This is a genomic window from Pseudomonas sp. ZL2, from assembly GCF_054788455.1.
In genome coordinates this window covers 1-46,816 of record NZ_JBGOGX010000006.1, presented here as the reverse complement: position 1 = coordinate 46,816, position 46,816 = coordinate 1, and the positions used below count along the sequence as shown (strand labels likewise).

49 protein-coding genes and 5 tRNA genes are annotated in these 46,816 nt (G+C 60.3%); 17 read left to right on the top strand and 37 right to left on the bottom strand.

Translation table 11 applies throughout. From position 1 onward, the window contains the following. Positions 1 to 237 precede the first annotated feature (237 nt). Together cra and ABM562_RS08960 are read left to right on the top strand one after the other, a co-directional pair. On the top strand, positions 238 to 1,233 hold the full coding sequence (gene cra / locus ABM562_RS08965; RefSeq protein WP_010220638.1) for a catabolite repressor/activator: 996 nt from the start codon (positions 238 to 240) through the stop codon (positions 1,231 to 1,233). Between the two features lie 2 nt (positions 1,234 to 1,235). Then, positions 1,236 to 2,015 (top strand): TatD family hydrolase, encoded by a 780-nt coding sequence (locus ABM562_RS08960; RefSeq protein ID WP_460421494.1) that lies wholly within the window; start codon positions 1,236 to 1,238, stop codon positions 2,013 to 2,015. Between the two features lie 14 nt (positions 2,016 to 2,029). Here the strand turns inward: ABM562_RS08960 and ABM562_RS08955 are convergent, their stop codons facing one another. After that, a complete protein-coding gene (locus tag ABM562_RS08955) occupies positions 2,030 to 2,803 on the bottom strand; it encodes an AraC family ligand binding domain-containing protein (protein ID WP_460421492.1) in 774 nt (257 codons plus the stop codon). 95 nt (positions 2,804 to 2,898) lie between these two features. Between ABM562_RS08955 and ABM562_RS08950 the strand changes: the two genes are divergently transcribed. After that, a complete protein-coding gene (locus ABM562_RS08950; protein ID WP_460421490.1) occupies positions 2,899 to 3,774 on the top strand; it encodes an EamA family transporter in 876 nt (291 codons plus the stop codon). Here the strand turns inward: ABM562_RS08950 and ABM562_RS08945 are convergent. Beyond that, positions 3,771 to 4,373, bottom strand: coding sequence for a transglycosylase SLT domain-containing protein (locus ABM562_RS08945; RefSeq protein ID WP_460421488.1), 603 nt, complete (start codon positions 4,371 to 4,373; stop codon positions 3,771 to 3,773). The two genes, ABM562_RS08950 and ABM562_RS08945, sit on opposite strands and share 4 nt — an antisense overlap. A gap of 474 nt (positions 4,374 to 4,847) precedes the next feature. Between ABM562_RS08945 and ABM562_RS08940 the strand changes: the two genes are divergently transcribed. The 3 genes from ABM562_RS08940 to ABM562_RS08930 all read left to right on the top strand — a co-directional run bounded on the left by ABM562_RS08940 (position 4,848) and on the right by ABM562_RS08930 (position 5,872). Beyond that, positions 4,848 to 5,075 (top strand): hypothetical protein, encoded by a 228-nt coding sequence (locus ABM562_RS08940; protein ID WP_115085329.1) that lies wholly within the window; start codon positions 4,848 to 4,850, stop codon positions 5,073 to 5,075. Positions 5,076 to 5,137: 62 nt separating this feature from the next. After that, positions 5,138 to 5,440 carry a DUF3077 domain-containing protein gene (locus ABM562_RS08935; RefSeq protein WP_460421486.1) on the top strand — a complete coding sequence of 101 codons (303 nt, stop codon included), beginning with the start codon at positions 5,138 to 5,140 and terminating at the stop codon, positions 5,438 to 5,440. Between the two features lie 63 nt (positions 5,441 to 5,503). Further along, positions 5,504 to 5,872 carry a YcgJ family protein gene (locus ABM562_RS08930; protein ID WP_460421484.1) on the top strand — a complete coding sequence of 123 codons (369 nt, stop codon included), beginning with the start codon at positions 5,504 to 5,506 and terminating at the stop codon, positions 5,870 to 5,872. 79 nt (positions 5,873 to 5,951) lie between these two features. On the opposite strand, the gene ABM562_RS08925 is transcribed toward ABM562_RS08930, so the two are convergent. The 10 genes from ABM562_RS08925 to ABM562_RS08880 all read right to left on the bottom strand — a co-directional run bounded on the left by ABM562_RS08925 (position 5,952) and on the right by ABM562_RS08880 (position 15,908). Continuing rightward, positions 5,952 to 6,482 carry a hypothetical protein gene (locus ABM562_RS08925; protein WP_460421482.1) on the bottom strand — a complete coding sequence of 177 codons (531 nt, stop codon included), beginning with the start codon at positions 6,480 to 6,482 and terminating at the stop codon, positions 5,952 to 5,954. Between the two features lie 308 nt (positions 6,483 to 6,790). Continuing rightward, positions 6,791 to 6,985 carry a KTSC domain-containing protein gene (locus ABM562_RS08920; RefSeq protein ID WP_460421497.1) on the bottom strand — a complete coding sequence of 65 codons (195 nt, stop codon included), beginning with the start codon at positions 6,983 to 6,985 and terminating at the stop codon, positions 6,791 to 6,793. Between the two features lie 325 nt (positions 6,986 to 7,310). Next, entirely contained in the window at positions 7,311 to 7,475 is a 165-nt protein-coding gene (locus tag ABM562_RS08915) for a hypothetical protein (protein WP_178082781.1), read from the bottom strand. Between the two features lie 9 nt (positions 7,476 to 7,484). Continuing rightward, entirely contained in the window at positions 7,485 to 8,207 is a 723-nt protein-coding gene (locus ABM562_RS08910; protein ID WP_460421479.1) for a zeta toxin family protein, read from the bottom strand. Positions 8,208 to 8,958: 751 nt separating this feature from the next. Next, entirely contained in the window at positions 8,959 to 11,334 is a 2,376-nt protein-coding gene (locus ABM562_RS08905) for a hypothetical protein (RefSeq protein ID WP_460421477.1), read from the bottom strand. A 381-nt stretch (positions 11,335 to 11,715) separates the two neighbouring features. Beyond that, a complete protein-coding gene (locus ABM562_RS08900; RefSeq protein ID WP_460421475.1) occupies positions 11,716 to 11,985 on the bottom strand; it encodes a hypothetical protein in 270 nt (89 codons plus the stop codon). Then, positions 11,982 to 12,962: an integrase domain-containing protein gene (locus tag ABM562_RS08895; RefSeq protein ID WP_460421473.1), complete on the bottom strand. Its 981-nt coding sequence runs from the start codon at positions 12,960 to 12,962 to the stop codon at positions 11,982 to 11,984. Before ABM562_RS08895 ends, ABM562_RS08900 begins: the two co-directional genes overlap by 4 nt. A gap of 905 nt (positions 12,963 to 13,867) precedes the next feature. After that, positions 13,868 to 15,190 (bottom strand): tyrosine-type recombinase/integrase, encoded by a 1,323-nt coding sequence (locus ABM562_RS08890; RefSeq protein WP_460421471.1) that lies wholly within the window; start codon positions 15,188 to 15,190, stop codon positions 13,868 to 13,870. 161 nt (positions 15,191 to 15,351) lie between these two features. Next, positions 15,352 to 15,427 (bottom strand) — tRNA-Thr (locus tag ABM562_RS08885). A 70-nt stretch (positions 15,428 to 15,497) separates the two neighbouring features. Then, entirely contained in the window at positions 15,498 to 15,908 is a 411-nt protein-coding gene (locus tag ABM562_RS08880) for a pilin (protein WP_134061371.1), read from the bottom strand. A 217-nt stretch (positions 15,909 to 16,125) separates the two neighbouring features. On the opposite strand from ABM562_RS08880, the gene ABM562_RS08875 reads away from it, so the two are divergent. The 4 genes from ABM562_RS08875 to yacG are packed head-to-tail and all read left to right on the top strand — an operon-like array spanning position 16,126 to position 19,026. After that, the gene (locus tag ABM562_RS08875) at positions 16,126 to 17,334 is read left to right on the top strand and encodes a type II secretion system F family protein (RefSeq protein WP_460421469.1); all 1,209 of its coding nucleotides are present in this window, start codon (positions 16,126 to 16,128) and stop codon (positions 17,332 to 17,334) included. A 2-nt stretch (positions 17,335 to 17,336) separates the two neighbouring features. Next, complete coding sequence (locus tag ABM562_RS08870; protein ID WP_460421467.1) at positions 17,337 to 18,206, top strand: prepilin peptidase; 870 nt, start codon at positions 17,337 to 17,339, stop codon at positions 18,204 to 18,206. After that, positions 18,206 to 18,829, top strand: coding sequence for a dephospho-CoA kinase (gene coaE, locus ABM562_RS08865; RefSeq protein WP_460421465.1), 624 nt, complete (start codon positions 18,206 to 18,208; stop codon positions 18,827 to 18,829). The genes ABM562_RS08870 and coaE overlap by 1 nt, the downstream gene beginning before the upstream one ends. Then, positions 18,826 to 19,026, top strand: a complete 201-nt coding sequence (gene yacG, locus ABM562_RS08860; protein WP_258578397.1) for a DNA gyrase inhibitor YacG — start codon at positions 18,826 to 18,828, stop codon at positions 19,024 to 19,026. The genes coaE and yacG overlap by 4 nt, the downstream gene beginning before the upstream one ends. Before the next feature lie 4 nt (positions 19,027 to 19,030). Here yacG and ABM562_RS08855 read toward each other — a convergent pair whose 3' ends face one another. Genes ABM562_RS08855 through ABM562_RS08845 form a run of 3 tightly spaced genes read right to left on the bottom strand, consistent with a single transcriptional unit; the run spans position 19,031 to position 21,474 of the window. Further along, complete coding sequence (locus ABM562_RS08855; protein WP_045200823.1) at positions 19,031 to 19,720, bottom strand: energy-coupling factor ABC transporter permease; 690 nt, start codon at positions 19,718 to 19,720, stop codon at positions 19,031 to 19,033. 45 nt (positions 19,721 to 19,765) lie between these two features. Next, positions 19,766 to 20,983 carry an MFS transporter gene (locus ABM562_RS08850; protein WP_460421463.1) on the bottom strand — a complete coding sequence of 406 codons (1,218 nt, stop codon included), beginning with the start codon at positions 20,981 to 20,983 and terminating at the stop codon, positions 19,766 to 19,768. Between the two features lie 29 nt (positions 20,984 to 21,012). Beyond that, positions 21,013 to 21,474 carry a hypothetical protein gene (locus ABM562_RS08845; RefSeq protein WP_346617012.1) on the bottom strand — a complete coding sequence of 154 codons (462 nt, stop codon included), beginning with the start codon at positions 21,472 to 21,474 and terminating at the stop codon, positions 21,013 to 21,015. Positions 21,475 to 21,592: 118 nt separating this feature from the next. Between ABM562_RS08845 and ABM562_RS08840 the strand changes: the two genes are divergently transcribed. The 3 genes from ABM562_RS08840 (at position 21,593) to ABM562_RS08830 (ending at position 23,944) form a co-directional block, all read left to right on the top strand. After that, entirely contained in the window at positions 21,593 to 22,222 is a 630-nt protein-coding gene (locus ABM562_RS08840; protein WP_010220617.1) for a DUF1780 domain-containing protein, read from the top strand. 168 nt (positions 22,223 to 22,390) lie between these two features. Next, positions 22,391 to 22,564: a DUF3094 family protein gene (locus ABM562_RS08835; RefSeq protein ID WP_081492759.1), complete on the top strand. Its 174-nt coding sequence runs from the start codon at positions 22,391 to 22,393 to the stop codon at positions 22,562 to 22,564. Positions 22,565 to 22,648: 84 nt separating this feature from the next. Further along, positions 22,649 to 23,944, top strand: a complete 1,296-nt coding sequence (locus tag ABM562_RS08830) for an NAD(P)/FAD-dependent oxidoreductase (protein WP_460421460.1) — start codon at positions 22,649 to 22,651, stop codon at positions 23,942 to 23,944. Positions 23,945 to 24,101: 157 nt separating this feature from the next. Here ABM562_RS08830 and ABM562_RS08825 read toward each other — a convergent pair whose 3' ends face one another. The 8 genes from ABM562_RS08825 to rluD form a co-directional block, all read right to left on the bottom strand. Further along, complete coding sequence (locus tag ABM562_RS08825) at positions 24,102 to 24,632, bottom strand: dihydrofolate reductase family protein (RefSeq protein ID WP_093379425.1); 531 nt, start codon at positions 24,630 to 24,632, stop codon at positions 24,102 to 24,104. Between the two features lie 96 nt (positions 24,633 to 24,728). Continuing rightward, a tRNA-Pro gene (locus tag ABM562_RS08820) sits at positions 24,729 to 24,805 on the bottom strand. Between the two features lie 98 nt (positions 24,806 to 24,903). Next, positions 24,904 to 24,979, bottom strand: a tRNA-Lys gene (locus ABM562_RS08815). A 5-nt stretch (positions 24,980 to 24,984) separates the two neighbouring features. Then, positions 24,985 to 25,061: transfer RNA gene (locus ABM562_RS08810), tRNA-Pro, on the bottom strand. Between the two features lie 10 nt (positions 25,062 to 25,071). Beyond that, a tRNA-Asn gene (locus ABM562_RS08805) sits at positions 25,072 to 25,147 on the bottom strand. A 303-nt stretch (positions 25,148 to 25,450) separates the two neighbouring features. Then, positions 25,451 to 28,015 carry an ATP-dependent chaperone ClpB gene (gene clpB / locus ABM562_RS08800; RefSeq protein ID WP_115085291.1) on the bottom strand — a complete coding sequence of 855 codons (2,565 nt, stop codon included), beginning with the start codon at positions 28,013 to 28,015 and terminating at the stop codon, positions 25,451 to 25,453. Positions 28,016 to 28,139: 124 nt separating this feature from the next. After that, positions 28,140 to 28,880, bottom strand: coding sequence for a peptidoglycan editing factor PgeF (pgeF, locus tag ABM562_RS08795; protein WP_115085290.1), 741 nt, complete (start codon positions 28,878 to 28,880; stop codon positions 28,140 to 28,142). Then, positions 28,877 to 29,839, bottom strand: a complete 963-nt coding sequence (gene rluD / locus ABM562_RS08790) for a 23S rRNA pseudouridine(1911/1915/1917) synthase RluD (protein WP_038998723.1) — start codon at positions 29,837 to 29,839, stop codon at positions 28,877 to 28,879. Before rluD ends, pgeF begins: the two co-directional genes overlap by 4 nt. Before the next feature lie 150 nt (positions 29,840 to 29,989). Between rluD and ABM562_RS08785 the strand changes: the two genes are divergently transcribed. Further along, positions 29,990 to 31,012 carry an outer membrane protein assembly factor BamD gene (locus ABM562_RS08785; protein ID WP_115085289.1) on the top strand — a complete coding sequence of 341 codons (1,023 nt, stop codon included), beginning with the start codon at positions 29,990 to 29,992 and terminating at the stop codon, positions 31,010 to 31,012. Positions 31,013 to 31,105: 93 nt separating this feature from the next. After that, on the top strand, positions 31,106 to 31,336 hold the full coding sequence (locus tag ABM562_RS08780; protein WP_038998721.1) for a PP0621 family protein: 231 nt from the start codon (positions 31,106 to 31,108) through the stop codon (positions 31,334 to 31,336). Positions 31,337 to 31,439: 103 nt separating this feature from the next. Here the strand turns inward: ABM562_RS08780 and thiO are convergent, their stop codons facing one another. From thiO to pilV, 5 genes are all read right to left on the bottom strand, one after another. Further along, positions 31,440 to 32,543, bottom strand: a complete 1,104-nt coding sequence (gene thiO / locus ABM562_RS08775; RefSeq protein ID WP_346617009.1) for a glycine oxidase ThiO — start codon at positions 32,541 to 32,543, stop codon at positions 31,440 to 31,442. A gap of 27 nt (positions 32,544 to 32,570) precedes the next feature. Next, complete coding sequence (locus ABM562_RS08770; RefSeq protein WP_115085689.1) at positions 32,571 to 32,969, bottom strand: type IV pilin protein; 399 nt, start codon at positions 32,967 to 32,969, stop codon at positions 32,571 to 32,573. A 20-nt stretch (positions 32,970 to 32,989) separates the two neighbouring features. Then, entirely contained in the window at positions 32,990 to 33,412 is a 423-nt protein-coding gene (locus ABM562_RS08765; protein WP_460421456.1) for a pilus assembly PilX family protein, read from the bottom strand. Positions 33,413 to 33,492: 80 nt separating this feature from the next. Continuing rightward, positions 33,493 to 34,152, bottom strand: a complete 660-nt coding sequence (locus tag ABM562_RS08760) for a PilW family protein (protein ID WP_233674833.1) — start codon at positions 34,150 to 34,152, stop codon at positions 33,493 to 33,495. Further along, positions 34,149 to 34,361, bottom strand: a complete 213-nt coding sequence (pilV, locus tag ABM562_RS08755; RefSeq protein ID WP_460421454.1) for a type IV pilus modification protein PilV — start codon at positions 34,359 to 34,361, stop codon at positions 34,149 to 34,151. The genes ABM562_RS08760 and pilV overlap by 4 nt, the downstream gene beginning before the upstream one ends. A 142-nt stretch (positions 34,362 to 34,503) precedes the next feature. Here pilV and ABM562_RS08750 point away from each other — a divergent pair, with 142 nt between their 5' ends. Then, positions 34,504 to 34,980, top strand: a complete 477-nt coding sequence (locus tag ABM562_RS08750) for a GspH/FimT family pseudopilin (RefSeq protein WP_244211876.1) — start codon at positions 34,504 to 34,506, stop codon at positions 34,978 to 34,980. On the opposite strand, the gene ispH is transcribed toward ABM562_RS08750, so the two are convergent. The 6 genes from ispH to murJ form a co-directional block, all read right to left on the bottom strand. Continuing rightward, positions 34,969 to 35,916, bottom strand: a complete 948-nt coding sequence (gene ispH, locus ABM562_RS08745; protein WP_115085282.1) for a 4-hydroxy-3-methylbut-2-enyl diphosphate reductase — start codon at positions 35,914 to 35,916, stop codon at positions 34,969 to 34,971. The genes ABM562_RS08750 and ispH overlap by 12 nt on opposite strands. 14 nt (positions 35,917 to 35,930) lie before the next feature. After that, positions 35,931 to 36,368: an FKBP-type peptidyl-prolyl cis-trans isomerase gene (fkpB, locus tag ABM562_RS08740; protein WP_115085281.1), complete on the bottom strand. Its 438-nt coding sequence runs from the start codon at positions 36,366 to 36,368 to the stop codon at positions 35,931 to 35,933. Further along, a complete protein-coding gene (gene lspA / locus ABM562_RS08735; RefSeq protein ID WP_115085280.1) occupies positions 36,361 to 36,876 on the bottom strand; it encodes a signal peptidase II in 516 nt (171 codons plus the stop codon). The genes fkpB and lspA overlap by 8 nt, the downstream gene beginning before the upstream one ends. Then, positions 36,869 to 39,700: an isoleucine--tRNA ligase gene (ileS, locus tag ABM562_RS08730; protein ID WP_460421450.1), complete on the bottom strand. Its 2,832-nt coding sequence runs from the start codon at positions 39,698 to 39,700 to the stop codon at positions 36,869 to 36,871. The genes lspA and ileS overlap by 8 nt, the downstream gene beginning before the upstream one ends. Further along, the gene (gene ribF, locus ABM562_RS08725) at positions 39,697 to 40,647 is read right to left on the bottom strand and encodes a bifunctional riboflavin kinase/FAD synthetase (protein WP_115085278.1); all 951 of its coding nucleotides are present in this window, start codon (positions 40,645 to 40,647) and stop codon (positions 39,697 to 39,699) included. The genes ileS and ribF overlap by 4 nt, the downstream gene beginning before the upstream one ends. 118 nt (positions 40,648 to 40,765) lie before the next feature. Continuing rightward, complete coding sequence (gene murJ, locus ABM562_RS08720; protein WP_115085277.1) at positions 40,766 to 42,304, bottom strand: murein biosynthesis integral membrane protein MurJ; 1,539 nt, start codon at positions 42,302 to 42,304, stop codon at positions 40,766 to 40,768. A gap of 251 nt (positions 42,305 to 42,555) precedes the next feature. On the opposite strand from murJ, the gene rpsT reads away from it, so the two are divergent. After that, positions 42,556 to 42,834, top strand: a complete 279-nt coding sequence (gene rpsT, locus ABM562_RS08715) for a 30S ribosomal protein S20 (RefSeq protein WP_010220592.1) — start codon at positions 42,556 to 42,558, stop codon at positions 42,832 to 42,834. A gap of 210 nt (positions 42,835 to 43,044) precedes the next feature. On the opposite strand, the gene ABM562_RS08710 is transcribed toward rpsT, so the two are convergent. The 3 genes from ABM562_RS08710 to ABM562_RS08700 are packed head-to-tail and all read right to left on the bottom strand — an operon-like array spanning position 43,045 to position 46,607. Beyond that, positions 43,045 to 45,345, bottom strand: coding sequence for a PqiB family protein (locus ABM562_RS08710; protein ID WP_115085276.1), 2,301 nt, complete (start codon positions 45,343 to 45,345; stop codon positions 43,045 to 43,047). After that, on the bottom strand, positions 45,338 to 45,961 hold the full coding sequence (locus ABM562_RS08705) for a paraquat-inducible protein A (protein WP_115085275.1): 624 nt from the start codon (positions 45,959 to 45,961) through the stop codon (positions 45,338 to 45,340). Before ABM562_RS08705 ends, ABM562_RS08710 begins: the two co-directional genes overlap by 8 nt. Next, entirely contained in the window at positions 45,948 to 46,607 is a 660-nt protein-coding gene (locus ABM562_RS08700; RefSeq protein ID WP_115085274.1) for a paraquat-inducible protein A, read from the bottom strand. Before ABM562_RS08700 ends, ABM562_RS08705 begins: the two co-directional genes overlap by 14 nt. Positions 46,608 to 46,816 lie beyond the last annotated feature (209 nt).

Genomic DNA, 46,816 nt, shown 5'->3' with positions numbered 1-46,816 from the left:
ACTGCGCCAACTCTGTGGGAGCTGGACTTGCCAGCGATCGAGCGCGAAGCGGTCGTAACCCAGGCACCGCCTGATATGCTGGCTACCTGCCAATGACAGTTGCTCACACCGATGTGAACAACATTGCCCATATTGTCGGACAATTGCGACAATGGTCGTCTGCGCCGCCCTCGCAGGATCGGCGACAATACCCGGTCAGGCTCTGCAGCCAGTCTCGGTAATAACAAGGAAAATGCGGTGAAACTCAGCGATATCGCGCGTCTGGCCGGTGTGTCCGTCACCACCGCCAGCTACGTCATCAATGGCAAGGCCGAACAGCAACGCATCAGCAACAGCACTGTCGAGCGGGTGCGGGCGGTGGTCGAAGCCCATGGCTTCACCCCCAACCCCCAGGCCGCAGGTTTGCGCAGCCGGCACACGCGTACCCTGGGGTTCATCCTCCCCGACCTGGAAAACCCCAGCTACGCGCGCATCGCCAAGCAACTGGAACAACGCGCCCGGGCCCAGGGCTACCAACTGCTGATCGCCAGCAGCGACGACCAGCCCGAGAGCGAGCGCCAGCTCCAGCAACTGTTCCGCGCCCGCCGTTGCGACGCGCTGTTCGTCGCCAGCTGCCTGCCGCCGGAAGACGACAGCTACCGCGAACTGCAAGCCAAGGGCCTGCCGATCATCGCCATCGACCGCAGCCTCGACCCGGCACACTTCTGCTCGATCGTCAGCGACGACCGCAACGCCAGCCAGCAACTGACCCGCAGCCTGCTGGCCACCAAACCCGCGCACATCGCCCTGATCGGCGCCCGCCCGGAGCTCAGCGTCAGCCAGGCCCGCGCCGGCGGTTTCGACCAGGCCCTGGAAGGCTTCAACGGCAAGATCAGCCGTCTGCAAGGCGAAGCCTTTAGCCGCGAGTGCGGCCAGCGCCTGATGAACCAACTGATCGAAGAACTCGGCCGCCTGCCCGACGCCCTGGTGACCACCTCCTACGTGCTGCTGCAAGGCGTGTTCGACGTGCTGCAAGCACGCCCGGCCGACTCGCGCAGCCTGCAGTTGGGCACCTTCGGCGACAACCAGTTGCTCGACTTCTTGCCGCTGCCGGTCAACGCCATGGCCCAGCAACACGGCCTGATCGCCGAAACCGCGCTCAAGCTGGCCCTCGCCGCTGTTGAACAAAAACAGTACGAACCCGGCGTGCACGCCATCGGTCGAACCTTCAAACAGCGAATCTTCACGGCCTAACCATGCGCCTGATCGACACCCACACCCATCTGGATTTTCCAGACTTCGACCCCGACCGCCCGGCCCTGCTGGCCAATGCCCGGGCCGGCGGGGTCGAGCGCATGGTGGTGCTGGGGGTGTATCAAAGCAACTGGCAGCGAGTCTGGGACCTGGTGCGCAGCGACCCGCAGCTGTACGCGGCGTTCGGCCTGCACCCGGTCTACCTCGACCAGCACCGCCCCGAACACCTGACCGAACTGGGCGACTGGCTGACCCGCCTGCAGGGTGAGCGCCAGCTGTGCGCCGTCGGCGAGTTCGGCCTGGATTACTACCTGCCCGAACTCGACCGCGAGCGCCAGCAGGCGCTGTTCGAAGCCCAGCTGCAACTGGCCGTCGACTGCAACCTGCCCGCCCTGCTCCACGTACGCCGCAGCCACGCCGTGGTAATCGCCACGCTCAAGCGCTACAAGCTCAAGCGTGGCGGCATCATCCATGCCTTTGCCGGCAGCGTTGAAGAGGCGCGCGAGTATCACAAGCTGGGCTTCAAACTCGGCCTTGGCGGCGCCGCGACCTGGCCGCAGGCGCTGCGCTTGCACAAGGTGCTGCCGCAGTTGCCGCTGGACAGCGTGGTGCTGGAAACCGACGCGCCGGACATGGCGCCGGTGATGTTCCCGGGCGTGCGCAACAGCCCGGAGCATCTGCCGCAGATTGCCCAGGCGCTGGCTGGGATCATGGGGATTGAGGTTGAGCGGTTGGCTGAGGTGAGTACGGGCAATGCCTGTGAGTTGTTTGGCTGGGCATAACCCTGCCGCACGCCTCACCCTTCCTTGCTGAAATACCGACTCGGCGCCGCCCCCAAGGCTTTACGAAAAACACTGGTGAAGGCACTGGGGCTACTGTAGCCCAGGTCCATCGCCACCCGGGTAACCGACTCGCCATTGCCCAGGCGTACCACCGCCGCCAACAGGCACGCCTGCTGGCGCCATTCGACAAAGCTGATACCGGTTTGCTGACGAAACAGCCGGGTGAAGGTGCGCCGGCTCCTGCCCACCTGCCGGGCCATGTCATCGATGCTCACTTCAAGCGACGGTTGCTGCAGCAGCCGCTGGCAAGCCTGGGCCAAGCGCGGATCATCCGGCAGCGGCGCATTCAGCGACAGCGGCGCCATGCTGGCGATTTCATGCAGCAGCAACGCCATCAAATGACCGTCGCGCTCTTCTTGCGCATACAGCGCCGGCACCTGCGCCGCCTGGATCATCAACTGACGCAAAAATGCCGAAACATCGAACACCTGACACAACTCCGGCAGCCCCAAGCGTGCCGCCGCCGCGTTGCTGATGTAGGTGTTGAGCATGGTCACCGGCCCGCTCATGACCATCTCATGGGGCACCTGCGCCGGCACCCAGATGGCCCGTTGCGGCGGCACCACCCAGTTGCCCTGGCGGGTGAACACGGTGATCACCCCACAGGCCGCATAGGCGAACTGCCCGCGCTGATGGGTGTGCAGGGCGAAGTGATGGCCATCGGCATAGTCAACGGCGGTTACCACCGCGTCGCGGGGAATGTGTTCATACGGGTCGATAGCAATCATGGCCCGAATCTAACGACCTACGACCCGATAGCGCAAGCGGGCCAGCAGCCGCATTGCGCATAGTTACGCCCTGCCCGCCTGTGGATAACAACACCATGCAACGAAAACACCTGCTGCTCGCCGTGTTGGTGACAGCCATCTGGGGCCTGAACTTCCCCATCAGCAAACTGGCCCTGACCGAGATCGACCCGCTGTTGCTCACCGCCCTGCGCTTTAGCCTCGCCGCCCTGCCCTGGGTGTTCTTGATCAAACGCCCGCCCGTGGCCCTGGGTTGGCTGGCCGCCTACGGCTTGATCTTCGGCGTGGCGATGTGGGCACTGATCAACCTGGGGATCAGCCTGGGCGTGCCACCCGGCACCGCTGCCCTGCTGATCCAGTTCAGTGCCTTCTTCACCTTGGGGTGGGGCGTGCTGCTGTTTCGCGAAGGCATGAGCCTTGGCCAGTGCGTTGGCGTGGTACTCGCCGCCCTGGGCTTGATCTGCATTATCGCCAACAGCCCCGGCCAGGCGACGACCGCGGGCTACAGCGTATTGCTGGTCAGCGCCTTCAGTTGGAGCCTGGGCAACGTCATCATCAAACGCTCGAAAGTGCGTGAGATGTTTGCCTTTGTGGTGTGGGCCAGCCTGTTCCCGCCGATCCCCTTGCTGCTGCTCACCTGGCTCAGCCAGGGCAGCGCGCCGTTCACCGCCCTGGCCAGCCATGTTGAGGGGGTCGCGCTGTTATCGCTGTTGTTCCAGGTCTACGCGGCGACGCACTTCTGTTACTGGGGCTGGAACCTGTTGCTGCGCGAGTACCCGGTTTCAACCGTTGCGCCACTGTCGTTGCTGATCCCGATATTCGGCATCACCGGCTCCATCGTCATGCTCGGCCACCACATCGACCGCAACGAAGGCATCGCCATTGCACTCATTCTGGCGGCCCTTGCAGCGGGGCTGATCAAGACTCGCCCGCTGTTGCGCCGAACGGTCTAGAACCAACCGCGATCATCTTCCAACTCCTGGCGACAGGCCTTGAGCTGGGCACCGTAGAGCCGCGACTGCGCCTCTACCTTGCGCGCCACCTGCATCAGCCACGGCTTGCTGCGATAGGTCCCACGACTAAAACCGCCGCGCCCTTCGTGATAGGCCAGGTACTGGTTGTAGGTATCCCACTTGGAAATCCCCAACTGGCGCTGGGTGCCGGCGGTGTACCAGCCAATGAACATGACCGCGTCATCGAAGTTATCGCGCGAGCCGCCATTGCCGGTACCGGATTTGTACTCGCCCCAGACCGGGTCCTGGGCCTGTGCATAACCATAGGCCGAACTCACCCGCCCCCACGGGATTACCCACAGCAAGTAATCGCGGGGCGGCAGCGCATCGGAGACGAAACTGCTTTCCTGCTTCATGATCGCCATCGCCACATGTTGTGGCGTGCCGAACTGCTGCTGCATCTTCAGCGAATCTTCGTACCAGTCCGGGTACTGGCGGTAGATATTGCACAGATTGTTCTGATCCCTCGGCGGCGCCGTGGCGCAGCCCGACAAGACCGCAACCATCAACATCAGCGCCCACACTCGCCCTTGTTTCATCCATCGCCCCAGCAGAAAAAAGAGGGCGTTAGTTGCCCTTCGTATATAACGCAGCGCCTGGACGGGCCAGGTTGCGGTGACCTCCTATGATGGCGTGGGTGATGGCAGGGTCACCAGAGAGGTGTTGTGGATTTGTAACGAATAGTCGCGAGAACGGTACTTTAGCGGCGGAAATCTTCAGAATTTCCTGATTCCATGTAGTCCATTTCCCAATCATACTTTTGCCGCTTTCAAAGCATTGCAGTGGTCCCGGTAGGACTCTAGTCTCGGCCGGTCGTTGGCAATTCCAGCGACCGGTTTTGACAGGCCGATTTCTGAGTTCGGACCACATGTACGTCGCTTTATGGCGGCTGTACGTGGGGCACACTTGTGTGCGCCGAGTTCCGATATCCTCGGTCTGTCAACCCGCGTACAGCTGCCACCCATTTGTTTGACAGCAGAGACGTGGCAGCTCCACCGATGTCGGAGTTTGTCATGCTAAAAATCGTCCCAGATCCCCCGCACCATCCCAACCAATCCCTTGAAGACCTTCTCGTCCAGACTTCCGGATACTTGGTCCGTGCGCTGACTATTGCTCAGCAGACAGTGCTGCTCCATCCCAGGCCACCTGAGCAAGTACTGACCTTGGCGACCATGCATGAGATCGAACACGCCCGAAGCTTGGTTGAAGTGGCTTTGAGCAAGGTTCAGTTGAAGCACTGAGTTTTTCAGGCGAGCGCCAGTGTTGCTTTGGCAGGGCTGGCTGCCTGCTTTGGGAGGTATGGATGAGCGAAGATCGTGCTTCAGTTCTGAAAACGATAGGCGTCGGCACCTTCGGCGAAGGCCCGAGCGGGAAGACTACTGAACGACTGTTTCGGGTTGAGCCGGGGCACAATGCAGGTTATGTGCTGGAGCAGGCGGCTTTGTTGATGGGGTGCGTGAGCAAGCTGACTCATCAAGTGATGATTGAAGAGGATGAAGCAATGGCTTGTGCGGCTCATTTTCTGAGTGGGATGGCGAAGGCGTTGGTTGAGGATTTGGCGACGGCGAATGAATCGCCTGGTCTTGTAGAAACCTCTTTGCCTTAGCATGGTCTGCTAACCTGCTGTGCCGTGGCTTGCGTAAATCTGAAACCCACTGAACGAAGTCCAATGAGTATGAATAAATCACCTCTTCTGCTTTCTTTGGCGCTGCTGCTGGCCGTGGGCGTGATGCCCGCACAGGCCAAACAGCGAGCCGCACTGAAAACGCCAGTGTCGGGCGTGCTCTGCGACCGTTACGTGTGCGCCAATGACAAAGGTATCTCCCGCGAGCTAACGGAAAAGTACCTAGGCAAAAAGGCAGCGACGACCGACGTATTCACATCGAGTGACGTCGACCTGACCGAGTTCACCTTCGCTAACGGGATTTTCTGCGACGTGAAAGAGCGACTATGTCGTGAAGATCGCTACTACGGCGCGAACGGGGAACGATCCGGGGTCATCTCTAAAAAATACACCAAGGCGTTGTTTGGCGAATGACCGAAAGGCGGGGGCCCTGCTTAAGGGGCACTGTTGGACGAGCCTAGTTACCCTCGCCAACACTGCCTCCCTCTTGCACTCAGCCCGTAGCTGTTCCTTTTCTCAAGCAAGCCCCTGCCTGCCCGAGTTCGAAAAATCTTCTCAAATTATCAAGAACATCGTACTCGGTTACTTTCTCGTCCTGAACCATGATGGCCTTTTGTTTAGTCAGCCATAGATGGCCTTCCTTATTTTTATTAGGTACTACAGAAATTTCGAAGCTCATCTTTGAGCTCCCCGGCACGGCGCCGGGTACCTTAGCGTGAGTGAAATTGAAAGTTAGTTCATTATCGCTGGTTGGCGAAGCGCTTTGCACGCTAGTAATAGGCATTTCAGCCTTTGCAGCTGATGGAAGCTTAGCGGAGTACGACAAGCTTCCATTGTGAACCTGCCTAGTTATTTCCAAAAAATAACTCTCATTGTCTTCCGCACTTGTCGGAATAGTGCAGCCTTCACCTTCAGTTATGAAATACGTGCCCTCGAATTCATACGATGGTGCTTTCTCACAGGCTACGAGGAACAGCGAAACTGTGCCGATTAATACTAACCTCCATTTTTTCACACTGGACACTCCATGAATTCCATTATCCGTAATACTTATCTATGGTACCACCTGAACATCCATTCTCAATCTCTGGACCAGCAGAGAGACAACAAGACATCAGAAAAAACCAGAAACAACAAAGCCCGCACAAGGCAGGATTTGTTGGGCATTTCGTAGAGGCCTCAGACAGCTAGAAATCAGATATCTGGTGCGGAGACAGGAATCGAATCTTGGCAATTCAGACCAGCAAATACTGAGATTTAAAGAAAATAGTCGCCCAACGTATCCCTAAATCGAAAACCACCTGCCAGTGACCGCACCTGAGTCCTCGACAGTCAACACTGATACCTGTCTTTGATTACCCGATCATAGTAAGCACCAACTGAGCCTGCATTCATCAGGCCCTGATGCACCTCTGGCGGTACCCCGCAGAAATCGTATGTGCGACCCTGCTTGAATGTGATCTTCATTCTCCGCGTCGTAGCGTCGTAACCAACGGCAGTAATAGCGGATGATCTGACCTGGACCATTTGCATCGCGTATTCCCTCGCTCTTATGGTGGCCATGATGGCCAGCCCCGGCAGATACTAGGACACCTGATCGGCTCCCGTCACCTGAGCACCGACAGCCAGCACTAAGAAAAGACTTCTGACCACCTTCAACTCCGGGACCCCTGCAAAATTTCCATTAGCACGGGGTCGGAAACCCGCGCCGTTTTGCTAGCGGCTGCCGGTTGACGATGGTTGACAGTTGACGAGGTTGACGGTGCCAGCAGACCAGCCACATCAACTATCATTTGCTCCTGGCCAAAGAAAAGCCCGGCTTTTAGCCGGGCTTCCTGTAACGCACTTCGGATCAAGCGTTCTTCACTTGCGCTGCAACCATGATTTCATTTTGACGCTTGGTCGCCTCAATCAGGACAGTGCTGTAGATACGCTTCTTCTCGTCAGATTTCGCATTGCGAATGAATTCAGCGAAGGGGCTTTTGACCTTCTCAGAACGTGACTTGAACGGGTTCATGGGTAGCTCCTAGGGCATTGCGTTCCCAATCGCGGCAACCAGTTGCTCGCGGGTGAAGCGCTCGGGGATATGGTAGTCAATCTTTTCGACGCCAGCCTTGTAGAGGCGGTCCGAATTGTCGATGTGCTTCTGCAGGAGATCGACGTGGATGTCTTTACCATACTCTAGCTTAAGCCTGTTCACGACGTCACGCGCCGCAAAATGCTGCTCGACGAAATGCTCCACGAGGATCCGCCGGCCTTCAGCCTGCTCTCGCGCTTTCACGAACTCCCAGGCCAGCAAGGGATTCTGGTAAACGTAGAGGATCTGGACGTATCGTCCTTTGGCCAGGGACCTGTCGACATTTTGTCTCGCAACGTCGAGATTCGCTAGGGTGCCGTCGAGCAAAAAAGACTGCCTTCTATCCAGCGCGAAGTCGAGAATTTTGGAAACAAGAATCGAGACGGCGCCTTGGAAAAGGTAGGCGTTCCCTCCCCTGTACTCAGGGAACTCACTTCTCAGTTCGTCTGGATCTATGCGCAGGATCGCAGAATTGGAGAAGAGGGTCACCAAGGCAATCGACGCCTCGGTCTTGCCTGCACCCGGAGATCCTGACATGAAAACCGAGACTGGCTCCTCTTCAGCCGGATAGATATCGATTGACGTCAAACGTCGTCCGATAGCCTTCTTGTTGCTCCTCGCGAAGGCTATCGCATCATCCCAAATCCGCTGCTCATCGGCCGTAAAGGGCATCCGTTGCATCCTCTGAGACAAGCTTCCCACTAGGGTTAGCGATTCAGCCGCCCCGAGAAGCAAAAAACCGCCCGAAGGCGGTTCATCAGCCCGATAGAGTAACTGAACACTATCGACAACTCTGGTGCCGGAGACAGGAATCGTATCAATACACAAAACATTGAGTTTTATAAATATTATTTTCAGGGGAAAACCTTTCTACCCCTAAACTTATCCCCAGGCTTTTTCTCATTGCACGACACCGTAACGCGCCCAAAGCAGCACTCAAGGAGCTAGAAGACACCAAAATCATGGAGTAATACAATAGAACTAACTATTGACATACCCCATCACCAAACTTTAGTTGTCGCATGCGCTAACGCAGAGTTTGACCTGAGACAGGATTTGCAAAACGGACGAGATTACAAACCACAAACGGCCTATACACCTCTCCGACTACTCAATCTGACCGATTTCGAACCAAGCAAACTTACACCCCGAAACTTATGAAAAAATGTCAACACTGCCCAATGAACAATCGCTATTTACACATAAAACTTATGAAATACAAAGACCATAAAATAACATCAGAAAAAAGGCAGAGCTATTTCTTCACGATATAGGACTACCACCTCTTCCGCTTTGATAAGCTCGTAAACATGCGAGCTTTGCATCATTTAGAATTGAACGAAACTGGAGCTAGCAGATAAAAATCTCTAGCTCCAGAAACGCCGTCTCCGCCAAATCAAAGACAATCGATTTCCACATTATTTTAAAGTGGCTTTTTCGACACATCCAAATTTAACGTACCCAATACTCGGTTCGCGCGCGCCCGTCCTTTCGAACTATCACCGGCAACCTCATATAGGGAAGCCATGAGATCAGATTTGAGCTTTTCCAGTTCCGCCCTATCACTCTCGGCCACCTGCTTAAGTCTATGGTAGTTCTGAACCGCTTCTTCTAGATCAGGCCGAAGTTTAATTCCGGCTTCAACAGCAGAGCCTAGGGCTTTGAACTGCATATCCATATCAGGTGCAGCACCATTTTCAAGCGACTTGTTGAACTCATGAATTTCACTACGTAGCCCTTTCGACAGGGACCACTCAAGTTTGTTCATTGATTGGTCCTGTAACAAACCACCTGCTTCTGTAAGCCAGTCGATCTCCGGCTTTAAAAGTTGTGCAGTTGCTACAGTAATCGGCTCAAAAACGAGCCTAACGACATCGTTATCATCTAACCGCGCGCCACAGACGAACTCCGCAAGAAAAGGCAGAGTGCTAGTCATTGTGGCAACTTTTGGACGGGGCCGCCACGCTTCCGAGTTCTCCACTTTAAACAACCCGTAGTCTTCAGTGACGAGGTAACCGCGAGCGACGTAATCAGCACCGCTCTGCGTCTCGGCCATAAATAATAACATCTTCAAGTCACGGTCGATTCTTTCAACCTTGAGGTCATCACCGCGGAAGCTCGCCTTCAAACGATTTTCCTCTTTCTTCTGCATAATTTCCGTCAAAGAGCGCAGTGTTTCAACATCACATTCTGCAACTTCAGAAGTATCAATGATTTTGTAGTTGACTAAACGCTTGATGGTGTGCGCTAGATAATGTCTCCCCTCATCTAGGTCGAGGTAACGATCAAGATATGAATCCCACGAGAGCGCTGATGATTTAGATAGAGCATAAGCATACCCTCTCACAACAGCATTCCAAACATTTGTATCAATGGCCGGAAGCGGTAGACGACCGATGCTTCCTTGGAACCGATTGTAGGTAATAGGAGAGCGCTGTATATGATCTAGAGTCTCATCAAATACGGATTGCGGAATAGCAATCTCTACTCCCTCAGCGGAAAACGCCTCCAACGCGATTTTGACAGACTGGTGTTCAGGTAAATCCTCGATGATGAGTTTGAGCACCGCATCCGTATCCAGCGCCATTATTTTCCGGCGCAATACGTTTGATTGCCATTGTTTACCAACAGGATCCACATTCCTAATTGCTAACGCAGCATAAGCGCGCACAAAAGGTGCCAGCTTTTTATTATGCTCGGCATCCTCAATGAACCCAGCGATTGCAGCTAAAACTGTGCGCCCTAGATCTGGCCCAACATTTTTAGACAATAGTCGGTGCAAATCAACCTCAACATCACCATTTACCTCAATGCTGTAGCGCTCAGTTTTGTTCGGCCCTATGAGTCTTATTATGTAGACCAAGGCGTCTTTAACATTTTTCTCAACATAGCCGAAAACAGCATCACTCAAACCAGCATGCTGCCTCTTAACCTGTTCCGCGACCCACTCCTGGACATAAGAATAAGCGCCATCAACTGATTCAATGAGCCGACCAAACTTACCTAATGCTTCCGTCGACGCCTGATACCTCCCGTTATAAAATTCAATTTCACTAGAGTTTCGCAGACCACTTATCGCAGAGTTTAGTTGTTCATCCTCAATACGACGCTCAGGGTGAGCGCCCCTTACCTTTTTTAAAAGATCATGTTTTTCAATACCATCTCGACTACTCGCAATAATACCTAGGACAGTACGTTCAAAAAGCTTGCCCTTTACGAGTCGAGAATTAGCACTCAACGCATAGGTTGCCATTGCTACAAAAATGGATTTCTTTAACGTATCACTTGCCTCTGCGAGAGGATCAGGAACCTCCAACAACCTATTGACTTGCGTGCGAATATCGGTACCGAGGTGCCTAGAAAATATTTTTGACCCTGATAGACCCAGCCGCCTTGCCAAATAGTCCCGATCCCGCACATCCACAGCTATATTATGAGCTAATCCTTGCGAAGCCAACTGCCTAGCAACCGTGGATGAGCACTCATCCCTAAAAACCATGACCAAAGTGTTCGCACTAATATTGTTCTCTTTAAGCTTCTTCAAAGTGTCAGAAACTTTGACCTTTTGCGCTTTTTGAGAGCTAACCTGCACGGCAATAAAGCTACTGGACGGACCACTTTTTGATTCAAGAGAGTAGTAGGAGTCCTGATAGCCATCTAATCCGTGATCATGCCGCCCACCAAACTTTCGCAACCTCGGGAGATCATCCTCCGCCAATATATCACACACCATGACTTCGAACTTCTCCCAGTCGATGGGCTGATCCAGCGCAAACCTTATAGCGTCTCCATTAACCATGTTACTCTCCAATATATCTTGTAAAAAATAATCGTAATTTCACTATAGGCAAGGAGTAGTCTGGAATCTTACCTTCTAGCTCTCTAGAGAACACCACTCTCCTTGCGATGGCGCCAATTTTAGCTTCCGAACGACAAAATAAAAAAGACAACAAAAACAAAAACAAAAACAAAAACAAAAAAAGTAAAAGCCCAAGATTTACTGACTAACAGACCCTTATAGAAAGCTTACAATTCTTCAAACCTCGACACTAATATCGTTCACACTGACGACCCCCCCTAACACTAACAGAGCTTATTTAGAACCACACATAACATATCACCAGACCTGAGCACAAGAATAAGCACGCACAGAACGCCTAAAAACATCATACCTTAGCGATCAGAATACCCATGATTTTTGCAGTCGACCAGCCAGCAACCGCACGGTCAGCAAGTAGTAGTACCGCGTTGCTTCGCTGCGGTTAGTTAGACGATGATCGAGAAACCAAACCACATGCTTTTTCTGCCAGGCCCAAGGCGTCTGTCGTTGCCAGCGCTCTGAGATTTCAACTTGGATGATTCTTGCCTGGCGCAAATGGCGTTGCCGGGTCGCGAGCGAGCCGGTTAGCACGCTAGCCAAAAACAACTCCATATCGAATGGCTTGCTCATATCCTTCCTCCAATGTAGGCCGCGACCACGTCGATCCGACCATGCCCCAGTTCATAGCTGATCTGGCTTCGGGCCTCACGATCAAGGTGCCTATCAACCCGGGGACATTGGCCGCTGTTGATTGGCGCAGGGTGTTGGGTGATTTGCTCATAGCGCTCACATGCGTACGCCGCTCGTAGCTCATGGAAGCCTTTGAGGTTGTGTGCATGCAGGACGTCCCGCGCTGGGCGGATGATTTCCTGCAGAACAGTCAGATAGCTTTCGTCTGGCGCAATTAGGTTGCTGCTACTCGCAGGCGACGCTTGCCGTGCAAACCCAAGTGCGTCTTGAACATGGTGGTCCACCGCAATCCAACGCGGTGCCGAGGCACCAGCGCGGCCGCCTTTGGTGCCATCCTGAATGTTAATCCTACCTAGATCGTTAGCTTCACGGCTTAGCCGTGGTAGGTCAGCCAAGATGGCCTCACGCATGCGCATGCCGGTGGCCCGCGCTAACAGAACAATCGCGGCGGCCCGTTGGTGATGCTGGAGGCAAAGCGCATGGGCGATCTGCTGAACCTGTTGGCGGTTTTGGCCCTGAGGTACCGAGTGTCGAACCCCGGTACGCTGCATACCCAACGCCTTGCTCGGACTGGGCAATTTCACACACTGATCACCGCGCAGCGCCGCCATTGTCCTGTTAACGCTGGATAGGCGGTTTTGTGCGGTGCTGATGGCGAGGCTACCGCACTCAACCGCATCGCGCAGGTACGCCGCATAGTCCGCCAATACCTTCCGATCAATCTGCCGCGCATCATTGATACCGGGCCCTTGTTCGGAGCGGCACCATCTGACGAATGCCTGCCACCGATCACAGTGTGCCTTCACCGTGCCGTAGTGGCCGCCGCCGAACATGTCTTTCAACGCCTGCGGCCCTGCATAGCTCAGTTGCCTGCCGTAGCCGAAATTACGGCCATCGCGTCTACCCACCAATGCCATGTCGAATCACCTCATCGCCTGGTCTCCGATCCTCGCCCCACGTCATCCCGCCAAGAATGTTGAGTGTTATCAGGGATCAAGGCCCCTGCGACCTGTGGGGAATGTCCACTACGCGGGACTGGCGGCTCCTTACGTCCGGGAGCAAGGGCATCTCATGATCTGGCCTCCTGAGCACCGTTACCGGTGGGCGGGTGGAGGCTGCATTGGCTGACGAGACCAGCGCCGCGAGATCCTGAGCCGGGTTAACGCAGCGATGCGATGACCGGGGCATGCCTGACTGTCAGTCAGCTGCAGTCCACTCCGTGGTCTGCGGCACCATCATCTACATCGCTGTTGCTGGTGACATCGGCGTTTGTCACGCCGATTGTCACGAGTGGAGTAGCCGCAAAGCCAAGTGCAATGAGGGCTGCAGCAGTGCTAGAAGCGCCCGTCTCTTTCCAGGAGAAAGAGACGGGCGCAGGTTGGCGCAAGATTCGGCCAAGCGGATAGGTTGCTGCAGGGCAGCGAAGTAGGAAGTGTCGTCTGGCGCACAAGGGCCATGATCTGAAGTAGGCATCCATCACCGGGGGGGTGACCGGGCGAGCTGCCGGATGCGAATCGCCATTTGGGGGGAGAACCACCGCGAGAGCGGCGTGACCTTGAAGGCTCTGGTCACCTGGGGTGCTGTCAACGACAGCCTTTGCACTGTCTTTTCTACGCTCGCAATTCGAGGGGGTCAAGCGACTCGCCCGCTGGATTTTGTGGTTGAAAATGACATTGGGCGTGTACGGAATCCCGTGGTTTCCAGTGGCCGATTTGGTGTTTTTGATTTTTCAGATGAGGTCCATCCAAACAGGGCGGCTTTGCAGCCCTGTTTGGATGGACCCGTATGGAGAGCGGATCACCGAAATTTCAAAGCCGTGCGCTCACTCGATTGCGCCACGCCTTGCTCTTAGGCTAGAAACGTTTGTCCCGGCCTGATTCGCGAACTCATGCGGCGAAATATGCTCCTGCCGGTTCGCTTCCAGGTAACGGCTCCACCAACTCATGATCATTCGCCGTTCCTCCAGGAACTCGGCCTTGTGGATATACGCCGCCCGAACGTTGTTGCGCTCCCTGTGGCTCATCTGCCGCTCGATAGCCGTCTCTGACCACAGCCCGGATTCAACCAAGGCACTGCACGCCATGGACCGGAAGCCATGCCCGCAGATTTCGGTCTTGGTGTCATAGCCCATGTTCCTCAGAGCACTGTTGACCGTGTTCTCGGACATTGGCTTCCACGAGCGAGCGTCACTGGTGAACACCAAATCGAAGTACCCCGTGATCGCATGAATCTGTTCGAGCAACGCCACCGCTTGCGGCGACAGCGGGACCAGATGGATGTCGCCCGCCATCTTCGTACCTCTGGTCGAATACGGGACGCCATCCAAAGCGGACCGCGTGTCAGGTATCTCCCATATGCCGCACTTCAGGTCGAACTCACTCCAGCGTGCGAAACGCAATTCGCTGGACCGAACAAACACATGCAGCGACAGCATGACTGTCAGCCGAGTGAGCGTGCGCCCCTTGTAGTTCTCGATGCGGTCCATCAACTCCGGCAGACGAGACAGCGGGAGTGCAGGTCGGTGCGTAACCCGTGGCGCGCTGATGAAGCCTTCAAGGTCATATGCCGGGTTCACCGTGATCAGCCGCAGCCGCTTTGCCTCACGCATGATACTCTGCAGGTAGTTTTGTACCCTCAAAGCTACATCAATCGTGCCGCGCTTCTTGATCGCCTCAAGCGGCTGCATGAGGTCGAAGGTATCCAGATCAACGACGGCGCGTGCGCCGAGCAGCGGGAATACGTGAGTCTTCAAGCGACTGAGCACAGTCCTCGAATGGCCAGGCGCCCACTTCAGGGACATTTCCTTATGCCAGTCCAAGGCAACGCGCTCGAATGTGTGGCCTCTGACAACCGCCTCGGCCTTGGCCTGTTGCTTGGATTCAATCGGATCAATGCCCTCAGCCAGCATCCGCTTGGTCTCCAGACGCTTCTGCCGAGCATCTGCGAGACCAATGACGGGATAGTTGCCAAACGAGGTCAGCCCCTCTCGCCCATCCGGTTTTACATACCTGAAGCGCCAGCCTTTACGGCCATTGGGGTAAACGAGGAGGTAAAGACCGTCACCGTCGAAAAGCTTGTAGGGGCGGTCAGTAGGCTTGGCCGAACGGCAGGCGGTGTCGGTCAGGGGAGCAGTAGTACGAGCCATAAGGGTAAACCCCTTTATCGAATCGACTTTATCCCAAACGTTACCCCTAAATCGGCTGGCAGCTGTCGGAATCCGACGGAACGCCATAACGAAAAAACCCGCCAGAAGGCGGGTTTTACGGGGGTTCCAGAGATTTTGGTAGCCTTCGCTGGAACGTGAACTGGTGCCGGAGACAGGAATCGAACCTGCGACCTTCGCGTTACGAGTGCGCTGCTCTACCGACTGAGCTACACCGGCGTGGCGATAACGCTACCACTGCCGGGTCGCTTTCGCAAATCACTGTTTATTAACAGCAATTGCGCCGGTTTCAGAGGGCTTTGCAGCCTGCCGGGGCGAGGTCTTCGCTGAGGGTGCTGGTGCAGGCCCAGCCAGTCGCGGCGCGGGTCAGGGTGATGGTTTTGTCGGTGGCGATGGCCGGGGCGTCGATCAGGGTGCAGACGATGCTGCCCACGCCCGTGGCCGCGGTGCCGCTGGCGGCAATGGCGCAGTGGGCGGTGCGCTCCTGGCCGCCCAGGGCGGCGACGTTGGCGATGTCTTTGCCTTCGTTCAGGCGCAGGTCGAAGGCGGTCTTCAGGGCAGAAATTTCTACCAGGGCCGCCGTGGCTTTGGTGCGTACCTGGCTGTTGGTGTAAATCGGCAAGGCGATGGTCGCCAGAATGCCGATGATCGCCACCACGATCATCAGTTCGATCAAGGTAATACCGCGTTGCCCTTTCATGGACACTCTCCCTCACAAAATCAGTTCATGCCGGCCGCAGTGGTGCGGCGCCAGCAGGCGCGCCAGTAGGCCCGAACAGACACCTTTTGTCACCCCGTGGCGGTCATTCGGTCGCTCTGGCTCGACTACTCTAGTGGGCGGCGGGCAACCCTGCCCACCACTCGGGGCCTGGAGCTGTTACCAGGCTTGTGCAAGGCAGCGCAACAAGGATGTGGCGATGACCGAAAGCAACCGGATGTACAGCTGGCAAGGCACTAACGCCCAGGGCGCCTTGATCAGCGGCCAAAGTGCAGCGCGCAGCCCGGCGTTGATCAGGGCGCAGTTGCGCCAGCGCGGGATTCGCCCGGGGCGTATCGCCAGTGTGCGCCCGCCACTGTGGCAATGGCGGCGGCCACTGGATGGCAAGGCGCTGAGCCAGTTCAGCCGTCAGTTGGCCACCCTGGTCAAGGCCGGGGTGGCGCTGTTGCAGGCGTTGGATGTAGTCGCCCAGAGCAGCGCCAACCCGGCGATGGCCAGCCTGCTGGGCGCAATCAAGGCCGATATTGCTGCCGGCAGCAGCCTGGCCACGGCACTGCGCCGGCACCCGCATTACTTCGATCGGCTGTATTGCAACCTGGTGGATGCCGGTGAGCAGTCCGGCAGCCTGGAGGTGGTGTTGGCCCAGGTCGCGGCGCTGCAGGAGCAACGCCAGGCCCTGCGCGCGCGGCTTAAAAAGGCCATGACTTATCCACTGCTGGTGCTGCTGGTGGGCTTCGGGGTGTCGGCGCTGTTGCTGCTGGAGGTGGTGCCGCGCTTTCAGTCGTTGTTCGGCGGCTTTGGTGCCGAACTGCCGGCCTTTACCCAACAGGTGATCGGCCTGTCGCAGTGGTTGGGGGCACACTTCTGGTGGCTGTTGATAACTTTTGGCGGCGCTTGTGCCGCGGGGGGTTGGGGTTATCGACACAAGCCTGCGTTGCGTTTGTGGCTGGTGCGCCTGGCCCTGCGTTTGCCGGTGCTTGGCAGCCTGCTCCGGCATGCCGCCCTCGCCCGCTTTGCCCGCACCTTGTCGACGTCGTTCGGCGCCGGGGTACCGTTGGTGGAGGCGCTGGGGACGGTTGCCGGGGCGTGTGGCAATCCGGTGTATGAACAGGCGCTGCACAAGGTGCGCGAGGACCTGGCCAGTGGTCTAGCCTTGAACGTGGCATTGCGCGCCAGCGGCTTGTTCCCGGCGCTGGTGGTGCAGATGTGCGCCATTGGCGAGACAGCCGGCACGCTGGACGATATGCTCGCCAGGATCGCCAGCCACTATGAACAGGCCATCGACCACCTGCTCGACACCCTCACGGCCCTGATTGAGCCGTTGATCGTGCTGATCCTGGGGTTGCTGGTGGGCAGCCTGGTGATCGCCATGTACCTGCCAATCTTCCAGCTGGGCAATGTGATCTGACCATGAACCTGTTGAACTCCCTGGCCAGCCAGCCACTGATTTACCTGAGCATCGCCCTGTTGCTCGGGCTGATCGTCGGCAGTTTTCTCAATGTGCTGGTGCATCGCCTGCCGATCATGCTCGAACGCCAATGGCAGGCCGAGGCACGCGAGGTGCTGGAGTTGCCTAGCGAGGCACAAGCGCCGCGCTTCGATCTGTTGTTGCCGCCGTCGCAGTGCCCGCATTGCGCCCACCGTATTCGCCCCTGGGAAAACATACCGGTCATTAGTTACCTGGCCTTGCGCGGGCGCTGTTCCGGTTGCCAGGCGCGCATCAGCCCGCGCTACCCGCTGGTGGAACTCGCCTGCGGGGCGCTGACCCTGTTTGTCGCCTGGCGCTTCGGCGTCACCGGCACCGCCCTGGCCCTGCTGGTGCTGAGCTGGGGCCTGCTGGCCATGAGCATGATCGACATCGAGCATCAACTGCTGCCCGATGCCCTGGTGTTGCCGCTGTTGTGGCTGGGGTTGATCGTCAATGCCTTCGAAATGTTCGTGCCGCTGGAGGATGCCTTGTGGGGCACGGTGGCCGGTTACCTGAGCCTGTGGTCGGTGTTCTGGTTGTTCAAGATGGTTACCGGCAAGGAAGGCATGGGCTATGGCGACTTCAAGTTGCTGGCGATGCTGGGCGCCTGGGGCGGCTGGCAGATCCTGCCACTGACGCTGCTGCTGTCGTCCTTATTGGGGGCGTTGATCGGGCTGATTATGCTGCGCCTGCAGCGCAAGCAGGCCAGCACGCCGATCCCCTTTGGTCCCTATCTGGCCATCGCGGGCTGGATCGCGCTGCTCTGGGGTGGTCAAATAACCACTTCCTATCTGAAATATTCCGGATTCTGATGACCACCGCTGCTTTCACCCCCTGGATTCTCGGCCTTACCGGCGGCATCGGCAGTGGCAAGAGCGCCGCTGCGCAGCGCTTTGTCGAGCTGGGTGTGCACCTGGTCGACGCCGACCAGGCCGCGCGCTGGGTGGTCGAGCCGGGCCGCCCGGCGCTGGCCCGTATCGTCGAGCGTTTCGGCCCGGGGGTGCTGCTCGAAGACGGCCAGCTCAACCGCGCCGCCCTGCGCGAGCTGATCTTTGCCGACCCGCAGCAGCGCCTGTGGCTCGAAGCGCTGCTGCATCCGTTGATCGGCCAGGAGATTTTCAGCTACCTGGCCAAGGCCGAGTCGCCCTATGCGGTGTTCGTTTCGCCGTTGATGGTGGAGTCCGGCCAGTACAAGCGCACCGACCGCCTGCTGGTGATCGATGCACCGCAGGAGTTGCAAGTGCAGCGCACCCTGCTGCGCGACCAGACCAGCGCCGAACAGGTGCAGGCCATCCTCAAGGCCCAGGCCAGCCGCGAAGAACGCCTGCGCCACGCCCATGACGTGCTGGTCAATGACCGCGATCTGGACTGGCTGCGCTCGGAGGTCGACCGCCTGCACCACTTTTACCTGACTTTGCGAGGAGGCCAAGCATGAGCCAACCAACAACCGTAGATTGCCCGACCTGTGGCGCCCCCGTGGAATGGAACGCGGCTAGCCCGTTCCGGCCGTTCTGTTCCGACCGCTGCAAGCTGATCGACCTGGGGGCCTGGGCCTCGGAAGAACACAAGATTCCGGTCGCACCGGATGCCGAAGACGAGTTGTTCTCCGGCGATATCAACCCGCACCACTGAGCCGTCAGCGCTCGGGGTCGTCATCCTTCCACGGGGCCTGCAGGTAGCGGGTCCGGTTGAAGGTCTCCAGCCACTCCGGGCAGAACACCACCAGGGCGCTGACCACCATGCCGTTGATGAAGGCTTCGGGGAAGATGATCAGCCACAGGTAGCCGATAAAGTCCTCGATCCACTCCGGCATGACGAAACGCCCGTCCATCCACAGCAAACCCAGCCCACCGAGCAGGCACAACAGTGCCGACAGCGCCGCGGCAAAGAACCCCGAACAGAAGATATAAACGAACAGGTTGCGCGGCTGTGCCCGCTCCACCAGGATCGCGCACACTTCGGTAACCAGCACCGGCAGGCCGATCAGCAACAGGCCATTGACCCCCATCGCCGCCAGGTCCTGGCGCCCCAGCGCCAGCAGGCCGAGCTGCGCCAGCAAGCCCCCGACAATCGCCAGCGGCCAGTCCAGCAGCAGGGTCACGGCGGTCATGCCGATGAAGTGATACGACACCCCGGTGTCGAAGTCACGCCGCACCAGCCACAGGGCAAACAAGGCGAACACCGTGCCGAACAGCAAGTGCTGGCGACGGCTGTCAGCGAACAGTTCGAGCCAGCGGGTACGCGCCACCGCCCAGATCAGCACAGGCACATAGGCGACCCAGGCGATAGTCAGGGTCTGGCTGGAAAGCACGGCGGCACTGATCACGGCAAATAACCCTTGTTCGAGTGAGGCAATAGGCGTGGGGGCAGTCTACACCTCGGGGCGGGCTTGATCAGCCTCGGTGGTTGAGGAAAATGCAGGCGTGGCGCGGCGCCGCGCACCTGACGCAACCAGCAGCACAATGGCTGGGACTATCACCATGCTGGCGCCGAGCATGGCGCCCCGCAGGCCGATCACCTCAAGCGCCCCACCGCCGATGATCACCCCCAGGCCGATTGCGCCATTGAGCACAGCCGTATGCAGGGCCGTGGCCGGAACGGTATGGGCGCCGGCGATGCGCAACACCCAGGTCTGCAGGCCGGTGAACAGCGCCGAGATGGCGACGCCCCAGACCATCAGCAAGGTCGCCACGGCCAGCAGATTCAACTCGGGCCCGAGCAGGCCCAGGGTCAGCAGCGCCCCTGCCATGGCGATCAGGGCCAGGAGGATGAAGAGCTTGAGGTAGCGGTCGATGAAGATCGCGCTCAGCAGATTGCCGATAAAGCCCGCAGCACCGAAGGCAAAAAGCAGTGCTGCGATCAGCACCGGCGTGATGTCACGCACCTGACTGATAAAGGGCTCGACAAAGGTGTAGGCGGCAAAATGTGCGGCCGCCGTCAGCGCGGTTATGGCGAAGGTGATCAGTAGGTCCCGGCGCCTTAGCACCGCCGCATAACCCGTGCCTGGTGCTGCGGCAACCAGGCCAAGATCAGGGACGACCAGGGCGATTGCCCCGGCACTGGCGACACAGAGCAACGCCAGGCAAGCAAAGGCGGTTCGCCAGCCGTCGTACTGGCCCACCAGGTTGACCAGTGGCACGCCCATGACCGTGGCGAGGGTGATGCCGCCCAGCACGATCGAGGTGGCCAGGCCCATCTGCCGGGCGGGCGCAATCAGGGCGGCGGTGGCGGCCACGGTGGCCCAGAACACGCCATGGGCCAACGCCCCCACTGCCCTGGCCCCCAGCAGTGCAGAAAACTCCGGGGCGATTGCCGAGAGCGCATTCGATGCCGCCAGTATCAACATCAGGGCGATCATCAGCGGCTTGCGGCCAATCCAGCGGCTCAGGCTGTTGGCGAGCAAGCCGCTCAGCGCGCCGATCCAGGCATACACGGTCACGCTGAGCCCGACCGTGGCGGGCTCCTGCGCCAGGTCGGCGGAGATCTGTGACAACAAACCGATCGGGGCAAACTCGGAGGTCACCATCGCAAAGGAGGCGATGCACAGCACCGTCACCGCGCTCCATATCCGCCAGACTGACACAGCCATACGCACGTCCGTCCCTGTAATGAGCTGAACTACACCTCGGGATTGGCCTGATCAGCCTCGGCGGGCGCCTTAGGTGCCTCGAACAGGCGGAACACGGCGCCTTCCACCAGCCAGTCCGGTGGTTGGCAACTGGGGTTGCGCTGCTGCTCGATGACGCTGATGGTGGTCGCCGACACTTGCACATCGGCCCAGGCGCCGTAGCAGCCGAACTCGTTCAGGGTCAGGCGCACGCGGTAGTCGCCGGGCATGACGCTGAGCACCTTGGGGTTGAACTCGGCGTAGCTGCGCACGATTTCATCTTCGGCGCCGCGATGGTCAATGAGTTTGACGCTGTAGGGCGCTGAATCGCCCTCCTTGAGCACTACATAGCGGCCATCCGGGGTGTCGTAAGGCACGGTAGGCGTCCAGAACAAAAAGCCCACGCCATATACCAACAGGCCGCACAGCACCGTACCGGAGCCAAATACACCGCCCATCTTTACTACGCTCATGTTTCTTCCCTGATATTCGAGCCCACAACGGGTGCGCAGTCTAGGCGCTAGCTTACCGGCGCAGCAATGGCTTGCAGACATTTCCTGCAAAGCTCAATTGAACGCTAAGCTTGTGCCCATGGACGACTCAGACTACTTGCGCCTGCTCACCATTCAGGCCGAACAAGCCAATGCGTTTCTATCCAATGCCCGTAAATGGGAACGTGAGCGTTGGGTCTGCCAGCGCCTGCTGCAAGGCCTGAATATTCCCTACCGCAGCGAAGACTTTGCCGCCGCCGGGCAAGAGCCGCCTGACGTGCTGTTTCGCGATGCCGCCTTCGAGGTGTTCTTTGTGCTGGATGAAGGCCGGCGCCTGAACGACGAATGGCGCGAAGAGCTGCAGCGCCGGCGCAGTGCCTTTTCATTGAGCCAGCTGGTGCGCCGCGAAGCCCGGCCACGGCGGATCAGCGCCCAGGAATTGCTGCAGCGCCTGGCGCCGACTCTGCGTAAAAAATCGCACAACTATCAGGAGCGCGGCCTCGACCTGAGCGAACTGGACATCATTGCCTTCGCCAGCCTCAAGCGCGAAGTGCTCGACCTCAACAGCCACTTTCCGCCGCCCACCGAATACCTGCGCCAGGGCTGGCGCTCGTTGTCACTGGTGGGCCCGACCTTTGCCCGGGTGCTGTTTGCCCACCCGGATGCGCCGGATTTCCTGCGCGGCAACCTGGGGCGCAGCATCGTTTTTGATGTCGGCATAAGCCTCTGAGCTGGCCCCCTGCCAACGCCCGATGGCATAAATTCTGCGCCGGTGATACAAAGCGCAATCATTCGTTATAAAGACAGCCAAGTGACTGAAAGATGGGCGACCTTCGAGCTACTACAGTGAACACTGTAGCTTTCCCACAGTCACATGCGTCTATCTGACGAGGCCCTCATGACCAGCCGCCTGAATCCCGAAGACCAGCGTCGCGTCGATGAATACCTGCGAGCCCCCCAGCACCAAGTCGAGCGCAAGCCGTTCCGGCCCTGGCTGCTCCTTCTGCTGGTGGTGGTCGTGACCGTTGCACTCGGCTTGTTGAGCCGCCTCTTGAGTCATCTGGTGCTATGAGCTGCCTTGCGCTCGCCCACAACGCCCGCCCCGTGCGGCCTGCCACTCAAGACCCGAATTCCGTAAACCTTATGAGATATCTCCATGACTCACCGTATTGTGATTGTCGGCGGCGGCGCCGGCGGCCTGGAACTGGCGACCCGCCTGGGTAAGACCCTGGGCAAAAAAGGTAGCGCCAGCATCACCCTGGTCGACGCCAACCTGACGCACATCTGGAAGCCGCTGCTGCACGAAGTGGCGGCAGGCTCGCTCAACTCTTCTGAAGACGAACTGAACTACGTGGCCCAGGCCAAGTGGAATCACTTCCAGTTCCAGCTCGGGCGCATGAGCGGCCTGGACCGCGAAACCAAGCAGATCCAGCTGGCCGCCACCCTTGATGAGGACGGCCGCGAGCTGCTGCCTGCGCGTACCTTGGGCTATGACACCCTGGTGATCGCGGTGGGTAGCAACACCAACGATTTCGGCACCTTGGGCGCGGCGCAGCATTGCCTGTTCCTCGACACCCGCAAGCAGGCCGAGCGTTTCCACCAGCAGTTGCTCAATCATTACCTGCGCGCCCACGCCGGCGATCAGGCCAATGAGCAAATCAGCGTGGCTATCGTCGGTGCCGGTGCCACCGGTGTCGAGCTTGCGGCCGAGCTGCATCACGCAGCCCATGAGCTGGCGGCTTACGGCCTGAATCGTATCCAGCCCAAAGACATGCACATCACCCTGATCGAAGCCGGCCCGCGGGTACTGCCAGCACTGCCGGAGCGCATCAGCGTGCCGGTGCACAAGACCCTGGAAAAACTCGGGGTGACGGTGATGACCAACGCGGCGGTCAGTGAAGTGACTGCCGATGAACTGCGTACCAGCAATGGTGACGTGATTCAGGCCAGTCTGAAGGTCTGGGCGGCGGGTATTCGTGCGCCGGGTTTCCTCAAGGATATCGACGGCCTGGAAACCAACCGGATCAACCAGCTGGTGGTGCGTCCTACCCTGCAGACCACCCTGGACGACAACATCTTCGCCTTCGGCGACTGCGCCGCCTGCCCGCAACCGGGCAGCGACCGCAACGTGCCGCCACGGGCGCAGGCTGCGCACCAGCAGGCGTCGTTGCTGGCCAAGGGCTTGAAGGCGCGTCTGGAAGGCAAGCCGTTGCCGACGTATGCGTACCGGGATTATGGCTCGCTGGTGTCGCTGTCGCGCTTTTCGGCGGTGGGTAACCTGATGGGTAACCTGACCGGTAGCGTGATGCTGGAGGGCTGGTTGGCGCGGATGTTCTATGTGTCGCTGTACCGCATGCACCAGATGGCGCTGTACGGGACCTTCCGCACGCTGATGCTGATGCTGGGTAGCCGGATCGGGCGCGGGACTGAGCCGCGGTTGAAGCTGCACTGATGCTGGATTGGCTTTGAGGGCCTCATCGCGGGGCAAGCCCGCTCCCACAGGTATGGCGGTGTTTCTGTAGGAGCGGGCTTGACCCGCGATGGCGTCGGTACAGTCGATGTAAATGTGCTGCTGGCAAGCCAGCTCCCACAGGTCCGTGGTGTAGGTTTTACTTGAGGACCCGATAGGTACTCTGCACAAACCCGCTCTCAAAGGTGGTGCTGCGCATATGCTGCAGCGTCACGTCCTTCGCCAGGGCCCCGAACAGCGGGATGCCACTGCCCAGCAACACCGGTATGCGGGTGATGGTCAGTTCATCCAGCCGGCCTTCGCGCAAGAAACTCTGAATCACCTGCCCGCCATCAAGGTACAGGCCCTTGGCGCCTGTTTCATTCAGGTGCTCGACCAGGTCGGCGACCGGCCCCGGGTGCACTTCGACGCCGTGCTGCATATCGGCCTGCTGCAAGGTGCTGCTCAGCACCACCACACGCTTGTGCGGATACGGCCACTCGCCAAAGGTCAGGACCTTCTCGAAGGTGTTGCGGCCCATGACCAGGGTGTCGATGGTGGCCATGTACGCCGCATAGCCGTGATCGTCACTGGAGCTGGTGGCGACCATCAGCCAGTCCAGTTCGCCGCTTTCACGGGCGATGAAGCCATCGAGGCTGGTGGCGATGTAGACGGAAGTTTTCAGGGGCATGGCGCGGCGTCCTTGCAGGAAATAGCCGGATAGTATCAGGCAGGCCGCAGAAACGAAAAAAGGGCACCTTTTGCAAGGTGCCCTTCTTTCTGAATATGGTCGGGGTAAGGGGATTCGAACTCCTGACATCCTGCTCCCAAAGCAGGCGCGCTACCGGACTGCGCTATACCCCGGTAAAAAAAAGGCACCGATTAAGGCGCCTTTTTTATGGCTGGCTGCTAATGGCAAACCAACCTTTTAAGATTTGAACCCAGCGTACCGGCTTCAAAAATGGTGGGTCGTGTAGGATTCGAACCTACGACCAATTGGTTAAAAGCCAACTGCTCTACCAACTGAGCTAACGACCCAAAAATGGTCGGGGTAAGGGGATTCGAACTCCTGACATCCTGCTCCCAAAGCAGGCGCGCTACCGGACTGCGCTATACCCCGGCTTGAAATTTGGCTCCGCGACCAGGACTCGAACCTGGGACCCAATGATTAACAGTCATTTGCTCTACCGACTGAGCTATCGCGGAACTATCAATTTCAATTACAACAGTGCTGCAATTTCGAGTGCTGTATCACTACCGCTTCGAACTCTTCGACCTTGTGCATCGCTGCGTTCATGTCTCTGAGGCGCGCTATTCTACAACCTTCAAAACCCTTGTCAACCCCTAATTTGCATTCAACTTACTGATTTGCAACTTTTTTTCAGATTCCCAATTTTGCCGGGAAACTGCGGGGTGACATACAGCGGGGCGCACTTTACAAGCACTCGAGAAAAAATGCAAAGAAAAAAGGCCTCGAAATTCGAGGCCTTAGCGTAACCCGCCGAAAACTCAGGCGAAGACGATCTCTTCGCCCTCTACCTTCGCCGTAATGGCGCTGCCTGGCAGGAACTGGCCCGACAGGATCAACTGCGCCAACGGGTTCTCGATCCAGCGCTGGATCGCCCGTTTCAGCGGCCGTGCGCCATAGACCGGGTCGTAACCGACGGCGATCAGTTTATCCAGCGCCTCGGGGCTGAGCTCCAGGCTCAGGTCGCGTTCGGCCAGACGGCTGCGCAAGCGGCCGAGCTGGATCTGGGTGATGCCGGCAATCTGCTCGCGACCCAGCGGTTCGAACACCACCACTTCGTCGATCCGGTTGATGAACTCCGGACGGAAGTGCGAACCCACGGCGTCCATTACCGCCGCACGCTGTGCTTCACGATCGCCCACCAGTTCCTGGATCTGCGAGGAGCCCAGGTTGGAGGTCATGACAATCACGGTATTGCGGAAATCCACCGTCCGCCCGTGGCTGTCGGTCAGGCGACCGTCTTCAAGTACCTGCAGCAACACGTTGAACACATCCGGGTGAGCCTTCTCGACCTCGTCGAGCAGCACGACGGCATAAGGTTTGCGCCGCACGGCTTCGGTCAGGTAGCCACCCTCTTCGTATCCCACATAGCCTGGTGGTGCACCGATCAGGCGAGCCACGGAATGTTTCTCCATGAACTCGGACATATCGATACGCACCATGGCCTCTTCAGTATCGAAGAGGAATTCGGCCAACGCCTTGCACAGCTCGGTTTTACCGACACCGGTCGGGCCGAGGAACAGGAACGAGCCGCTTGGGCGGTTCGGGTCCGACAGGCCGGCACGCGAACGACGCACAGCGTTGGACACCGCGACGACCGCTTCTTCCTGGCCGATCACCCGCTCGTGCAGCAGGCTTTCCATCTTCAGCAGTTTTTCCCGCTCGCCTTCGAGCATCTTCGACACCGGGATGCCGGTCCACTTGGAGACGACTTCGGCAATCTCTTCTTCGGTGACCTTGTTACGCAGCAGCTGGTTTTCTGCCTTGCCGTGCTGGTCGACCATCTGCAGACTGCGCTCCAGGTCCGGGATCACCCCGTACTGCAGCTCGGCCATGCGGCTGAGGTCGCCCTTGCGGCGGGCAGCTTCAAGCTCCTGACGCGACTGTTCGATCTTCTGCTGGATCTGCGCCGAGCCCTGCACTTCGGCTTTTTCCGAGGTCCAGATCTCTTCCAGGTCAGCGTACTCGCGCTCCAGCCGGACGATCTCTTCGGTGAGTTTCTCCAGACGCTTGAGCGCGGCTTCGTCGTCTTCTTTCTTCAGCGCCTGGGATTCAACCTTCAGCTGAATCAGGCGGCGCTCCAGGCGGTCGAGCACTTCCGGCTTGGAGTCGATCTCCATGCGGATGCGGCTGGCCGCTTCGTCGATCAGGTCGATGGCCTTGTCCGGCAGTTGCCGATCGGTGATGTAGCGGTGGCTGAGCTTGGCCGCGGCGATGATCGCGCCGTCGGTGATCGCTACCTTGTGGTGCACCTCGTAACGTTCTTTGAGGCCACGCAGGATGGCGATGGTGTCTTCTTCGCTCGGCTCTTCTACCAGTACTTTCTGGAAACGCCGCTCAAGCGCCGCATCCTTTTCAATGTACTGGCGGTACTCGTTCAGCGTGGTGGCGCCAACGCAGTGCAGCTCGCCACGGGCCAGGGCCGGCTTGAGCATGTTGCCAGCATCCATCGAGCCTTCGCCTTTACCGGCGCCGACCATGGTGTGCAGTTCATCGATGAACAGGATGATCTGCCCTTCCTGCTTGGACAACTCGTTGAGCAGGCCTTTGAGGCGCTCTTCGAACTCGCCGCGGAACTTGGCACCGGCGATCAGTGCGCCCATGTCCAGCGACAGCAGGCGCTTGCCTTTTAGGCCATCCGGCACTTCGCCATTGATGATGCGCTGGGCCAGGCCTTCGGCGATGGCGGTTTTACCCACGCCAGGCTCACCGATCAGCACCGGGTTGTTCTTGGTACGGCGTTGCAACACCTGGATGGTGCGGCGAATTTCGTCGTCACGGCCGATCACCGGGTCAAGCTTGCCGTCTTCGGCGCGCTTGGTCAGGTCGACGGTGTATTTGTCCAGGGCCTGGCGCGATTCTTCGGCGTTGGGGTCATTGACCGCCTCGCCGCCACGCAGGTTGCTGATGGCGTTTTCCAGGGCTTTTTTGGTCACGCCCTGGCCGAGCAGCAACTTGCCGAGCTTGCTGTTCTCGTCCATGGCCGCCAGCAGCACAAGCTCGCTGGAGATGAACTGGTCGCCCTTCTGCTGGGCCAGGCGGTCAGCCTGGTTGAGCAGGCGCGCCAGGTCCTGGGACATGTTGACGTCGCCGGTGGGGTTCTGGATTTTCGGCAGTTGGTCGAGCTCTTTGCTCAACGCCTTGCGCAGGCTGTTGACGTCAAAGCCGACCTGCATCAGCAGCGGCTTGATCGAGCCGCCCTGCTGATCGATCAGGGCCTGCACCAGGTGCGCAGGCTCGATGGCCGGATGGTCCATGCCCACGGCCAGGGATTGGGAATCGGATAACGCTAATTGCAGCTTGCTGGTCAAACGGTCTATTCGCATGGGTTACCTTCCTTTATGGGCAGGTCGGAGCGATGGACACACCTGATGAAGAAAAACCTGCCTGAGATACCACTGTAGATGAGGGTGATTCTGGAGGTTTCAAGCTTGACGGGCTTGATCCAGGTCAGCGCGGTGCCAGCCAGACCAGGGAAGCGAAGCGGCCACCCTGCGGGGTGCGCCGATAAGAATAGAAGCGCGGGTCGCTGACGGTGCACAAGCCACCACCATAGACTGCATCGACGCCGCGTGCTGCCAGGCGCAGGCGGGCCAGTTCGTAGATATCGGCCATCAGCTTGCCGGGCTGGGCACCGGGCACGAAGGCCTGGGCCGTTTCCGGATGAACGGTCGTGAACGCGTCGCGTACTTCCAGGCCGACTTCGAAGGCTTGCGGGCCAATGGCCGGGCCGAGCCACACCAGCACCTCTTCCGGCGGCAGCCCCAGGCGATCGAGGGTGGCTTCGAGCACACCGTTGGCCAGCCCGCGCCAGCCGGCGTGGGCGGCGGCTACCCGGGTGCCGGCGCGGTCGCAGAACAGCACCGGTAAACAGTCGGCGGTCATCACCGTGCAGGCAATGCCCGGGGTCGCGCTGTAGCTGGCATCGGCTTCGGCGATAACACTGGGGTCGGCATCGGCCACCACCACGCCATGCACCTGCTTGAGCCAGGCCGGCTGGATGCCGAACTCGGCGGTCAGGCGCCGGCGGTTCTCGGCCACCGCGGCTGGCGCATCGCCAACATGGTCACCGAGGTTGAAGCTTTCATAGGGCGGCAGGCTGACCCCGCCGCTGCGCGTGGTGACGCAGGCGCGAACCGCGGCTGGCGCAGGCCAGTCGGGGATCAACAACGCTTGCGTCAGCTCGCTCATCCGACGAACGCCTCGCGGTCCTGCTTGAGCAGCGACAGCAGCCAGACGAAGTCGTCCGGGAGCGCCGATTCCCAGCCCATGCGCTCGCCGGTCACCGGGTGATCCAGCTCCAGGAAGCGTGCATGCAGGGCCTGGCGCGGGAAGGTCTTGAGCGCGTCGACCATGGTCAGGCTGGCCGCTGGCGGAATACGGAAACGTCCGCCATAGACCGGATCGCCGACCAACGGGAAGTTGACGTGGGCCATGTGCACGCGGATCTGGTGGGTACGCCCGGTCTCGAGCTTGACCCGCACGTGGGTGTGCGAGCGGAAACGCTCCAGTACGCGGTAGTGGCTGACCGCCGGCTTGCCGCCTTCGGTCACCGCCATGCGCTGGCGCTGCCCGCCATGGCGCCCGATCGGCGCGTTGATCTTGCCGCCGGCGGTGACCACACCAATCACGATGCATTCATAGATGCGGCTGACGCTGCGGCTTTGCAACTGGGCGACCAGCTGGGTCTGCGCCTGGATGGTCTTGGCCACCACCATCAGACCGGTGGTGTCCTTGTCCAGGCGGTGGACGATACCGGCGCGCGGCACGTTGATGATGTCCGGCACATGGTGCAGCAGGGCATTGAGCAGGGTGCCATCGGCGTGGCCCGCAGCCGGGTGGACCACAAGCCCGGCAGGCTTGTTGATCACCAGGATGTGGTCGTCTTCGTAGACGATATCCAGCTCGATGTCCTGGGCCACCCACTCGCCCTGGGCTTCCTGCTCGGCATCGAGCGCCAGCAGCGCACCGCCGTGGACGATATCGCGTGGACGCAGGACAGCGCCATCGACCGTCAGGCGCCCCTCCTTGATCCAGGTGGACAGGCGCGAGCGCGAGTGCTCAGCGAACAATTGGGCGGCGACTTGGTCGAGGCGTTGCCCGCCCAATTCGGACGGCACCTCTGCGCGAAGTTGAATGATCTCGGACATGCTCGAATCAGCGGGCGGCACAGCCTTTGGTTTCGACTGCGCGCTTGTGGTTAAATACGACGTCTTTTGCCCCGAGGGTTGCATCGGGGTGCTCATCATAACAGGACGGCCACGCCCAAGACAGCGGCCGTCATAGGGACGCAAGCCGCCATGCAAGTGAAACACCTGCTGCTGATCGCCATCCTCGGACTGACCGCTGCTTGTTCTTCGAAGGAAGTCGTCGACGAAAACCTGAGCGAAGCCGAGCTGTACCAGCAGGCGCAGGCCGACCTGGACAACCACAGCTATACCAGCGCCACAAGCAAGCTGAAGGCTCTGGAATCGCGCTATCCGTTCGGCCGCTACGCCGACCAGGCCCAGCTCGAGCTGATCTACGCGAACTACAAGAACGCCGAGCCAGAGGCTGCCAAGTCTGCTGCCGAGCGTTTCATTCGCTTGCATCCGCAGCATCCGAACGTCGACTACGCCTACTACCTCAAGGGTCTGACCTCTTTCGACCAGGACCGCGGCCTGCTGGCGCGCTTCCTGCCGCTGGACATGACCAAGCGTGACCCGGGTGCTGCCCGCGACTCGTACAACGAGTTCGCCCAGCTGACCAGCCGCTTCCCCAACAGCCGCTATTCGCCAGACGCCAAGCAGCGCATGATCTACCTGCGCAACCTGCTGGCCTCCTACGAAATCCACGTGGCCGACTACTACCTGACCCGTCAGGCCTATGTCGCTGCCGCCAACCGTGGCCGCTACGTGGTCGAGAACTTCCAGGAAACCCCATCGGTCGGCGACGGCCTGGCGGTGATGACCGAAGCCTACATGCGTCTGCACCTGGACGAACTGGCCGCTACCAGCCTGGAAACCCTCAAGCTCAACTACCCGGATCACCCGAGCCTGGTCGATGGCCAGTTCGTGCCGCAGCAGAACGAGGCCGACAACCGCTCGTGGCTGTCCAAGGCCACCCTGGGCCTGATCGATACCGCCACGCCGCTGCCGCCGGGCGAAACCCGCGCCAACCAGGACGTGATCAAGCAGTACCAGGACGCCAAAGATGCGATCCCGCAAGAGCTGCAGCCTAAAGATGCCAACGGTGACGTCATCGAAGAAGAGAACCACGAAGCGGAAGGCAACAACGAAGACCGCTCCTGGTTCAGCTACATGACCTTCGGTGTGTTCGACTGAGCCATCGTGTAAAAGATAAAGGGAGGCCAAGGCCTCCCTTTTTTCATGCCTGAGCCCTAGACTGAAGGCTCTTCACTGATAAAGCTGGACACCATGGTTCGCCTACTTTTCTGGATTGCCCTGATTGCTGCCGCCTTCTGGCTGTGGCGCAAGTTCAAGGCCAGCAATGCTGCTGGGCAAAACAACAGCCTCGAAGACCCGCTGAAGATGGTCCGCTGCGCCCATTGCGGCGTGCATTTGCCCAGTGACCGGGCGCTGCATCGCGGGGCGCAGTGGTATTGCAGCCAGGCGCACCTGGAGCAGGGGCCCGGGGCGCAGCGCTGATTGCGCGGCGCGGCCATCGCTGGCAAGCCAGCTCCCACAGATACGGCAGGGGTCTGAAGATATCTGCTTTCCTGTGGGAGCCGGCCTTGCCGGCGATAGGGCCCTAGAGAGCAGCCAAGCGCCCAGCCGGCGCATACGGCGCCGGGTCAATGATCGGCTCACGACCCAGCAACAAATCCGCAAACAACTGGCAGGACGCCGGCGCCAGCACCAGGCCATTGCGGTAATGCCCGCAGTTCAGCCACAGCCCGGCATAGCCCGGCACTTCGCCGATGTACGGAATGCCCTCCGGCGAACCCGGCCGCAACCCTGCCCAATGGGCTACCGGGGTGGCATCGGCCAGCGCCGGCAGCAACTCCACCGCCGACGCCTTCAGGCTTTCCAGCGCCTCCCCGGTCGGGGTCTTGTCGTAACCGGCATGCTCCAGGGTGCTGCCCACCAGAATATGCCCGTCACGCCGCGGGATCGCATAGCGCCCCTTTGCCAGCACCATGCTCGGCAGGAAGTCTTCGGCGCACTTGTACAGAATCATCTGCCCTTTCACCGGCTCGACCGGCAGCTCCAGGCCCAATGGCCGCAGCAAGTCGCCGCTCCAGGCGCCAGCCGTCAGCACCACGCGATCGGCCTGGATCGCTCCGTTCGCAGTTTCGACACCGGTGACGCGCTCGCCCTCACGGCTAAAGCCGGTGATTTCGCAGTGCTCGCGAATGCTCACGTTCGGCAGCGCCAGCAAGGCGGCCTTGAGTGATTTGACCAGACGCGGGTTACGTACGTTGGCAACCCCGGCCATATAGATGGCGCGACGGAAACCGCCGCCAAGCACCGGCACCGCGTCATAGGCCGCAGAGATATCCACAGCGCTCAACGGCCGCCCTTCGCGCTCGGCCCAGGCCAGGGCTTCGGCTTCGTCGTCCAGGTCCAGCCAGTACAGGCCGGTGGTGTGCACTTCAGGGTCTACCCCGGTGCTGGCGAACAGGCGCTCGCCCAGCTGTGGATAAAAATCCTGCGACCAGTGCGCCAGGGCCGTTACCGCCGCGCTATAGCGCCACGGGTACAGCGGCGAGACGATGCCGCCACCGGCCCAGGAAGACTCCTGGCCGAGCGCGCCACGATCACACAGCACCACCTGCTCGACGTCGGCCGCCAGGTTGAACGCTGTCAGCAGGCCGATCACCCCGCCGCCGACAATCACTACTTGCTTGGTCATGTATTGATCCAACTTCTGAAGTAAACCTCAGCCACCCCAACAGCCACGACCGGCCTCGACGGCGCCGGGATTGCTGCGCACACCGGCCTGGTCGAGCTCGAAATCGGCGCAGCGGTCACTGGTCATCAAGCCACCCGGAATACGCCGGGCGGTAAGGATGAATGACGTCGAATGACGAACGGCTTGTAGCCGGTAGTGCTCGGTCCCGGGCGCCAATGGGGTGACCAGGGCTTCGCTGTCGGCATACTGGCCGGTGCGTGAATAGTGACGCTCCAGTATCTGCGCGCTCTCGAACAGCAACCCGGCGATTTCCGTGCGTGCGGCCTTGCGGACCTGTTCGCTGTAGCTGGGGTAGGCAATGCCCGCCAGAATGCCGACCACGGCGACGACAAGCAACAGTTCAATCAGGCTCAAACCTTTCTGCAGGGTGGACATCAATCGAACTCCTAGTGAATCTGCCGCCAGAGGATGCGCCTGGGTTGATGGGCGCCCTCTTCTACAGCCTGTGCATAAACGCTCTCCAGCACGCTGCGGCCTGTCCCGCCATGGCTGACTGCGGTGATCCGGTACAGAGTGGCGGCCAGATTGGCAGGCAAGTGCGCGGCGTGGGTGCTCTGACCAAGGTTCTGCACCAGGTAGAAGCCGCTGGCGCCGCGTTGCCAGCTCAGGCCAGACGTTGGCCCCTCGCCGCGGTATACACCTGCGGCCCTCACCCGCCCGGCTTCAGGGGGTGGCAAACAGTACGTGCATGGCTGCGCGCCAGAAACGTCCGATTCCCCCAGCAGCAAGGTCTGCTCCGCATGCTCGAAGCTTTGCAGGACCGCCAGCAGGTTGCCAGCCATGCGCTCCTGCAGGGTGGCACTGACCATGGCCGAGATGCCGAGCCCCCCCCAACAGCCCCAACAGCATCAGGCTGATCAGCAGGATCACGCCGCGCTGGTTGCCGGGCCTAGCCATTGCGCAGCGCTACCGTCAGTTGATACTGCTGCGGCCTGACCCGTGACTGCGGGTCAATCAAGGTCAGGCTCAGGCGTAGCCCGGCGATGCCGTTGGTGTTTCGCCTGACGATGTCGACGCGCAGTTCACCGAGGTTGTCGATCAGCGGCGCATAGCTGGCGCCGCTACCGAGCATCAGGCTTGCGCCATCAACGCGATAGGTCTGGCGCCGTATCGGTATCGCGTACTGGCCGGCAGGCGCAGCCTGCCCCTCGGGATAGACCCTGGCCTGGGCAATGCAGTCGGTGACCAACGTCCAGTTCGGCCGTCCACCTGCACCAGCCACTTCGGCGCTGATCAGGCTCAGTTGCTGCAGTTGCCCATCCGCTGCCCGGGTTATTTCCAGCGGTTGGGCAAACGCCTGGGCCGACGACGGATGCACATGGTGGATTGCATCCGCGCGCAGGCAGCCGAACATGCCGCTCATGCGAATGTCCTGGGCCATGCGCTGCAACGTCAGGCGCGCGTCTTCCTGCAACTGGGCCGCGACGCCTTGAGCCTGCCAGTTCTGACTGGCCGCCAGGAACAAGCGGCTGGCAGCGAGTATCAGCAATAACCCGAGGCTGAGGGCCAGCAACACCTCGACCAGGCCGACGCCACCTTGCCGGCTCATCGGCCTGGCCCTTGCCGCGCGCCGTTGATCCGCGCCTGTTCGAGCACGCCATGCTGCAGATACGCCGCCTGGGTACTCTGCAAGGCACTGTCGGTAGCCTGCAACGCCCGCACTTGCGCAGCCGCAGCAGCAAACAGACCCAGCCCCAGCACCAGCATGGCCAGCAGCACCTCGATCAGGCTCATTCCTTGTTGCCGTCCGCCATCCATGGCGCCTTCCCCCCTGCGACTTTTCCACAGCCCTTTGCCAACCCGGCCGACTGGACGTTCCTGTCCGCCGGCCTGACTCTATAGAAGCACTTCCAGGGAGGAATGCACGGTGAAGCAACAGGGCGTAACACTGATACAAATGATGTTCGCGCTAGCGCTGGTGGGGGTGCTGACGCACATCAGCGTGCCGACCTACAGCACCATGAGCAGCGGGCTACACCAGCAAGCTGCCGCCAAAGATCTGGCCCAGGCTTTGCGCACCGCGCGCAGCGAGGCCTTGCTGCGCAACCAGGTGGTCCGCCTGCAGGCGCTGGAGGATAACTGGGGCAACGGCTGGCGCATGGTCGTGGAGCAGGACGGCCCACAGCTGCTGTACCAACAGCGGCTTGAGCGGGTGAGCATCGTAGGCAATCAACCGGTGGCCCGGCAGGTACGCTTCAGCGGGCTGGGGGTGCCCTTGCACGAGGGGGGAGCGTTTCAGGCCGGGACGCTGTTCGTCTGCCAGCGCCCCGATCCCTTCAGCCAGTACCGGGTGGTACTGGCACACACAGGCCGGGTCAGCCTGCGCGAGGAGCCCGGCGAGCAGCCGCTGTGCGCGGCTGCCGGGTCAGATCAATGAACGCACGCGCAGCTCTTTGGGCATCGAGAAAGTGATGTTCTCCTCGCGGCCATCGAGCTCTTCGGCGCCGGTGGCACCCCAGGCCCGCAACTGCTCGATCACGCCACGCACCAGCACTTCGGGCGCCGAAGCACCGGCAGTGATACCAATGCGTTCGACGCCATCAAACCAGCTTTTTTGCAGGTCTTCAGCGCCGTCGATCAGGTAGGCCGGGGTCGACATGCGCTCAGCCAGCTCACGCAGGCGGTTGGAGTTGGAGCTGTTCGGGCTGCCGACCACCAACACCACGTCGCATTCGTTGGCCAGTTGCTTGACCGCGTCCTGACGGTTCTGGGTGGCGTAGCAGATGTCGTCCTTGCGCGGCCCGCCGATATTGGGGAAGCGCGCGCGCAGGGCATCGATCACCCGGCTGGTGTCGTCCATCGACAGCGTGGTCTGGGTGACGAAGGCCAGTTTGTTCGGGTCGTTGACCTGCAGGCTGGCAACATCGTCCTCGTCTTCGACCAGGTAGATGGCGCCACCATTGCTGGTGTCGTACTGACCCATGGTGCCTTCGACTTCCGGGTGGCCTTCGTGGCCGATCAGGATGCACTCACGGCCGTCGCGGCTGTAGCGCGCCACCTCGATATGCACCTTGGTCACCAGCGGGCAGGTCGCGTCGAACACCTTCAGGCCGCGCCCCGCCGCTTCCTGGCGCACGGCCTGGGAAACACCGTGGGCGCTGAAGATGACGATGACGTCATCTGGCACCTGGTCCAGCTCTTCGACAAAAACGGCCCCGCGCGCACGCAGGTCCTCGACCACGAACTTGTTGTGCACCACTTCATGGCGCACGTAGATCGGCGGACCGAAGACTTCCAGCGCGCGGTTGACGATTTCGATCGCCCGGTCCACACCGGCGCAAAAGCCACGGGGGTTGGCGAGTTTGATTTGCATGGATGACTCCTGGCTCAAAGGGCCTTGACCCCGAGGATTTCCACCTCGAAGTTCAAGGTTTTGCCGGCCAGCGGGTGATTGAAGTCGATGGTCACTTGCGCGTCATCGAATGCTTTCACCACGCCGGGCAACTCCGCATTGGCTGCGTCGTTGAAAATAACCAGCAGGCCTTCGGACAGTTCCATGTCGTTGAACTGCGAGCGGGGAATGATCTGCACGTTCTGCGGGTTCGGCTGGCCGAAGGCGTTCTCCGGGGTGACGGTCACGGTGCGCTTGTCACCGGCCTTGAAGCCGAAGATGGCTGCTTCGAAACCTGGCAGCAGGTTGCCGTCGCCGACCTTGAACACCGCCGGCGCCTTTTCAAAGGTACTGTCGACGGTGTCGCCGTTTTCCAGGTGCAGCGCGAAGTGCAGGGTCACTTCGGTGTTCTGGCCGATACGGGTCTCAGTCATGGACGGGCTCTCCGGACTTTTTGCTCTTGAACATGTCCAGCGCCAGCATCACCGCACCGACGGTAATGGCGCTGTCGGCCAGGTTGAAGGCCGGGAAGTACCAGCGGTTCTGCCAGTGCACGAGGATGAAGTCGACCACGTGGCCAAGCACGATGCGGTCGTACAGGTTGCCCAGCGCGCCGCCGAGCACCAGCGCCAGCGCGACGGCCAGCCAGGTCTCGCTGCGCCCCAGGCGCTTGAGCCAGACCACCAGCACGGCGCTGACCACCACGGCGATCAGGGCGAACAGCCAGCGCTGCCAGCCGGAGCTGTCAGCCAGGAAGCTGAAGGCAGCACCGGTGTTGTAGGCCAGGGTCCAGCTGAAGTAGTCAGGGATGACCACGATCTGCTGGTACAGGCTCAGCGCGCCCTCGAAGTAGAACTTGCTGGCCTGGTCGAGGACCAGGACCAGCACGCTCAGCCACAGCCAGCTGAGGCGCCCGAAGCGCCCCACACCAGGGTTAGGCATAGTGGCGCACCTCGCCTTTGCCGCCGATGTTGTCGGCGCAACGGGTGCAGATTTCCGGGTGCTCGGGGTTCGAGCCCACGTCTGCGCGGAAGTGCCAGCAACGGCCGCACTTGGCATGGCCGGACTTGACCACTTTCAGCTTGAGGCCAGGCACTTCGGTCTCGACCGCATCGGCTGGAGCCTGGGCGAACGGCGCAACGCTGGCCGCCGAGGTGATCAGCACGAAGCGCAGCTCGTCGCCCAGCTTGTTCAGGTCGGCGCTCAGGGCGTCGTCGGCGAACAGGGTGACTTCGGCTTGCAGGTTGCCACCGATGGCCTTGGCCGCACGCTGGTTTTCCAGTTCCTTGTTGACCGCAGTCTTGGCGGCCATCACGCGGTCCCAGTAGGCGCGACCCAGTTCGAAGCCTTCCGGCAACTCGCTCAGGCCTTCGTACCAGGTGTTGAGCATGACCGATTCGTTGCGCTCGCCCGGCAGGTACTGCCACAGCTCGTCGGCGGTGAACGCCAGGATCGGCGCGATCCAGCGCACCAGCGCTTCGCTGATGTGGTACAGCGCGGTCTGGCAGGAACGACGGGCAACACTGTTGGCGCCCGTGGTGTACTGACGGTCCTTGATGATGTCCAGGTAGAAGCCGCCCAGCTCCTGCACGCAGAAGTTGTGGATCTTCGAGTAGACGTTCCAGAAGCGGTATTCGCCGTAGTGCTCTTCCAGCTCGCGCTGCAACAGCAGGGTACGGTCGACCGCCCAGCGGTCCAGCGCCAGCATGTCTTCGGCCGGCAGCAGGTCGCGGGCCGGGTCGAAGCCGGACAGGTTGGAGAGCAGGAAGCGCGCGGTGTTGCGGATACGCCGGTAGGCGTCGGCGCTGCGCTGCAGGATCTGCTCGGAAACCGCCATTTCGCCGGAGTAGTCGGTGGCCGAAACCCACAGGCGCAGGATGTCGGCACCCAGGGTGTCGTTGACCTTCTGAGGCTCGATGGTGTTACCCAGCGACTTGGACATCTTGCGGCCGTTTTCGTCGACGGTGAAGCCGTGAGTCAGCAGCTCGCGGTATGGCGCGTGGTTGTCGATGGCGCAGCCGGTCAGCAGCGAGGAATGGAACCAGCCGCGGTGCTGGTCGGAACCTTCCAGGTACAGGTCGGCGCGCGGGCCGGTTTCGTGGCCGATGCTGTGCGAGCCACGCAGCACGTGCCAGTGGGTGGTGCCGGAGTCGAACCAGACGTCGAGGGTGTCGGCGATCTTGTCGTACTGGCCGGCCTCGTCACCGAGCAGCTCGGCAGCGTCGAGCTTGAACCAGGCTTCGATGCCTTCTTTCTCGACGCGCTTGGCCACTTCTTCCATCAGCTCGACGGTGCGCGGGTGCAGCTCGCCGGTTTGCTTGTCGAGGAAGAACGGGATCGGTACACCCCAGTTACGCTGACGCGAGATGCACCAGTCCGGGCGGTTGGCGATCATCGAGTGCAGGCGCGCCTGGCCCCAGGCCGGGACGAACTTGGTCTCTTCGATGGCCTTGACCGCACGCTCGCGCAGGGTCTCGCCGTTGTCGGGCTGCTTGTCCATGCCGACGAACCATTGCGCAGTGGCGCGATAGATCAACGGGGTCTTGTGGCGCCAGCAGTGCATGTAGCTGTGGCTGATGGTTTCGGTGTGCATCAGCGCACCGACTTCCGAAAGTTTTTCGACGATGGCCGGGTTGGCTTTCCAGATGAACTGGCCGCCGAAGAATTCCAGCGACGGCACGTACACACCGTTGCTCTGCACCGGGGTGAGGATGTCGTCGTTGACCATGCCGTAGCGCTTGCAGGTGACGAAGTCGTCTTCACCATAGGCTGGCGAGGAGTGAACCACACCGGTACCGGCGCCCAGCTCGACGTAGTCGGCCAGGTACACCGGCGACAGACGATCGTAGAACGGGTGACGGAAGTTGATCAGCTCCAGGGCCGAGCCTGGCGCGGTGGCGATTACCGAACCTTCCAGCGAATAACGCTTCAGGCACGATTCGACCAGTTCTTCAGCCAGCACCAGCAGCTTGTCGCCGGTATCGACCAGGGCGTAGTTGAACTCCGGGTGGACGTTCAGCGCCTGGTTGGCCGGGATGGTCCACGGCGTGGTGGTCCAGATCACGATCGAGGCAGGTTTTGCCAGCGACGCCAGGCCGAAGGCGGCAGCCAGCTTGGCGTCATCGACCACCGGGAAGGCGACGTCGATGGTCTGCGATTTCTTGTCGGCGTACTCGACCTCGGCTTCGGCCAGGGCCGAACCGCAATCGAAACACCAGTTGACCGGCTTGAGGCCCTTGAACACGAAGCCGTGCTTGACCATTTCAGCCAGCGCGCGGATTTCACCGGCTTCGTTGGCGAAGTTCATGGTCTTGTACGGGTTGTCCCAGTCGCCCAGCACGCCCAGGCGGATGAACTCGGTCTTCTGCCCTTCGATCTGCTCGGCGGCATAGGCACGGCACAGCTCGCGGGTCTGGTCGGCGCTCAGGTGCTTGCCATGGGTCACTTCAACCTTGTGCTCGATCGGCAGGCCGTGGCAGTCCCAGCCCGGGACGTACGGAGCGTCGAAACCGGACAGGGTCTTGGAGCGGACAATCATGTCCTTGAGAATCTTGTTCAGCGCATGACCGATGTGGATCTTGCCGTTGGCGTAGGGCGGGCCGTCGTGCAGCACGAACTTCGGACGATCCTTGCCAATTTCGCGCAGCTTCTGGTACAGGCCAATGCTGTCCCAACGCTGCAGGATCTGCGGTTCGCGCTGTGGCAGGCCGGCCTTCATCGGGAAGGCGGTGTCCGGAAGGTTTAGCGTGGCTTTATAGTCGGTCATTTCAGGCTCTTCGTTAGCGGTTGACCGTGCCAATGGGCACGTGCGGCGGCGATATCCGCATCGATCGCCGACTTCAGCGCCTCCAGGGAGGCGAATCGCTGCTCTTCACGCAGCTTGTGGTGGAATTCCACCGTCAGACGCCGGCCATAGAGATCGCCGGCAAAATCCAGAAGATGTACTTCCAGGTGGGCTTTGCCATCACCTGAAACGGTTGGCCGTACGCCGATGTTGGCGACACCCGGCCAGTTCTTGCCATCGACTTCGACGCTGACCAGGTAGACACCGGTGAGCGGTACGCGATGGCGCTTGAGCTGGATGTTGGCCGTCGGGGTACCCAGCTGGCGTGCCAGCTTCTGCCCGTGCAGCACGCGCCCGCGGATGCGGAACGGCCGGCCCAGCAGGCGTTCGGCCAGGGCGAAGTCGGCACTGGCCAGGGCATCGCGCACTTGCGTGCTGCTGACCCGCAGGCCGTCGAGCTCGACGGTTTGCGCTTCCTCGACGGTAAAGCCCTGGAGAATGCCGGCTTGCTCGAGGAAGTCGAAATCACCGACCCGGTCGCAGCCGAAGCGGAAATCGTCGCCCACTTCCAGGTGCTTGACGCCCAGGCCGTCGACCAGGATGGTGTCGACGAACTCGGCGGCGCTGAGCTTGCTCAGGCGCTGGTTGAACGCCAGGCACAGCACCCGGTCGACGCCTGCGGCGGCCAGCAGGGCGACCTTGTCGCGCAGGCGGGCCAGGCGCGCGGGCGCGGTGTCGGGGGCAAAGTATTCACGCGGCTGTGGCTCGAAAATCACCACGCAGCTGGGCACGCCCAACTCGTCCGCTCGCTCACGCAGGCGCGCCAGGATTGCCTGGTGGCCGCGGTGAACACCGTCGAAGTTGCCAATAGTGGCGACACAGCCCCGGTGCTGGGGGCGCAGGTTGTGGAGGCCTCGAACCAGCTGCATAACGCGCTTCTTGCTCATAAAGTGGTCGATTATAACCACACCCGGGCGTTGACGACAGGCAGCAGCGTCACCCCGTGGCGTGGAATGTGTAAAACCGACGTCTGACCGTCGTCAGGCCTTAATGCAACGCCTTGCGGGCGAAGTCACGCGGGCGAAAACCAAACAGCACCAGACAGCCGAAATAGGTCACGACCCCGGCCAGGATCAGCGCACCCAGGCGCAGGAAGCGCTCGAGCATCTGCCCTTCGGCCCAGGCCGGCATGTAGTGCATGCCCACCAGCAATACCGCCGACATCAGCAATACCGCCACCACCAGCTTGGCGAGGAACTTGGCCCAGCCCGGTTGTGGCTGGAACAACTGCTGCTGACGCAGCTTCCAGTACAAAAGGCCAGCATTCAGGCAGGCGCCCAGACTGATGGCCAGGGCCAGGCCGGCGTGCTGCAGGTGGGTAATGAAGACCAGGTTGAACAACTGGGTACAGACCAGGGTGAAGATGGCGATCTTCACCGGGGTACGGATGTTCTGTTGGGCATAGAAGCCCGGTGCCAGCACCTTGACCAGAATAATTGCCAGCAGGCCGACCGAGTAAGCGATCAGGGCACGCTGGGTCATCGCCGCATCAAAGGCGCTGAATTTACCGTACTGGAACAACGCCACGGTCAGCGGCTCGGCGAGGATGGCCATGGCCAGGGTGCACGGCAGCACCAGCAAGAAGCACAGGCGCAGGCCCCAGTCGAGGATTCGCGAATACTCGTGGCGGTCACGGTTGGCGTAAGTCTTGGCCAGGGTGGGCAGCAGGATGGTGCCCAGGGCCACGCCAAGCACACCGGACGGCAGTTCCATCAGGCGATCGGCGTAGTACATCCACGACACCGAGCCCGCCACCAGGAACGAGGCGAAAATGGTGTTGATGATCAGCGAGATCTGGCTGACCGACACCCCGAGGATCGCCGGCAGCATCTGCTTGAGCACCCGCCACACGCCGGTATCGCGCAGGTTAAGGCGCGGCAGCACAAGCATGCCGATCTTCTTCAGGTGTGGCAGCTGGTACAGCAATTGCGCCAGGCCACCGGCCAGCACGCCCCAGGCCAGGGCCATGATCGGCGGATCGAAGTACGGCGTGAGGAACAGGGTAAAGCCGATCATCGCCACGTTGAGCAGGGTTGGCACGAAGGCCGGCACCGAAAAACGGTTCCAGGTATTGAGGATGGCCCCGGCCAGCGAGGACAGCGAGATCAGCAATATATAAGGAAAGGTCACCCGCAGCAGGTCGGTGGTCAGCTGGTATTTCTCGGCGCTGTCGACAAAGCCCGGCGCCGTTACCCACACCACCCAGGGCGCGGCAAGGATCCCCAGGGCAGTGACCAGGGCCAGCACCAGGGTCAGCAGGCCGCTGACGTAGGCAATGAAGGTACGGGTCGCCTCCTCGCCTTGCTGGGTCTTGTATTCGGCCAGGATCGGCACGAACGCCTGGGAAAACGCGCCCTCGGCGAAGATGCGCCGCAGCAGGTTGGGCAGTTTGAAGGCAATGAAGAAGGCGTCGGTGGCCACGCCGGCACCGAACACCCGTGCCAGGATGGTGTCACGGACAAAGCCCAGCACCCGCGAGATCATGGTGATGGAGCTGACCGCGGCCAGGGATTTAAGAAGATTCATCGAAAGTTTTTCACGCCTGAGGATAAAGGGCTGTGCCGCAACGCGCCCAGTTGTGCGATACTCCGCGCCGCAACGCAAGCAGAGCAAAAGCTCCCGAGTTTACAGGTCGTGCCGCAGAAGGGAATCACTCCCTTGTACAGAACGACCACTCAGCGGAACCATGCAAGTGCCCTTGACAACCGATCAACTCATCGGCATGATTCGCGGCCTATTTTGTTTGCTATTTACCAAGTCTTTCGAGGAGCTCGACGGTGGCCAACTCACCTTCCGCCAAAAAACGTGCAAAACAGGCTGAGAAGCGTCGCAGCCACAACGCCAGCCTGCGTTCCATGGTTCGTACCTACATCAAGAATGTAGTTAAAGCCATCGACGCAAAAGACGCCGAAAAAGCGCAAGCTGCTTACACTCTGGCTGTTCCAGTTATCGACCGTATGGCCGATAAAGGTATCATCCACAAGAACAAGGCTGCTCGCCATAAAGGCCGTCTGAATGGCCACATCAAGGCGCTGAAAGAAGCTGCAGCTGCCTAAGCGACATGCTTGTTGAAAAACCGACCCTAGGGTCGGTTTTTTATTGCCTGTGATTCCTGAGATTGACCTTTAACCCTGTGGGAGCTGGCTTGCCAGCGATCGACCGCAAAGCGGTCGCAGCCCAGGCAACACCAGATGGGTAGCCTGGACCGGCCTCATCGCTGGCAAGCCAGCTCCCACAATGGGCTGCAATGCAGCCCGGGGTGTTTGTTACTTACCAATCTGAATCTTCGGTGCCCACTGCAGCCATTCATCCTCGGCCTTGTCGAACAGGGCAAAGGTCTGCTGCGGACGGGCCGGGTTACCGATCTTCTCGCCATCCGGCGTTGCGAAAGCAATACCGCCCTCGATCAGGGTCTCCAGCGACTCGGTTCGTACCGTAGCGCCCTTGAACAGGCCGATGTCGAAGCCAAAGCCGCTGCTGTTCCAGAAACGGCTTCCACTACGTACCAGCGCTGCGTACCTGGGCTCGATGAGGATGTGGATCAACACCCGATCCGCCGTCTGCCCCAACTCGAAACCGGTAACCTTGCCCACCGGAATCTCGCGGTAGGTCACTGGCACGCCCGGCTTGATCGAACCCCGCCGCGCAGCACTGAGCACCAGCGACAAGCCGGCTTCGCGCTCGGAGAAGTCCGGCGCCTGTGGCAATGCATTGAAGTTGAGCTGTGGCCCTGCGCTTCTCACGGCCGGCTGCACTTCCAGGTACTGACCGGTGACCAGGGTTTCCAGGTTGGCAGTCTTGACGATGCCCAGGGCAGGCTTGACCACCCAGAACTGTGTACCTTCGCGGGCAATGCGCTCCGGCACCTCGGTGATCCGCGCCTTGAGCAGCACCGCCTGCAAATCCTTGGTCAGGTCGACCTGCTCGACCTTGCCGACATCCAGGCCCTTGAAGCGAACCGGCGTGCCCACCTTGAGGCCGTCTGCGCGATCGACACGGATGGTCACCGTGGTTCCGCTGCGGTTGGCTGCCTCCTGGTCTTCATGCAGGAGGAAGAACGGAATACGACGCTTGAGCTTCACATTCGGGATCGGTGTGTCGAAGGCAATACCGCCGGCCATCAGGCTTTGCAGCGATTCACTCTTGATCTGGATGCCCGACAGGCCACCGCTCAGGGTAATGCCGCTGGCATTCCAGAAGCGCGTCGAACCGTTGACCAGGCCGGCGTACTCTTTCTCGATATGCACGCCGATCAGCAGGCGTTTGCTCTTCTTCGAGAACTGGTAGCTCTGCACCGTACCGACCTTGACCTGACGGTAGAGGATCGGGCTGCCGACTTCCAGCGAACCGAGGTTGTCGCTGTACAGCACCAGATGCAGCCCCGGTGCCTTGAGGTCCAGTGGCGGCGCCTTGGCCCGCGCCTCGAACTCACGCTGCGGTGTCGCGCCCTTGTCGCCCGGGCGGATGGCGATGTAGTTACCTTTGACCAGCGCCTCCAGGCCGGTAATACCGGCCAGGGAGATCGATGGCTTGACCACCCAGAACTGCGTGCCGTCGACCAGGTAGTCTTCGGCCAGCGGATCGAGGGTCAGCTCGGCCATGGCGCTAGCCAGGTCGGCATCGACCTTGAGGGTCTTCAGCGAGCCGACCTGGATACCTTTGTACATTACCGGAGTACGCCCGGCCTGCAGGCCCTCGAAGTCGCTTAGCTTGACCTTGACGCGAATACCGGCCTGGGCCGCATCGAAGTCTTCGTACAGGCGGAACGGCAGGTTCGGATCGGTTGGCGGGCTGTCCTTGCGGTGCTCGGGCGTGGCGAAGGCGATGCCGCCGGCGACAATACTGGCCAGCGATTCACTACGGACCTTCACTCCGGAAAGGTCGGCATCGATGCTGACGCCGCTGGCGTTCCAGAACCGCGTATGTTTGCGCACAAGGGCGGCATAGGCCGGCTCGATGAACACCTTGATCTCGACCGTACCCTGGTCTTCGGCCAGGCGATAGCTCTTCACCCGGCCGACCTGGATCTGCTTGTAGAACACCGGGCTGTCGCGGTTGAGCGAGCCCAGGCGGTCAGCCTTGAGGGTCAGGTGCAGGCCCGGCTCGCTGTCGGACAACGGCGGCGCCTCATCCAGCGCCTTGAAGCGCTTGGTCGGCTCGCCCTGCCCCGGGCTCACGGCAATGTAGTTGCCTGAGACCAGGGTTTCCAGGCCGGTGATCCCGGCCAGGCTGACGCTCGGCTTGACCAGCCAGAAGCGCGTCCCGGTGTTCAGGTGCGGCTCGGCTTCCTTGTTCATCTCAATGGTGGCGATGACCCCGGTATTGCTGCCCTTGGCATCCAGTACCAGCTCTTTCACCTTACCGACCGACATACCCTTGAAGACCACTTCGGTCTTGTTGGCGACGATACCTTCACCGCTTTCAAAGCGGACCTGGATGTTCACCCCTGACTCGCGATAGGCCTGCCAGCCAAGCCAGCCACCGATCACCAGGGCGATCAGGGGCAATATCCATATGGCCGACCAGTTCGAAGCTGGGCGGGTTTTAGCCGTAGGCAAATCACTCATGGTCGTCATCCGACTCCGTGTTATCCCAAATCAGTCGGGGATCGAAGGTTACTGCAGCGAGCATCGTCAGAATCACCACACTGGCGAAGGCGACGGCGCCCAGATTGGCTTCGACACTGGCGATCCTGCCGAAATTCACCACCGCCACCAAAATGGCGATCACGAAAATATCCAGCATCGACCAGCGTCCGATGAACTCGATGAAGCGGTACATCAGGATCCGTTGCCGCGCCGACAACGGTTGGTGGCGCTGCACCGAATAAAGCAGCAGGGCAATGCCCACCAGCTTGAAGGTCGGCACCAGGATACTGGCGATGAACACCACCGCAGCGATCGGCAGCATGCCGTGCTTCATCAGGGTGATGACGCCGGACATGATGGTGTCCGGGCTGCCCTGCCCCAAGGCGCTGACGGTCATGATCGGCAGCACATTGGCCGGGATGTACAAGATTGCCGAGGTCATCAGCAACGCCCAGGTTCGCACCAGGCTGTTTGGCCGCCGTGCGTGCACCACTGCGCCACAGCGGGTGCAGGTTTGCGCGTCACTGTCCGGCTCCTGGCGATTCAGCTCGTGGCACTCGCCACAAACCAGAATGCCAGCATCAATCGCACGCATGCAGGTCTTCCCCCGATAAAGCACTCCATATCTGGTGGGGCGACATCACCACCTCCAGCCACACCTGCACCAACAACAAACTGATAAAGCAGGCCAGGCCCAGGCCCAGGCTCAGCTCCGCCAGGTCGACCAGCTTGACCATCGCCACCAGCACGCCCATGAAATAGACCTCGAGCATGCCCCAATCGCGTAGATGGTGATAAATCCGATAGAGCAACAAACCGTAACTGCGGCCGATGTTCAGGCGAATGCTCAACAGCACAGCCAGCTGGCACAGCAGTTTGAGCAAGGGAATGGCCATGCTGCAAAGAAACACCACCACTGCCACGCCGCGCATACCGGTGTTGTACAACCCGACCACGCCACTCCAGACGGTGTCGTCGGAGCTTTGGCCGAGCAGGTGCAATTGCATGATCGGCAAGAAGTTGGCCGGTACATAGAGCAGCAAGGCTGCCAGCACCAGGGCCAGGCTGCGCTGGACCACATTGTGCCGATGGGCGTAGAGCTCGTAGCCACAGCGCGGGCAGTGGGCCTTTTCGTCCTGCTTGAGCACAGGCTTGCGCATCAGCAGGTCGCATTCGTGACAGGCCACCAGGTCATTGAGGGGCAAGTCGGCGAGCTGATGGGGGTCGGCAGGTTCTGACATAGTGAACTTCTGAGTCAACGCGAGGGCGCTATTCTAACCGATGTAGGAGCGGGCTTGCCCCGCGATACCCTTCTGTCAGCCACATCGCATCGCGGGGCAAGTCGAGGCGTCGCACCGCCGCTCCCACAGGGACAGTGCGCACAGAGGAAAATGTCAGAAAGACAAAACCCCTACCTGCATACGCAGATAGGGGTTTCGGAATTTAATCT

Excerpts from the sequence above, each read along its gene's own strand:
- ABM562_RS08960 (WP_460421494.1), top strand. The coding sequence starts at position 1,236 with ATGCGCCTGATCGACACCCACACCCATCTGGATTTTCCAGACTTCGAC.
- ABM562_RS08955 (WP_460421492.1), bottom strand. The coding sequence starts at position 2,803 with ATGATTGCTATCGACCCGTATGAACACATTCCCCGCGACGCGGTGGTA.
- ABM562_RS08950 (WP_460421490.1), top strand. The coding sequence starts at position 2,899 with ATGCAACGAAAACACCTGCTGCTCGCCGTGTTGGTGACAGCCATCTGG.
- ABM562_RS08945 (WP_460421488.1), bottom strand. The coding sequence starts at position 4,373 with ATGAAACAAGGGCGAGTGTGGGCGCTGATGTTGATGGTTGCGGTCTTG.
- ABM562_RS08940 (WP_115085329.1), top strand. The coding sequence starts at position 4,848 with ATGCTAAAAATCGTCCCAGATCCCCCGCACCATCCCAACCAATCCCTT.
- ABM562_RS08935 (WP_460421486.1), top strand. The coding sequence starts at position 5,138 with ATGAGCGAAGATCGTGCTTCAGTTCTGAAAACGATAGGCGTCGGCACC.
- ABM562_RS08930 (WP_460421484.1), top strand. The coding sequence starts at position 5,504 with ATGAGTATGAATAAATCACCTCTTCTGCTTTCTTTGGCGCTGCTGCTG.
- ABM562_RS08920 (WP_460421497.1), bottom strand. The coding sequence starts at position 6,985 with ATGGTCCAGGTCAGATCATCCGCTATTACTGCCGTTGGTTACGACGCT.
- ABM562_RS08915 (WP_178082781.1), bottom strand. The coding sequence starts at position 7,475 with ATGAACCCGTTCAAGTCACGTTCTGAGAAGGTCAAAAGCCCCTTCGCT.
- ABM562_RS08910 (WP_460421479.1), bottom strand. The coding sequence starts at position 8,207 with ATGCCCTTTACGGCCGATGAGCAGCGGATTTGGGATGATGCGATAGCC.
- ABM562_RS08905 (WP_460421477.1), bottom strand. The coding sequence starts at position 11,334 with ATGGTTAATGGAGACGCTATAAGGTTTGCGCTGGATCAGCCCATCGAC.
- ABM562_RS08900 (WP_460421475.1), bottom strand. The coding sequence starts at position 11,985 with ATGAGCAAGCCATTCGATATGGAGTTGTTTTTGGCTAGCGTGCTAACC.
- ABM562_RS08895 (WP_460421473.1), bottom strand. The coding sequence starts at position 12,962 with ATGGCATTGGTGGGTAGACGCGATGGCCGTAATTTCGGCTACGGCAGG.
- ABM562_RS08890 (WP_460421471.1), bottom strand. The coding sequence starts at position 15,190 with ATGGCTCGTACTACTGCTCCCCTGACCGACACCGCCTGCCGTTCGGCC.
- ABM562_RS08880 (WP_134061371.1), bottom strand. The coding sequence starts at position 15,908 with ATGAAAGGGCAACGCGGTATTACCTTGATCGAACTGATGATCGTGGTG.
- ABM562_RS08875 (WP_460421469.1), top strand. The coding sequence starts at position 16,126 with ATGACCGAAAGCAACCGGATGTACAGCTGGCAAGGCACTAACGCCCAG.
- ABM562_RS08870 (WP_460421467.1), top strand. The coding sequence starts at position 17,337 with ATGAACCTGTTGAACTCCCTGGCCAGCCAGCCACTGATTTACCTGAGC.
- coaE (WP_460421465.1), top strand. The coding sequence starts at position 18,206 with ATGACCACCGCTGCTTTCACCCCCTGGATTCTCGGCCTTACCGGCGGC.
- yacG (WP_258578397.1), top strand. The coding sequence starts at position 18,826 with ATGAGCCAACCAACAACCGTAGATTGCCCGACCTGTGGCGCCCCCGTG.
- ABM562_RS08850 (WP_460421463.1), bottom strand. The coding sequence starts at position 20,983 with ATGGCTGTGTCAGTCTGGCGGATATGGAGCGCGGTGACGGTGCTGTGC.
- ABM562_RS08845 (WP_346617012.1), bottom strand. The coding sequence starts at position 21,474 with ATGAGCGTAGTAAAGATGGGCGGTGTATTTGGCTCCGGTACGGTGCTG.
- ABM562_RS08840 (WP_010220617.1), top strand. The coding sequence starts at position 21,593 with ATGGACGACTCAGACTACTTGCGCCTGCTCACCATTCAGGCCGAACAA.
- ABM562_RS08835 (WP_081492759.1), top strand. The coding sequence starts at position 22,391 with ATGACCAGCCGCCTGAATCCCGAAGACCAGCGTCGCGTCGATGAATAC.
- ABM562_RS08830 (WP_460421460.1), top strand. The coding sequence starts at position 22,649 with ATGACTCACCGTATTGTGATTGTCGGCGGCGGCGCCGGCGGCCTGGAA.
- ABM562_RS08825 (WP_093379425.1), bottom strand. The coding sequence starts at position 24,632 with ATGCCCCTGAAAACTTCCGTCTACATCGCCACCAGCCTCGATGGCTTC.
- clpB (WP_115085291.1), bottom strand. The coding sequence starts at position 28,015 with ATGCGAATAGACCGTTTGACCAGCAAGCTGCAATTAGCGTTATCCGAT.
- pgeF (WP_115085290.1), bottom strand. The coding sequence starts at position 28,880 with ATGAGCGAGCTGACGCAAGCGTTGTTGATCCCCGACTGGCCTGCGCCA.
- rluD (WP_038998723.1), bottom strand. The coding sequence starts at position 29,839 with ATGTCCGAGATCATTCAACTTCGCGCAGAGGTGCCGTCCGAATTGGGC.
- ABM562_RS08785 (WP_115085289.1), top strand. The coding sequence starts at position 29,990 with ATGCAAGTGAAACACCTGCTGCTGATCGCCATCCTCGGACTGACCGCT.
- ABM562_RS08780 (WP_038998721.1), top strand. The coding sequence starts at position 31,106 with ATGGTTCGCCTACTTTTCTGGATTGCCCTGATTGCTGCCGCCTTCTGG.
- thiO (WP_346617009.1), bottom strand. The coding sequence starts at position 32,543 with ATGACCAAGCAAGTAGTGATTGTCGGCGGCGGGGTGATCGGCCTGCTG.
- ABM562_RS08765 (WP_460421456.1), bottom strand. The coding sequence starts at position 33,412 with ATGGTCAGTGCCACCCTGCAGGAGCGCATGGCTGGCAACCTGCTGGCG.
- ABM562_RS08760 (WP_233674833.1), bottom strand. The coding sequence starts at position 34,152 with ATGAGCCGGCAAGGTGGCGTCGGCCTGGTCGAGGTGTTGCTGGCCCTC.
- pilV (WP_460421454.1), bottom strand. The coding sequence starts at position 34,361 with ATGGATGGCGGACGGCAACAAGGAATGAGCCTGATCGAGGTGCTGCTG.
- ABM562_RS08750 (WP_244211876.1), top strand. The coding sequence starts at position 34,504 with ATGTTCGCGCTAGCGCTGGTGGGGGTGCTGACGCACATCAGCGTGCCG.
- ispH (WP_115085282.1), bottom strand. The coding sequence starts at position 35,916 with ATGCAAATCAAACTCGCCAACCCCCGTGGCTTTTGCGCCGGTGTGGAC.
- fkpB (WP_115085281.1), bottom strand. The coding sequence starts at position 36,368 with ATGACTGAGACCCGTATCGGCCAGAACACCGAAGTGACCCTGCACTTC.
- lspA (WP_115085280.1), bottom strand. The coding sequence starts at position 36,876 with ATGCCTAACCCTGGTGTGGGGCGCTTCGGGCGCCTCAGCTGGCTGTGG.
- ileS (WP_460421450.1), bottom strand. The coding sequence starts at position 39,700 with ATGACCGACTATAAAGCCACGCTAAACCTTCCGGACACCGCCTTCCCG.
- ribF (WP_115085278.1), bottom strand. The coding sequence starts at position 40,647 with ATGCAGCTGGTTCGAGGCCTCCACAACCTGCGCCCCCAGCACCGGGGC.
- murJ (WP_115085277.1), bottom strand. The coding sequence starts at position 42,304 with ATGAATCTTCTTAAATCCCTGGCCGCGGTCAGCTCCATCACCATGATC.
- ABM562_RS08710 (WP_115085276.1), bottom strand. The coding sequence starts at position 45,345 with ATGAGTGATTTGCCTACGGCTAAAACCCGCCCAGCTTCGAACTGGTCG.
- ABM562_RS08705 (WP_115085275.1), bottom strand. The coding sequence starts at position 45,961 with ATGCGTGCGATTGATGCTGGCATTCTGGTTTGTGGCGAGTGCCACGAG.
- ABM562_RS08700 (WP_115085274.1), bottom strand. The coding sequence starts at position 46,607 with ATGTCAGAACCTGCCGACCCCCATCAGCTCGCCGACTTGCCCCTCAAT.